The organism is Pseudomonas helleri (assembly GCF_009600315.1).
Lineage (GTDB): Bacteria > Pseudomonadota > Gammaproteobacteria > Pseudomonadales > Pseudomonadaceae > Aquipseudomonas > Aquipseudomonas helleri_A.
This window is the reverse complement of record NZ_WIWC01000027.1, coordinates 1-57,671: the sequence shown is the minus strand read 5'-3', so window position 1 is coordinate 57,671 and position 57,671 is coordinate 1. Positions and strand designations below refer to the sequence as shown.

The window sequence follows — 57,671 nt, the reverse complement described above, 5'->3', positions numbered from 1 at the left end:
CCTTGCGCGAGCGGTCGCCTTTATACATGGCGCCGACTTGCGGCACGCTGACGTGGGATTCATCAATCACCAACAGCGCATCAGCTGGCAGGTAATCGAACAGGGTAGGCGGCGGCGCGCCGGATTCACGACCCGAGAGGTAGCGCGAGTAGTTTTCAATACCGTTGCAATAACCCAGTTCCATGATCATTTCCAGATCGAAACGGGTGCGCTGTTCCAAACGCTGAGCTTCCACCAGTTTGTTGTTGGCGCGCAGGTATTCAAGGCGCTCCTGGAGTTCTTGCTTGATGCCTTCGACTGCATCGAGCAAGGTCTCGCGCGGTGTCACATAGTGGCTTTTCGGGTAGAAGGTAAATCGTGGCATTTTGCGGATGACTTCGCCGGTCAGCGGATCAAAGGCGCTGATGCTTTCGACTTCATCATCGAACAGCTCGATGCGCACAGCTTCCAGGTCGGATTCGGCCGGGTAGATGTCGATCACGTCGCCGCGCACGCGGAAGGTGGCGCGGGCAAAATCCATGTCGTTGCGGGTGTATTGCAGGTCGGCTAGACGGCGCAGCAGTTCGCGCTGGTCGAGCTTGTCGCCGCGATCCACGTGCAAGACCATTTTCAAATAGGTTTCCGGGCTGCCCAAGCCGTAAATGCACGACACCGTGGTGACGATGATGGCGTCTTTGCGCTCCAGCAATGCCTTGGTCGCGGACAGGCGCATCTGCTCGATATGGTCGTTGATCGACGCATCTTTCTCGATAAAGGTATCGGAGGAGGGCACATAGGCTTCGGGCTGGTAGTAGTCGTAGTACGAGACGAAGTACTCCACCGCATTGTTCGGGAAAAACGCCTTGAACTCGCCATACAGCTGAGCGGCCAGCGTCTTGTTCGGCGCCAGCACCAGGGTGGGCCGGTTCACATGGGCAATCACGTTGGCGATGCTGAAGGTCTTGCCCGAGCCCGTTACACCGAGCAGGGTCTGGTGCGACAGACCGGCTTCAATGCCCTCGATCAATTGACGGATGGCTTCGGGCTGATCGCCTGCGGGCTCAAAGCGGGTAACGAGCTGAAAATCGGACATATCTGACCTCTGGGTTCGCCTCTCTACACACATTGACCGCAGAGAAACGCGAAAGACTGCATACGACGCACGCCGCAGGAAAAAACAGGATACGGCTTTATATGGAGCCAATGCCTGATTGTTTCAAGGCAAGCGTCTGACACGGCAGGTTGGACGAGGAATGCAATTAGACCAGTGGCCTGTCAATAAATTGAAATACTTGGGTAAATACCGACAATCGCCTGTTGCCCGATTCGTGATCGGCCTTATACTTGCTCCCCGTTTGTGCACCGCTCTAGTGCAATCGGCTGGAGCGTTGTCACCCCCTCCATACTCCATTCAGAGCCGCCGTAATAATGAGCCTGTTCTCCGCTGTCGAAATGGCACCACGCGATCCTATCCTGGGCCTCAACGAAGCATTTAACGCCGATACGCGTACCAGCAAAGTCAATCTGGGGGTCGGTGTTTATTGCAACGAGGAGGGACGAATTCCACTCTTGCGTGCCGTTGTCGAAGCCGAAACGATCCGGGTTGCTCAGCATGCCTCGCGTGGCTACCTGCCCATCGATGGCATTGCTGCCTATGACCAAGCTGTTCAGACCTTACTGTTTGGTGCGCAATCGCCACTGCTGGCGGCTGGCCGGGTCATTACCACGCAAGCCGTTGGCGGAACGGGCGCGCTGAAAATCGGTGCCGACTTCCTCAAGCAATTGCAGCCTGACGCTGTGGTTGCCATCAGCGACCCAAGCTGGGAAAACCACCGGGCCCTGTTTGAAACGGCGGGCTTTGCGGTCCAAAACTACCGTTACTACGATGCGGCCAGCCATGACGTCAACCGTGCGGGCATGCTGGAAGACCTCAATGCCTTGCCAGCCGGTTCCATCGTGGTGTTGCACGCCTGCTGCCACAACCCGACCGGCGTTGACCTGACCCCGGCCGACTGGCAGAACGTGCTGGACGTGGTCAAGGCCAAAGGCCTGGTGCCGTTCCTCGACATGGCCTATCAAGGCTTTGGCGACGGTATTGATGAAGACGCTGCGGCAGTGCGCCTGTTCGCCGAGTCGGGCCTGAGCTTCTTTGTCTCCAGCTCGTTCTCCAAATCGTTCTCGCTGTACGGCGAGCGGGTTGGCGCGCTGTCGATCATCACCGAGTCAAAGGAAGAGAGCGCGCGCGTTCTGTCCCAGGTCAAACGTGTCATCCGCACCAACTACTCCAACCCGCCGACCCACGGTGCAAGCATCGTTGCGGCCGTGCTCAACAGCCCTGAGTTGCGCGCGCAGTGGGAAGCCGAACTGGCTGAAATGCGCCTGCGTATTCGCGGCATGCGTTTGCAAATGGTTGAGCTGTTGGCCAAAAAAGCGCCCGGGCATGATTTCAGCTTTGTTGCCCGTCAGCGCGGCATGTTCTCGTACTCGGGCTTAACCGTTGAGCAAGTGGCGCGCCTGCGCACCGAGTTCGGTATTTACGCGCTGGACACCGGTCGCATCTGCGTGGCGTCCTTGAATCAGCGCAACATTGACGCCGTGACTGACGCCATTGTTCAGGTGATCTGAATACTGCAAAGAGAAGTCATCCGCAGTGTTGACTTCTCTTTTTAGATCAGTAAGATAGACGCCATTCCGCGATAGCTCAGTTGGTAGAGCAAATGACTGTTAATCATTGGGTCCCTGGTTCGAGTCCAGGTCGTGGAGCCAGACGTTAAAAAAAGCCGCTAGCAATAGCGGCTTTTTTTTGTCCGCGATTTGAGTGCTACGGCATCGATCATCACGCGCTACGCCTTGCTCTTGAAAGGGCCGGGCCGTTATTGTGCTGAATCCTTTTTTGTCATCTACGTCGCTGGCCATGGCTGAGCGACCTCAATGGATCTGTTGTGATGAATCCTGCGCGTACCGTTGTTCGCCCGATCAAGGCGGTGATTTTTGATATGGACGGGTTGCTGCTGGACACCGAGGGGATTTACACCGAGGTGACGCAGATGATCGCGGATCGTTATGGCCGCACGTACGACTGGGGTGTCAAACAGCACATTATCGGGCGCGGCGCGCTGGATCTGGCCGAGTTTCTGGTCAAGGCGCTGGAGCTGCCGATCACCGCGCAAGAGTTCCTGACGGTGCGTGAACCTTTGCTCAAAGCGCGCTTTCCCATGGCGCAGTCGATGCCGGGGGCTGAAGCCCTGGTGCGGCATTTGAAAGCGCATCACATCCCGATTGCCGTCGGCACCAGTTCATCGGCTCATTCCTTTGAGCAGAAAACCACGCTGCACGGCGAATGGTTCGACTTGTTTGACGCCATTGTCACGGCGGACGACCCCGAAGTAGGGGCGGCGAAGCCTGCGCCGGATATTTTTCTGACCGCAGCCCGACGCCTTGATGTGGCGCCCGAAGACTGTTTGGTGTTTGAGGACTCGCCCTTCGGTGTGACCGCCGCCAAGGCAGCAAATATGACGGCGATCGCGGTGCCGGATGAAGCCATGGCGGACAGTAAGTACCATCACGCAGATCAGATTATCCGCAAGCTGGCGGACTTCGATCTGGCGGCCTACGGTTTGCCGCCGCTGCGCTGAGCAGCGACGACCGATATTTACCGAGGGAGGCTGGCCAGTGCTGCACGCAACTCGTCAGCGCTGGCATATTCTTTTTGCGCGGTGACCACCCCGTTATCGAGCTGCATCCACAGCACCTTGTCTTCGGCACCGGGGTATTGGGCAGCAATCTTGCCGTCACGGTCGAGTACAACGCGGTAGTTGTAATCACGCATGGCCGGGATGGCGATGAGTTTGCCGATCAGTGAAGGCATGCGTTGAATGTCTGCCAGAAATACAACGTGACGAGACTCCAGGTAATCTTTAGGTTGATCCTGCAACGCAGCCTTGACCAGTTTGGAGCCGTCCATGTTGCGCGCCACCAGCAGAACGCGGGTTTGGTTATCCAGTGTGTAGGGTTTATCGTGCTGGTCGCTGAGCGTCCAGGGGGCCAAGCGTTCGCCGATAGTGGCCGCTTGAACCGTCAGGGTGAACAGGCTTAATAGCAATACTATGGCAATTTTCATCGTTAAAGGTCTTCTCGGTCAGGGGGCGGGGATGTCCGCTGTGGGCTTGCGGGGCTTAACAGCCTTGCCGTCGAACGTTTGCAGGTAATAGCAGTCGGATCGCAGGCTGGGGTTTTAGCAGAGTGTTGCGGTCTGCTCTATCATCGATTCTGCCTTTTCAACAAATTGTGACAAACAAGGTACGTGTGAAATGGCCAATTGGCTGCGGTCTGAAGGTTTGATGGCTGACAAAATCAGAAGCCATGATTGGGCCAGTACTTCGCTCGGGCCTTTACACGCGTGGCCGGACGTGTTGAAAACCACGGTTTTATTGATGCTGGACTCGCACTTTCCCAAGTCGATTGTGTGGGGCCCCGAACTCATCACCATTTATAACGATGGTTTCTTGCCCATTCTGGGAGATAAGCCTGAAGCGCTTGGACGGCCTTTCAGTGACGTTTGGCATGAGGTATGGGACGAAGTAAAGCCCATCGCCGATGCAGCCTTTGCCGGGCATGCCACCTATATCGAGAATTTCCCGCTGATCATTCAGCGCACTCAGACGCCTGAGCCTGCGTATTTCACCTTTTGCTACAGCCCGATCCGTGATTCCAGCGGTAATGTCGTGGGCATGTTGGATACGGTCACTGAAACCACCACTACGGTGCTGTTGGGTCAACGTCTGGCGGTACTGGATGCGATTGCCAGTGCGGTTGTTAACCTCACTGAGCCTGAAGAAATTCTGGCCGTCACCATGCGTTTGGCGGCCGAATACTTGAAGGTGACGCATTGCGCCTACGCCGATATGGAAGCCGATGAAGATGCGTTTTACATCCGTGACAACTGGACCGTCGCGGGAGCGGCCAGCATCGTCGGCCCCTACCATTTGCGCGATTTTGGTGAGCTGGCGGTCAGCCGGTTGCGTGCGGGCCAGCCCTTGGTCATCAATGACCGGGCAAAGGATCTCATGCCGCAGGCTGCTGCCAGTTTCGAAGCGATAGGCGTTGCCGCCACGATTTGCCTGCCACTGATCAAAGGCGGGCGTCTGACCGCCTTGATGGCTGTTCATGATCAGGCGCCGCGGGTGTGGACGACCTTTGAGTTGGGGTTGCTCAGCGAAGTCACCGAGTTGTCCTGGGCGCATATCGAAAGGGCGCGTGCCGATTCTGCGGTGCGCGAAGGGCTGGCTGAGCTGGAGCTGCTCAATACCACGCTGGAGCAACGGGTTGAAGAGCGCAGTGCGCGTTTGTTGCATACAGAGGCCGCGCTGCGCCAGTCGCAAAAGCTCGAAGCCATCGGCCAACTCACGGGCGGCGTGGCTCACGACTTCAACAACCTGCTGACCATTATTCGGGCGTCAGTGGACTTTCTGCGTATGCCCAACTTGTCCGCTGCTCGGCAGACGCGCTACATGAATGCGGTGTCGGATACGGTGGATCGAGCCAGCAAGCTGACCAGCCAACTGTTGGCGTTTTCACGGCGCCAGCCCTTGAACCCGCAAGTCTTCAATGTGGGGGAGCGTATCCGCTCCATCGGCGAAATGCTTGATGCGCTGACCGGCGCGCGCATACACGTCAACGTCGAGCTGCCCGACCAGCCCTGTTATATCAAGGCGGACTCCAGTCAGTTTGAAACGGCACTGGTCAACATCGCCCTTAACGCCCGGGACGCGATGGAGGGTCATGGTCAACTGGTCTTGCGCCTTGAGCAGGGGCTTGAGCTGCCGCCTGTCCGTGGTCATGCTGGCTCCAGCGGACCATTTATAGCGGTGTCATTGCGTGACACCGGAACAGGTATTTCGGCGCGGACCCTTGAGCATATCTTTGAGCCCTTTTTTACCACCAAGGAAGTGGGGAGAGGCACCGGGCTGGGCTTGTCCCAAGTATTCGGATTTGCCAAACAGTCGGGTGGCAATGTCGAGGTATCGAGTGTGTTGGAGCAAGGGTCGGTCTTCACCTTGTACCTGCCGGAAGTCGAGGTTGAGGCGATCATTCCAACCCTTCCCAATGAACATGAAGAGGTGGTGCTGGCCGCTGCTCCAGGCCGATACCGGGTGCTGGTGGTTGAGGACAACCTTGAAGTGGGCGGTTTTGCTAATCAAATCCTTCAGGACCTGGGTTATGAAACCGCGTGGGCTGCCAATGCCGAAGAGGCGTTAGTGATGATCGGGCCCAAGGCATTGGCGTTTGATGCCGTATTTTCTGACGTGGTGATGCCGGGCATGACGGGAGTGGCGCTGGCCGGGGAGTTGCGCCGTCGCCGGGCTCAACTGCCGGTGATTCTGGCCTCTGGCTACAGTGAGGAACTAGCTGAGGGTGGTTATTCTGCGTTTGAGTTTCTGGCTAAACCCTATTCTGCGGATCAACTGGCGCGGGTATTGGCTCGCGTGTTGGGCAAAGGCTGAGACGACAGCGCACGCCCTTTTCGGGTATACAAGAGGCACCATCCGCTGTCAGAGGATCTGCCTGATGCCACGTCTAACTGCGAAAGACTTTGCCCCACAATTGCTGGAGCTTTACGACTATTACGCCCACGGACGCATCAGCCGCCGCGAATTCCTTGACCGGGCAGCGGTGTTCACGGCCGGGGTCAGCGCCTTGTCAGTGCTCGGTGCGCTGAGCCCCAACTATGCGCTGGCTGAGCAAGTTGCCCCCACCGATCCGGCTATAGTGGCCGAGTACATCACCTATCCTTCGCCCAAGGGGCATGGTCAGGTTCGCGGTTATCTTGCTCGGCCGGCGAACGCCAAGGGTAAGGTGCCGGCGGTTGTGGTGGTGCATGAAAACCGCGGCCTTAATCCCTATATCGAAGACGTTGCGCGGCGTTTGGCCAAGCAGGGCTATATGGCCCTGGCCCCTGATGGCCTGTCGTCCGTGGGGGGGTATCCGGGCAATGATGAGGCCGGTGTAGCCTTGCAAAAAACCGTCGACCCGCAAAAGCTGATGAACGATTTTTTTGCGGCCATCGAATGGTCAATGCAGCACGAGGCCAGCACCGGAAAGGTCGGGATTACCGGTTTTTGTTATGGCGGCGCAGTGGCGAATGCAGCGGCGGTGGCTTATCCCGAACTGGGCGCGGCCGTTTCATTTTACGGACGCCAACCCGACGCTAGTGATGTGAGTCGTATCAAAGCGCCCGTCATGGTGCATCTGGCCGAGTTGGATACGCGCATCAATGAAGGTTGGCCGGCCTATGAGCAAGCCTTGAAAGCCAATAAAGTCACGTACCAGGGCTATATTTACCCTGGCGTGAATCATGGCTTTCATAACGATTCCACGCCGCGCTATGACGAGGCAGCGGCCACGCTGGCCTGGGACAGGACGCTGAGCTGGTTTGCCAAGTACCTGTCTTAAGCGTTCTTCTTCTGAAGGCTTTTAAGACGAGCCGTCGCGCGTTGCACGGCGGCCATTTTTTCGGGCCGCTTCATGCGCTTCCATTTGCGGATGTCTTCTTTGTTGCGTCCGCAACTGATGCACAGGTCACCGCTTAGCTGGCACACGGCGATGCACGGGTTTTCAATATCCTTGGCCATTTAGCGTTTGTGCGACAAACGTTTTGGCCAGTCGCCACCACAGGCCCGCTGGCATTCTTCTTCGGAATCGAAGTACACGTGGGCGGCGGCTTTACGCACGTTGATTTGCGCGTTCTTCAGTGCCTTTTCAGTCAGTTCGGCCATGTAACTGGCTTCCCCGTCCGCCAGGGCGAAGTCTTTGCTGACCTGAGTGTCGAACACCCATACGATTTTGAGGCTGGCAGGGAAGGCGGCGTAGTCGACCACGTGGGTCAGCCACACAAAACCGTTAATTTGCCCTTTGGCCTTTTCGCAAGCTTCGGTCAGGGATTTAACCAGGCGTCGTTCAATCTGAGCCTGATTACGGGTGCTTAAAGACATGGGTGAATCCTGTTGGCGGGTGGGGCAAAGCCGCGATTATACCCATATGCTCGACGCAAATCCCTGTAGCCGCCGTCGAGGCACGAAGGCTGCGGCTATACGCGTTGCCCGCTGTGAGTCACGACCTTGGTGTAATTGCGTTTTCGTCCAAAGTGCCACCTGAGGTAATATGTCGCGGCCTTGAGCGGGTCAGCGCCGATTTTCACGTCTGCGCAAGCTCTTCGCAAGGAGCTCAACGCTGGCCGCAGGGCAATGATGCCGCATGAACACAGCATAAATGTCACCCAAGTAGCTGAAGCCAAAACCAATAAGAGATCAGCGCCCAAGGTACATATAAGTGAGGCCCGGAGTGTTCAGGGGCCTCTTAGGTCTGCCCAGGGTATCGGGCAGATGGCGTTTTATCTTAGGTACGACAACATGTTAAAAAAAATGAACAAGGGGCTACTGGGCTTGGCACTTAGCATGGGGCTTAGCTCTGTGCACGCGGCTGAAACCAAACACGTTGATGTCTTGCTGATCGGCGGTGGCATCATGAGTTCCACCCTTGGGGTCTGGCTCAATGAGCTGGAACCGGGTCTGTCCATGGAGATGATTGAACGTCTCGACGGCGTTGCCCTGGAAAGCTCCAATGGCTGGAACAACGCGGGTACGGGTCACTCGGCACTGGCCGAGCTGAACTACACCCCGGAAGACAAGAACGGCAATGTTGAAATCCCCAAGGCCATTGAAATCAATGAGGCCTTTCAGATTTCCCGTCAGTTCTGGTCCTGGCAGGTCAAGAACGGCGTGCTGAAAAACCCGCGCTCGTTCATCAACTCCACGCCGCACATGAGCTTTGTGTGGGGCGATGACAACATCAAGTTCCTCAAGAAGCGTTACGAGGCCCTGCAAGCCAGCCCGTTGTTCGCAGGCATGCAGTACTCCGAAGACCCGGTTCAGATCAAGAAGTGGGTGCCGCTGATGATGGAAGGGCGTGACCCGAACCAGAAAGTCGCGGCCACCTGGTCGCCGATCGGCACCGACGTGAACTTCGGCGAGATCACCCGCCAGTTTGCTGCTCACCTGCAAGCCCAGCCTAACTTCTCGCTGAAGTTGTCGAGTGAAGTCCAAGACATCAAGCGCAACGAAGACGGCACGTGGCATGTGGTGTACAAAAACCTGAAAGACGGCACTGAAACCGCCACTGACGCCAAGTTTGTATTTATCGGCGCGGGCGGTGGTGCATTGCACTTGCTGCAAAAGTCCGGCATTGCTGAAGCCAAGGAATACGCGGGCTTCCCGGTCGGCGGCTCGTTCCTGGTGACCGATAACCCGACCATTGCCGAGCAGCATTTGGCCAAGGCTTACGGTAAAGCTTCGGTTGGCGCGCCGCCGATGTCGGTTCCGCACCTGGACACCCGCGTGCTGGATGGCAAGCGCGTGATCCTGTTTGGCCCGTTCGCAACGTTCTCGACCAAGTTCCTGAAACAAGGTTCGTACTTCGACCTGCTGACCAGCACCACGACTCACAACATTTGGCCAATGACCAAAGTCGGTATCGAACAATACCCGCTGGTTGAATACCTGGCCGGTCAGTTGATGCTGTCGGATGAAGACCGTTTCAATGCACTGAAAGAGTACTTCCCGAACGCCAAGACTGAAGACTGGCGCCTGTGGCAAGCCGGTCAGCGTGTACAGATCATCAAGCGTGACGAAGAGAAGGGCGGCGTGCTGAAGCTGGGCACCGAAATCGTCAGCGCCAAGGACGGCAGCATTGCCGGTCTGTTGGGCGCATCGCCAGGTGCATCGACTGCTGCACCGATCATGCTGACCGTGCTCGAAACCGTGTTCAAGGACAAGGTTGCGACGCCTGAGTGGCAAGCCAAGCTGCACCAGATCGTGCCGAGCTACGGCACCAAGCTGAACGGTTCGCCTGAGCGTGTTGCGCAGGAGTGGGCGTACACCGCCGAGGTTCTGCAACTGACTCCGCCGCCGGTTATCCCGGCTGCAACGGCTGCCCAAGAAGCACCTGCTGAGCAGGCCGCGCCTGCACCAAGCAATCCAGCGGCCGACATGGCGCTGTAATAAAACAGCCCCGCCCGACGCTGTCGGGTGGGGCTGCTTGTATCGTATGTCCTCGCTTTAACGCCTTCGCACTATCTCCCTCGCACTATCTCACCATGACTCACTGGGTGCCGAACAAGGCCGTCCAGTAAATCCCTGCGTCACTTTTTGGGTCCAGCGCATAGGCCGCGCCCAGCTCGCGAAACTGTGGGTTCATCACATTGGCGCAATGACCGGGGCTGGCCAGCCAGCCATCGACGACCTTGCGTGCGGTGTCTTGACCGGCGGCGATGTTCTCACCGATCTGTTGGCCACTGTAGCCAGCCAGTTCGGCGCGATCGCCCGGCGTGTGATTGTCACGGTCTTTGTGATCGAAGTAATTGTTATTGGCCATATCCCGTGAGTGCGTCTCGGCGGCGGTTGCCAATGTAGCGTTCCAGGTTAATGGCGCCGTGGCAGCAAAGGCTTGATTGCCACATTGACGGGGCTGATTGCGGGCGCTGTTGATCTGCTCCAGCACTTTCTGGCCCTCAACCTGTGCGTCGCCTAAACCGTGGGCGAGCAGAGGGCGAGCCAGCACGATGCGCCAGTCTCGTTGGTCGTGGCTGATGCCAATGTCGACAAACTGCGGGTCCAGCACGACGCGGCAGAAGCTTTCCTGAACAGCCTTCATGGCCGCTTGCGCATCGCGGGGGCCGGACAGGCTAATGGCCTGCACACTGACCATCGGATAGGCGGCTTGTTTGAGGGCGTCCTGCAAATTACCAAAGCCTGTGACGGGCAATATCAGGCGTGTATCCGCCGTCAGTGGCGGCAGTTCTTGCGAAGACTGGCCGTCACACGGTTGGCTCTGGCTGCGCCAGGCGTTGATCGATGAGATGAGCTGCGATTCTTCACTGGCCAGCGCCGGAGCGCCAAACGCCAGCATCAGGGTCAAAACGCCAAGACGAGTCAGGGGGGTATAACGCATAAAAAAGTCCTTTTGAAGCAAGGCGCCTATCATGCGTTATTTCACCCTGACAGGGGCAAGGGCTTTTTAGCCTTGGCGTTCGGCCACAAAGGCTTTGGCCTTGGCGGTCAACTGGTCGATCTGCCGATCACGTTTCTTTTCGGCATCGAGCATGGCTTTTTTACCGTTGCGTTGCAGCAAGTACGTATGAATCTGCCGCACTTCGGTCGAGCTGTAAATCGGCGCAACATCCAGCACGCCCATCAAGCCGTCGGTGCTGTGGTCGAAAGTGTTCATCAGCACTTGCGGGCCGCGGCTGCCGATGACTTGAAAACCCATGGCTTCGAAAGCACCGACTTTGCTCACGCCACACGTCAGTTCAGTGTGAGGGTAACGGCGCACGACGTCGTTGACCAGTGTTTGCAGGACACCCAGGTGCCGGTGGCTGGCGCGCTCGGCCATGTACGCAATACCGCAGGCGTGCGGGTCGTCCTTGACCGGCAAGTACAGGGCAAAGCCGGTCACGGTGTCGGGGTCATGTTCGTCGGTGGCGACAATCAACTCGACCGCAATGCCCTTGGCTCCGCCGAGCGCTTCCAGATACAGATGCACTTCAAAGCCGATGGCATATTGGTAGATGCTGTAGAGCAGATTGCTCGGCGCGATTTCCATCGCACTGATGTCAGTGAGGTGATCGACCACCAGTTGCAGGATCTGGCTGTTGATCGCCTCGCCCGGTGGCGTGTTGAAGTGGGTAAGGGCATTCATTTAACGCTGGCTCATCCAATAGCTGTGCAGCGCCAGTGCAGCCGGTGCCAACGCAGCAACCCGTTGCTGGTGAGCGGTCACATCCAGATCCTGTGGCAATTCAAAATTATCTTGCTCGGCGCAATCGCTGATGGCTTGCAACAGGGTCGCCTGCACTGCGGGCAAGGCTGACCAGTTGGCCACGGCGACACCGCGCAGGTAGCCGAAGCACCACTCTTCGGCGAGTGTGACGGTTTGCCCCAGATGCTCGGTTTGTTCAAAGCGCGGTGTAAAGGCGCTGCGCTGTTCAGCCAATTGGCGGGCCAGGGTGTTGATATGGCGCACGCTCAACTCAATCAATTGCTTGGCTTCGTCGGTGGTTTGCCACTGTGGGTTCTGGCCACCCCAGATCCCCGGGAACCATTCGGCAATGTCCAATTGTGTCGGGCTTGATACCAGCGCGGTGAAGTAGCCGTCCAGTTCACACGCGTTGAGCACTGAATGGTCGTCGCCGTATTTGAGCAGAATTTCGTCGATGAGGTCGAATTCAGCGGCGATCAGGGGAAGGTTTTGCATGGGCGGTTTCCTTGGCGCTGCTTGGCATACAGGCAGAGTCGGGTGGGCGTCGATCAGTCAACCTGAACGATGGAGTCAACCACAAAGTATTTGTAGCCGGCTTTGGCCAGCGCCTTTTTGGCTTCCTGCTCGGCATCGAAGCGACTTAACAATTTGGAGTCGTGGACGAACAGGGTTTCTTCGCCGTCGAACACTTTACTGACCTGCATAGTGACGCGCAGCACAGGCCCGCGGCGCTTGACCGGTGCACGAGGTGCGGGTTTGGCGATGACAGGTGTATCGACGGTGGGCGCAGGCGGGGCAGCCGGGACAGGGGCAGGTGCTGCAGGGGCTGCGGCAGGGAGATCAAGGCCCAGCGCTCTGCGCATTTCGTCCTCGGTGAATCCGGTACTCATGTGTTGACTCTATTTAGTTTAAAAAACGGGCTTATAAAGAATATTTTCTGATTAGACAAGGTAAATCCTCTTACCAGACGTCCTTACCAAGGTTTCCGGGCTCAGGTATCACGCAGCAAGTCGTGACCATCGAGCAGTTTCCAGGCGATTTCGGGGCGCTTCTCGAGGGCTCTGCGGATGGCTGCGGGGATGGCTTGGCGGGTTTTACGGCACAGTCCCGGCTGTTCGGCTATGAGGATGGCGATACCGCGCATGGTACGCACTTCATTGAAGCCCGGCTCGATGACCACTTCAATGCCTAACTGATCGTGCATGCGCCGCTGCAAATGCTCCAGCTCGCTCAAGCTCTGAATGTTTTCCAATCGCTCAACAAGCACTTTTTCGGCCTGGCGATTGAGGCTCAAAATGCGCAGGTCGGGGTCAGGCGCGTCGATCAGACGCTCCCTTTCGCAGATGCAGGCTCCGGGCGGGCAAGGCTGGCGAATTACAGGGGATGGGCTCATGGGCATGAGCATAGCGACAATTGCCGGCTCATACAGGCCAAATTGTTGGGCGCGCAGGTACGCCAGTATCCGATAAGCGTGTGCACGCTTCTTTAGACGTTTATGTGCCTTTGCGCGTGCAGGCAGTACAATCGTGCACTTTTACCGGGCATGCAGGCTAATCGGCACATGCTCAAGAGAACGCCCATGGTTTCTGCTACTTACTCCCCCGCGTTGGTGTTTATTTCTCTGTGCGTCGCCATTCTGGCCTCGTATACCGCCCTTGATCTGACTGGCCGCATTGCCACCGCGCGCGGCCGCAGTGTGTACCTGTGGATCGGCGGTGGCGCGCTGGCCATGGGCTTTGGCGTGTGGTCGATGCATTTTATCGGGATGCTTGCGCTGGAGTTGCCGATCACCCTCGGTTACGACCTGGGGCTGACGTTGTGGTCATTGCTGGTGGCGATTTTGTCCTCAGGCTTTGCCTTGTGGCTGGTCAGTCAGCCACGCTTGCCCGCCCTGCAATTATTATTCGGTGCCTTGATCATGGGTGCGGGGATCAGCGCCATGCACTACAGCGGCATGGCCGCGTTGCGAATGCAGCCGGGCATCGATTACGACCCGACGTTATTCAGCCTGTCTTTGTTGATCGCGGTGGGTGCTTCGGCGGCGGCATTGTCGATCGCTTTTCGCCTGCGCAAACAAATGCCTTATGTGCGTCTGGCGCGGGCGGGCGCGTCCATCATCATGGGGCTGGCCATTGTTGGCATGCACTACACCGGCATGGCGGCGGCCAATTTTCCACAGGGCAGTTTTTGTGGCGCGGCCTTCGACGGGTTGAGTGGCAAAGGTCTGGATACCCTGGTGCTGGTCAGCAGTCTGGCGGTGCTGGTCATTGCCTTGCTGACCTCGATTTTTGATGCGCGGCTTGAGGCGCGTACAGCGGTTTTGGCCACCTCCCTGAGCCAGGCCAATGAAGAATTGACCCAGTTGGCGCTGCACGACACGCTCACCGGCTTGCCCAATCGCATTTTGTTGGCCGACCGGATCAGCCAGGCGATGGCTGAAACCACAGAGCAGGGGGGTTTTTTCTCCTTGATGTTTATCGATCTTGACGGCTTCAAGCCGGTCAACGATGCCTTCGGCCATCATGTGGGCGATCTCCTCTTGCGCGAAGTCGCCTTGCGTTTACGTGAGCAACTGCGCAGTCAGGACACCTTGGCGCGTATTGGCGGCGATGAGTTTGTACTGCTGTTGCGCTTGGGTGAGCCAGACGATGCCCCGCGAGTGGCGGCACGCCAGGTCAGTCTGTTGTCAAAACCGTTTCGGGTGGGTGAGCATGATTTGCAGATTTCGGCGAGCGTGGGTATTGCCCTGTTCCCCGGCAATGGATTGACGGCAGAAGAGTTGTTGATGAACGCCGACGCGGCCATGTATCACGCCAAAGGCGCCGGGAAAAATGGCTACAGCTTCTTCGATGTGTCGATGAACACCAATGCGCGCAAGCAACTGCAACTGCTGCAAGACTTGCGTCAGGCGCTGGTGCACATGCAATTCCGTTTGTATTACCAACCCAAGTTTGACGCCAGCACGGGCCAGCCCGTGGGCGCGGAAGCGTTGCTGCGCTGGGAGCATCCACAGCAGGGGTTGTTGTTGCCGGAGGACTTTATCGAGTTGGCGGAAAAAACCGGACTGATCATTCCGATTGGCGAATGGGTGCTCAACGAAGCGTGCCGGCAGATGCGGGTCTGGTTTGACGAGGGGTATACCCACTGGCGGATCGCGGTCAACCTGTCGGCCTTGCAGTTTTGCTATGCGGGGCTTGTCGACAGTGTGGTTTCGGCGTTGGAGCGTCACCAGCTACCCGCCAACAGCTTGACCCTGGAAATCACCGAAACCACGGCCATGAGCGATGCCGATGCGAGCATGACCGTGTTGCAACGGCTTTCGCAGATGGGGGTTGACCTGTCCATTGATGATTTCGGCACGGGCTACTCCAGTTTGATGTATCTCAAACGCTTGCCTGCCAATGAACTCAAGATTGACCGAGGCTTTGTGCGTGATCTGGAACATGACAGCGATGACGCGGCCATCGTCTCGGCAATTGTGGCGTCGGGTCAGGCGCTGGGGCTGAGGATCGTGGCCGAAGGCGTTGAAACCGACCTGCAACAAAGCTTTTTGACCACGCTGGGGTGTGATGCCTTGCAAGGATTTTTGCTGGGCGAGCCCCGGCCTGCTGAGCAATTCATGGCTGATATTCATCATTCTGAAGATGCGTCCTACAGCAAATCCACACCTTCCTGACAAATCCGGGCGTTCGCGGTTATTCTGGTGGCCACATTTGCACCGTTGATGAGGGAGCGCGTATTTATGGACAAAGTCATCGTGATCACCGGTGGCAGCCGTGGCATTGGCGCAGCAACGGCAGTGCTGGCGGCGCGGCAGGGTTACAAGATCTGCATCAACTATCTGGCCGACGATGCGGCGGCCCATGAAGTGCTGGCGCAGGTGCGTGCTCTGGGGGCCAAGGCCATTGCCATACGCGCCGATGTGAGCGACGAAGAAGACATCATCCGCCTGTTTCTTGAGGTCGATGAGCAGTTGGGCCCAGTGACTGCGCTGGTCAACAATGCTGGCACTGTGGGCCTTAAGTCGCGGGTTGATGAGCTGTCTGAGCTGCGGATCATGCACACCCTGAAAACCAACGTGCTGGGCCCGATATTGTGTGCCAAGCATGCGGTGTTACGCATGTCACCGCGCTACGGCGGGCAAGGCGGCAATATTGTCAATGTCTCGTCAGTGGCTGCACGGCTGGGATCGCCCGGCGAATATGTCGATTACGCGGCCTCCAAAGGTGCGCTGGATACCTTCACCCTGGGCTTGTCCAAAGAGTTGGCGGGCGAGGGCATTCGAGTCAATGCGGTGCGACCGGGCTATATCTTCACCGACTTTCATGCATTGAGTGGGGACCCGGGCAGGGTCAGCAAGCTCGAACCGATCATCCCCATGGGCCGGGGCGGGCGCCCGGATGAAGTGGCCGAAGCGATTATCTGGCTTCTTTCGGATAAAGCTTCTTACACCACGGGTACCTTTCTGGATCTGGGTGGCGGCCGATAAAGGCATAAAAGGGCAGATATACCGTAGTCGCTGACGAGGAACGAAGGCTGCGATCGAGCGCGAAGCGGTCGTAAACCTGACACGCTAAGGTGTCCCATTTTGCGAACACTGTGCGCTCGATCGCAGCCGGCGTCAGCGACTACGGTGCTGTTGCACGGAGTCAAACAGTCCCGGCAAAACAGGGCATTGCATTTCCTGTTGATAGGCTGATAATGCGACTTATTGCTATTTGAGTCTGGTTATTATCGTGCCTATCATTGTGGAATCCGACACCGCGCTGACACGCTCCCACCGCGCGCATGATGGGGGGTGGCTCGACGGGTTGTCTGGCGAAGACTCGCGCTTGGTTCGCGCCGCGATTGAAGAGATCGACCGCGCACTCGCAGGCTTGCCTGCACGGGTCAAACGCTCGTTTTTGCTCAACCGTCTCGAAGGCCTGACGCAGCAAGCCATTGCCGACCAATTGGGTGTTTCGTCAAGCACCGTCGAACGTGAGTTGCGCCGCGCCTTTGTGCAGTGTGTGGCGAAGGGCAGAGCCAGACTCGATGCTACAGCGCAAGCCGCTATTGAGTGGCTGTTACGACTGGAGTCCGGGCACGCATGCCCTTCGCAGCGTCAGGTGTTCAAGGCCTGGCTGCTTGAAAACTCCGAGCATTTGGCGGCCTGGCAGCGGGTGGCCGGGGTGTTGAAGGTTCCGATAACGACGTTGCACGCAGTCGCGCAGCACCGTCCAGAGCTGCTGGAGGCCGCGCAGCAAGCCCTGCTGAGAGGCCCCCGTACTTTCCACAAAAAAATGCTGCAAGGCGGCCTGTTTTTACTCTTGCTCGGCCTGTGATTCAGCAACGCAATTTCAGCGCACTGGCCAGACTGATCGCCAGAGGCAGGCGCGGCAGCAACGTCGCCTGATAAGCGTGGTAGAGATCGGGCTTGCCGGGCCAGATCGTTTCAGAGGGCAGGTTGTCGTGGTCCAGCTCGTGATGCCAACTGCCGTACTGGCGATCAATCATATGCAGGTCGATGTAGTCCCAAAAGCGTTGGTACCAGACTTCGTACATCGGCTCACCCGTACGTTGCAATAGCGCGGCCGCGGCCGCCGACGCCTCGGCCAGCGTCCAGTGCAGACGTTCGCGAACCACCGGGCGGTTATCCCAGTCCAGTGTGTACACAATTCCGGGGCTGCCATCGACATTCCAGCCAAACTGGCACGCGCTGGCGAATAGTTGGCGAGCATCGCCCAGCAACCATTCAGGCGAGGGCAGACCGCGCTGTTGGCGTGCGGCCTCAAGGTGCAGCAACAAGCGGGCCCATTCAAACCCATGGCCTGGGGTCTTGCCGAAGGGCCGAAAACCATCCGCCGGGTTGTCCCGGTTATAGTCAGGCAAAGGGCGCCAGTGCGCATCGAAATGCTCAATGGGCAAGAAGTCGGCGTCAGCGGCGTGCTGGTGAATCACCCGTTCGGCCATGCGCAGGGCACGGTCCAGCCACAGGTCTTCGTCAAGCACATCGGCCAGGGCCAGAAACGTTTCGGTGCCATGCATGTTGCTGTTCGCGCCCCGATACGCTTCGCAATCGCTCCAGTCGCGCGCAAAGCTTTCGCGCAAGGCGCCTTCGTCTTCGGCCCAAAAACGATCTTCGAGAATGGCCACGGCATCGCCCAGCAACTCAGCTGAGCCGCCCCGTCCGGCCACCGCTGCGGAGCTGGCCGCAAGAGCCACGAAGGCATGCAGATAAGCGGCTTTGCGAGTATTACCGTCTTGTGCATGAGGGCTGGCAAACCAGCCGCCGTGTTCGGTATCACGCAAAGGCCCGGCCAGTGCTGCCAGCCCGTGATCGATCAAGGGGGCGCAACCCGGCAGGCCTTGTATATGGGCCAGCGAGAAACTGTGCACCATGCGCGCGGTGGTGATGGTGTCGGCTGGCGCCGTATCTGCGCGGCGGCCAAAGCGGTCGAGTTGGGCAAATCCGAAAGGCACGCGTGCGGCTTTGGCGAAGTCCAGCAGTGTCTGCCCCTGATCGTGCAGCCACTGTTGATGGGGCAGGGATGTCAGCCAGCTGTCGCTGGCCCGGGTAAGGTCGGTCATGGGCCACCTGTATTATTATTTGTGCGATGTTCTGCGCACGCAGACTAGGCTCTGTACGAAATGTATCTGCGCTCGGTTATGCGGCGTTGAAAACAGGCTCGGAATGCTCATTTACAACCCGTAAACTCCGCTTCCTCGCCTGTTTTCGCCTTGCCTAACCTTCGCTCGAAAACATTTCGTACAGAGCCTAAGGGATCAGTTGCAAAGCTGAAAGCTTTCATCTGTATCCGATGCGCTTAAATTTCGGCGCCCCAGCGCTGTGACCAGTCGCTGTCTTGCTTGACCCTTTCGCGCAATAACACAATGGCCTGCTGCAAGGCGGGGCTGTCGCGTTCGCGTGAATACACCAGATAGGTCGGATAGGTGAATTCAGGGGCTTTGGGCACGCGCTCCAGAGCGCCACTGGCCAGGTAGCTTTCAACCACTCGGGTACGAAAGTAGCCGCTGCCGCCGTTATCCAGAATGTAGTGCAGCGCCACCGGCCCCAGATTAAAGCTGATGGCCGCACGGGCTTTGTCGGGCAGGGCGGCGTCGTGTTGCTGACGGAACTCGTCGCCCCAGTCCACATAGACGTAAGGCTCGGGCAGGTCAGGACGACGAATCTGGATCAGTTTTTCTTCAAGCAACTGCTCCACTTGTACACCCGGCCAATAGGCGGGCTGGTACACCAGCGCCGCGTCCAGCAGGCCCATTTCCACTTGGCGCAGTAACTGTTCGCAGTCGCGAATCTGCACGCGCAGGGCATGGGTTGGCAGGTGTTGGCGAATCGTTTTGGCCCAGTTCAGGATCAACGGGTTGCACAGGCTGACTTCGCCGCCAATGTGCAGCCTTTGGTGCAGGCCTTCGGGGCGCGGTAAATCGCGCCGGGCGGCTTCCCAGGTTTGCAGCAGTTGGTTGGCGTACACCACAAAGGCTTCGCCGTCGGGGGTCAGTTTGGCGCCGGCGCGGTTGCGCACGAACAGCGTCACGCCGAGCAGGTTTTCGAGCTTTTGCACCCGTGCAGTGACGGCTGTCTGGGTGACGTGAAGTTGCTCGGCCGCGCTGGCGAGGCTACCGCTACGAACGATTTCGAGGAAAGTACGGGCCAGGTCGAGGTCCATGATCGCGCCACTGTGCAAAAGAGCACTAGTTTGACTCACTAATCGAGTTAGCGGGAAGTGCCGGTCGTTCAGCCGTTATGCGAAGAAGGGCACTCATTCTTTCTGCCGATGTTGAACTCCTGCGTCAGTGAGTCGGTCAGCAGTCAATGCCCTCTCACAAAACAGGCGCTGACAACCATGCAGATATCTCTTGCTCAACAGGTCGCTCTGGTCACTGGCGCAAGCTCCGGACTGGGGGCGGCCAGTGCCCGCGCACTGGCCGCCGCGGGTGCTGCGGTGGTGCTCAATTACCATTCACAGGCCGCTCCTGCTCAAGCGTTGGCCGATGAGATTAATCAGTCCGGGGGCAGGGCGATCGCATTGGCAGGTGATGTCTCCAAAGAGGCGGATGTCGAGCAACTGTTTGCCCAGACCCTGGATGCTTTCGGTTACCTCGACATTCTGGTGGCCAACTCCGGTTTGCAAAAGGATGCGGCGGTGGTCGATATGACCCTGGAGCAATGGAATACGGTCATCGGGGTTAATCTCACTGGCCAGTTCCTCTGTGCACGTACTGCGTTGCGGATTTTCAATCGCCAAGGCATTCGCCCCGGCGTGTCCTGTGCGGCGGGCAAGATCATTCACATGAGCTCGGTGCACCAGTTGATTCCCTGGGCCGGGCACGTTAACTACGCGGCCTCCAAGGGCGGCGTCGAGATGCTGATGCGCAGCCTCGCGCAAGAAGTCAGCCATCAGAAAATTCGCATCAATGGCATCGCACCGGGAGCGATTCGTACCGCAATCAACCGCGACGTCACGCAGGGTGAGGCTGAGCAAGCGCTATTGAAGTTGATCCCTTATGGCCGAGTCGGCGAGGCTGACGATGTGGCTAACGCCGTGGTGTGGCTGGCCAGCGATGCTTCTGATTATGTGGTCGGCAGCACGCTGTTTATTGACGGTGGTATGAGTCTTTATCCGGAGTTTCGTGGCAATGGTTAAACGATCTGATGAGTCACAAAGTGCCATAGAAGCCCACGGTATCATTGGTGACATGCACACGGCTGCGTTGGTCAATGATCAGGGCAGCGTGGATTTTATGTGTTGGCCCGAGTTCGACAGTCCGTCAATTTTCTGCTCGCTGCTGGACTCACCCCAGGCCGGTATTTTCCAGTTGGCACCGCAGTTGCCGGATGCTCGCCGCGAACAGATGTACCTGCCTGACAGCAACGTTCTGCAAACCCGCTGGCTGGCGCAGGAGGCGGTGGTGGAAGTGACGGACCTGTTGCCCGTGAGCGACCATGAGCATGAGCTGCCTTTGTTGATGCGCCGGGTGCGCGTTATCAGCGGCACTGCAACCTTTGACCTGCGTTGTGCCGTGCGCCATGACTATTCGCGGGCTGACACTCACGCCAGTGTGGACGGTGCAGATGTGTGTTTTCAGGCACAGGGCCAGCCGACGCTGCGATTAGCCTCCACCCAGCCCTTGAACATCGAGGATCAAGCGGCTTGTAGCCGTTTTACTCTGAACGAAGGCGAAACCGCGGAATTTGTACTGGGCGCGGGCGACGATCCACGGGTGAAAGTCGGCGAGGGTGATTTGGCCTTGCAGCGCACCCTGCATTACTGGCGCCGCTGGATAGCGCAATCGAGTTATCGAGGTCGCTGGCGAGAAATGATCAACCGTTCGGCGCTGGCCCTCAAATTACTCACCGTTCGGGATACCGGCGCGATTATCGCTGCGGCCACCTTTGGTTTGCCGGAAACCCCCGGCGGCGAGCGCAATTGGGATTATCGCTACAGCTGGATTCGCGACGCGTCCTTTACCGTGTACGCCTTTATGCGTCTGGGGTTTACCGAGGAGGCCAACGGGTTTATGCGCTGGTTGCGCGGTCGGGTAGGGGAATGCTGCGCTGAGCCGCTCAAGCTTCACATCATGTATGGCATCGATGGTCGCACTGAATTGGCCGAAACCACTCTGGATCATTTGTCTGGCCACGGCGGGGCGACGCCTGTGCGCATCGGCAACGGTGCTGTTGACCAAGTGCAGTTGGATATTTACGGCGAGTTACTGGACGCGGTGTACCTGACCAATAAGTACGGCGAGGCCATCAGTCATGAAGGTTGGCAGCATGTGACCCAAATCGTAAATCACGTCTGCGACATCTGGCATCAGGCCGATGTCGGGATTTGGGAGATGCGCGGTGAGAAACATCATTTTCTGCATTCGCGGCTGATGTGTTGGGTGGCACTGGACCGGGCTATCCGCCTCGCGTCAAAACGTTCATTGCCTGCACCGTTCGCGCAATGGAACGACACCCGCCAAGCGATTCACAGTGATATATGGGCTCATTTCTTCAATGCCGAGCGCGGTCATTTTGTGCAGTACAAGGGCGGTACGGCGCTGGACGGCTCGATGTTGTTGATGCCCTTAGTGCGTTTCATCGGCGCCACAGACCCTGCGTGGCTGGCCACGCTGGCCGCCATTGAAAAAACCCTGGTGCGCGATGGCATGGTCTACCGCTACCGCAACGAGGACAGCGGTATGGATGGCCTGCAAGGCACTGAAGGGGCCTTTGCCGCCTGTTCATTCTGGTACGTGGAATGCCTGGCCCGCGCCGGACAGGTTGAAAAAGCCCATCAGGAGTTCGAACAGTTGCTGCGTTATGCCAACCCGCTGGGGTTATACGCCGAGGAGTTCGATTGTCACGCCCGACATTTGGGCAATACACCGCAGGCCTTGACGCATTTGGCCTTGATCAGCGCAGCGAGTTTTCTGGACCGCAAGCTGGATCACCAAAAGACGCAGTGGCAGCCCTGAAACGCAAAAGCCCCGGATCATTGAACCGGGGCTTTTGCGTCGAGGACCGATACGTTTAGAACGTGTACTTGGTGGTCAACATCAAGCTACGTGGCGCGCCGTAATACGTGGTGTTGAAGTTACCCAGGCCTGACAGGTATTTCTTGTCGAAGACGTTGTCGGCATTCAAGTTGAAGGTCAGGTGGTCGTTGTACTCGTACCGGGTCATCAGATTGACCAGTGCGTAGCTGTGCTGCTCGATGATGTCGTAGTCGCCCTTGGCGTCGTTGTAGATCTTGCCGTAGAACGGGCTTTGCCAGTTCACGCCGCCGCCCACGGTGACCTTGTTCAACGCGCCCGGCAGGCGGTAGGTGGTGAATAGCTTGGCGACGTTTTCCGGTTTGGTGGTTTCCAGCGGGTAGCCATACACCCGTTCGCCATCGTCGGATTTGGTCTGCGCATAGGTGTAGCCGGCGATCACGTTCCAGTCGCGCATCACTTCGCCGGTCAGTTCAAACTCGATGCCTTTGGTCGTCGCACCATCCAGAGACTCGTAGATGCCTTCATTGGTATTCGGGTTGGTACCGACCTGAATCGGCAGTTTTTTCTGTTCAGTGCGGAACGCCGCCACGCTGGCATTCAGGCGACCATCAAAGTATTCGGCCTTCAAGCCCATTTCATAGCTGTTGCCTTCTGTAGGCGCGAGCGTGGTGCCGGTAATGCTGCGGTCAGTGACCGGTTTGTAGATCGAGGTGTAGCTCGCATAGGCCGAGTAGGTGTCGTTGATGTCATACACCACACCCGCGTACGGGGTGACACGACCGTGCTGTTTGGAGGTGGTTTTGTTATCGCTGAACGTACTCGTTTGCTCGTAGTACTTGTAGGTGCTGTTGTACTGAAAATCGCTGACGCGGGTGCCCAGGATCAGCGACAAATCATCAGTGGGCCTGAAGCGCGCAGCGATGTAAGCACTGTTCTGGTTCTGGTTGGTTTCGTACTTGCCGTTTTTCGGGAAATTCGGCTCCGGATAATGACCGTTCCAGTCAAAGATGCTCCCCGGCACCATTTCGAACAAGCTACCGTCGAAGGTCGCGCCAGTTTGGCGGGAGTCTTGCGAGGTGTAGCCGACAACCAGCTCATGTTCGCGGCCGAACAGGGTAAACGGCCCGCTGGCGTTAATGTCGGCGGTGGTCTGGACGCGGTGACCTTCCCACTTGCCCCAGTAGAAGAACATGCCTTCACCAGTGACCGGGTCAGGCATGCCGCCACTGGCTGAGCCCAGTTGGGTGTCATGGTCGTTGGTTTGCTGGTTCAGCGTGCCTTTGATTTTCCAGTCATTGGCAAAGCGGTGCTCAAGGGAGGCAAACGTGGTTTGCGCCTGAACGTCGCGACGGCTCCAGTCGGTGGCCGGGTTGAACGAGCGGCTGAAGTCAGTTTTGCTGTAGTCCGAGAAGTAGTACGGGTTACCGGTCCAGGACGAGCCGCGAGGCTTGATGTTCTGGTAGTCCATGCCAAACGTCAGGGTCGTGTCCGGGGTCAGGTCGGCCTCGATGATGCCGTAGAACACGTCATTCTTTCTGGAGTAGTGGTCGATATACGAATCAGCATCCTGATACACCCCGACCAGTCGTCCACGCACGCTGCCATCTTCATTCAACGGCCCGGAAATATCGCCTTCGGTGCGGTAGTTGTCCCACGAACCGACACTGCCGGTAATCGATGCCTTGAATTCACGGGTCGGTTTTTTACGGATCATATTAACGGTCGCCGACGGCTCGCCGGACCCGGACAACAGACCGGTGGCGCCTTTGACGATATCAACCCGGTCATACAAGGCCATGTCGACCTTGGTGGCGCCCTCATCAAACACGCCGTCATACATCGAGTTGACGCCATCAAACTGGTAGTTGGTGATGGCATAGCCACGGGCCGAGTATTCCATGCGGTCACTGTCGTAAGCCTGGGTGGAAATACCCGGCGCATTACGCAGCACGTCGCCAATGCTTTGCGCGCCCTGATCGTCCATGTTCTGACGGGTGACCACTGTGACGGTCTGGGGGGTTTCGCGAATCGACAACGGCAGCTTGGTCGAGCTGTTGGTGGCCCCTGTTGTGTACGAACCAGTGTCTTCCGTGGTCAGAGAGGTGCCCAACCCTTGGCCGGAAATGGTCGTGGCGCCCAGCTCAAGGCCTTTGCCTTGAGGTGCGTTCAGTATCACCGTGTCGCCATTGAGCTGATACGAAATGCCGCTGCCTTGCAGCAAGGTTTCCAGTGCCTTGACCGGCTCCAGCGACCCCGAAACGCCACGCGACGTGATCCCCTGCACCTGATCCGGGCTATAGAGCACTTGCAGATTGGCTTGCTTGCCAAATTCATTCAACGCGCTGGCCAGTGACTGTGAAGGAATGTTCAAGGCAACCGGAGCCGCTTGGGCCATTGAAGACCCCAATAGAACCGAGGCAACCAACGCACTGGACAACAGGGTTCGGCGAACCGTCTGGCGTTGGGTGGCAATCGAAAGGGGGGTCCGGCTCAAGTGTGGTCGTTGCATTGCGTGCCTAGGCTCCAAGGGGGGGAATTATTTTTTTGTTAATGGGAATAGTTATTAGACGCAGCGCGATTAAGAAACCGGAATGAAGTTCCTGAATTTGTGGGAATTATTTTTTGCAGCCTCGGTTGTCGCTGCCACAGGCTGTGGCAGCGACGTGGATGTCAGGCCGTTTCCAGAGCGGTGGAAACTTTGCCGCTGTCCATGCGCACCAGTTGATCTGCCACGTCGAAATAGCGGTCGTCGTGGGAGATCACGATGATGGTCTTGCCCAGTCGCTTGAGATCCGGCAGCAGCTCGGTGTAGAAAATGCGCCGGAAAGTGGGGTCCTGGTCGGCCGCCCATTCGTCAAACACCAGTACGGGGCGCTCTTCAAGCCAGGCGTTGACCAGCGCCAGGCGCTTGCGCTGGCCAGTCGAGAGGTCGGTGGTACTGAACTGGCCGTCGGTGATGCTGACCTTATGCGAAATCTCCAGACGCTTGAGGTATTGCTCGGCGTCCTGGGGGATTTTCATGTCGCCCTGCACCACGTCGTCGAACAGGTAGTAGTCGGCAAAAATGGTGGTGAACAGCTGGCGATAGTCATCACGGTTACGGGCGTCAACAGCCTTGCCGTTGAGGCGTATCTCGCCCTGTTGCGGTGCATACAGGCCCAATAGCAATTTGATCAGGGTGGTTTTGCCGCAACCGTTCTCGCCGACGATAAACACAATGTCGCCCTGATTGATCTTCAGGTTCACCGGCCCCAGACGAAACGGAGCACTGCCCTCCACGGCGGCGAAGCTGTAATTGACGTCCACCAGCTCCAGGCTGTTTATGGTCTTGTCTGGCGTGTCCTGACCGTTGAGCAACAAATGCGGTTCGGGTGAGTTGAACTGTTCGGACAGATCGGCAATACGGCGGAATGCAATTTGTGCGCGGCTGATGATTGGCAGGGTGCTGATCAAATGCTCCAGCGGGCCTTTCATGTACAGCAGCACCAGCACGAAGCCGCTGATCACGCCGGGGTTATTGCTTGGCCACAGTGACTGCATGGCCAGCGCCAAGCCGATGACGACAAAAAACAGCATTGAACCCAGGCTTTTGGCGATCACAAAGGTGTTGATCGAGCGAACCTGAATGTCACAGATTTTTTGCGCGGTGTGGGCAATGCCCGAGGCAAACATCCGCTGGCGGCGCGGTCGATGAATGCGCAGTTCCTTGGCGCCTTCGGCGATGGCGTTGTAGTGCTTTTGCAATTCGTCTTCGGCTTCGCGGGCTTCAGAGAAACCGTTGAGGCCATAGCCTCGGGCGATGTACTGAATGATGGTGCCGATGACAATCGCCACCAGCATCATCAAGAACATCGGCCATGACAGCATGGCCAGATAACCCATGCAGCCGAGGGTTACGGTCAGTGAAATGGCCAGTGGCGCGAAGGCGAAGGCGAAGTCGCTGATGGTGTCGACGTCATGGGTCAGCACTGGAATCAAACGGTGACTGCGGTAGCGTTCGATTTGTGAGATGGGCGCCGAGAGGACTTTTTCGCCGAGTTCCTTACGCAGTCTGGCGATGATGTGCTGGCCGACATAGTTGCTGCCGATGTCTGAGCAAATGGTGCTGAGCAGGGCCAACACACACAGCCCGGCAAACACCGCGACCACCTGTTGGGTGAGGCCGCCTTCGGTATGCAGCGCGTTATTGATGGTTGCCAGCAGCACCGTCACGCTTAACCCGCCGATCATGCCCAGCAGGATCGACAGGCAGACGATAAGGCGGAACGGTTTGAGCAGGGTTAACAGCTCTCGAAGAACCCCGGGCGAGGTTCGGGGTGTTGCGCACTGGCTCATAAACAAGAGTTCCTTGGATCAAGGGGAAGACGGTCTCTTGTGAACGAGTGATTGGGGGAAGGATTTAACGGCTGACCCTCACCCCAGCCCTCTCCCAAAGGGAGAGGGGGCTTTTATGCGGTGAATGACAGGTTTGTGAACGACCCAAATCAGTCACTTTTCGGAGGAAGAGGGGGCGACTCAATTCAGTCCCCTCTCCCTTTGGGAGAGGGTTAGGGTGAGGGGCTTTTGATCCCTAAAGATCGCGCTGCACCCGAAACCCGATCCAGTCGCCGCGGGTCTGTGGGTAGATGTCATTGCGATTGCCCGAGCGCGAAAACACCGGCGCTTCACCCCAGTCATTGCCGCGAATCTGACGCAGCTCACAGGTGCTGCCCGTTACCCACGCACTGCCATCGGTTGGTGCGCCTACGTAGTCACTGTGTTTACAGTCCTGCACAAACTCATACACATTGCCGTGCATGTCATACACCCCAAAGGCATTGGGCGGGTAACTGCCAACCGGCGAGGTATAGCTGTAGCCATCAGCAGGTCCGTAGGTGTTGGCATGTTGGGCGATGCTGTAACCCTTGCCTTCATCCATCGGGAAGGGGAACGGCCCGCTTGAGCCTGCACGCGCGGCATACTCACGGGTGGCTTCGCTGACCATGCGGTACGGCTTGCCGGTTTTCTTAGAAATCCACGCCACATAGTCTTCAACGTCCTTGAAGTCCATGCACACCGCAGGCTGTCGAGGCCCTTGCGGGTAACGCGGTTTGCTGGCAATACAGGCGCGGCCAGGGCGATCGTCGCCATCGGCAATCTTGACCCCGGTTTCTTTGATGTAGGCGTCGAACTCAGCCGCTGTCACTTGAAAACGGCTTATGGCTATCGGCTTGTTAAAGGTCACTTTATGCATCGGCCCTTCATCGGGCTCGCGGCCGACTTCATCCTCTGGCGTTCCCATCATAAAACTGCCGGCGGGCAGTACGACCATTTCCGGACAATGTTTGCAGTCCTTGAAAACGGTGCCGGGTGCATCGGCATGGGCTGCAGGAGCGCCCAGCAAGGCGAACAGAGGCAAGTAATACAAGGGTTTCAACGTAGGCATGGTGAGTTCACTTAATCAGTAGACATGGGCTTGGCAGCTTTTTGCACGGTGTCCCAAACCCGAAGGAAGTTGCCGCCCCAGAGCTTGGCAATATCGCCCTCGGAGTAGCCGCGTTGCAGCAGCTCGGCAGTGACGTTGCGGGCTTCGCTGACATCCTTCCAGCCGTCCAGACCGCCGCCATCGTTGAAGTCGGAGCTGATGCCGACATGATCAATGCCGATTTTCTTCACAGCGTAATCAATGGCATCGCCGTAATCCTTGAGGGTGGCTTTGGGTTCTTCTTCGACAATGCCGTACAAGCCGCTGGCGTATTGGCCGAAACGCTGCTCGGGCCACACGGTGATAATCGCGTCGCCCGGCATCAGCGCCATTTCGAGGTTGTGCAGCGGCGGTAAATCGAACTGGCTGCGCAGGGCATTGAGTTTGTCCTGACTGCCTTGGCTCAAGGGCCGCAGGTAAGTGCCGAAGCCCACAATTTGCACCACGCCACCGCTGGCCTTGATCAACTGCATTTCCTTGTCGCTGAGGTTGCGCGGTATATCCACCAGTGCCCGGGGCGCCGAATGTGACGCCACCAGCGGCGCGCGGCTCAACTGGCTGACTTGCTCCAGCGCCTTGCTCGACATTTGTGAAACATCAATGATCACGCCCAGATCGTTAAGGCGCTGCACAGCCTGTTTACCGGTTTCTGACAGGCCATTCAGAGCATCGGGCGTGTCATTGAAAAACGGCAGCGGGCGTGAAGAGTCAGCCCAGTCGTTGTTGCCGACATAACTGAAGCCAAACATGCGCATCCCCCGTGCGGTCCATTTATCCAGTTGGTCGATATCGTTACCCAGCGGGTAGGCGTTGAGCATGCTGATAAACACCGCAAACTTGCCCTCACCATGCAAGCGGCGGAAGTCGTCCGGGGTGTAGGCAATGGCTACTTGATTGGGAAAGTCGCGCACCATCGTGGAGATGATCCTGTAACGGGCTTCCTGTTCGTTGCGCGCGGCTTCGACAAAACCCGCAGTAGGGCGGTGTGGGGCATTGGGGCCATTCCAGATTTCCGGCCAGCCAAAAATGGTCAGCGCAGCGCCGGATAGACGGCCTTTTGCCGCTTTGACCAGATCAAATTGCCCGGGCCCGTCCTTGTCGGCCTCATTGCCTGCGGTGCCGAACTCAAGCGGGATGGTGATGTGGCTATCAAATGACAGCAGCCGCTCTTGAAGCTCGTCAGCCTGTTTGACGATTTTCAACGGGTAACCGGGGTTGCCCTTGTAAAAAGTGTCCCAGACCAGAAAACCACCCCCAAGGGCAGCCACCAAAGCCAAAGGGACACCTATCATCAGGCCTTTTTTTGTACGGGGTTTAGTCATTGCCATCTCAGTCAGAATCCGCCGTCAAGGGGCCGGCGCACGGCCTTTGCTATCAGGAGAGAACGAGGGGCAAGGCGCAGGATTTAGACTGACCAGCGTAAGAGTCAAAGCTAACTGTTCTATTTATGGAACGCTGAGTTTCAAAAAGAACGTCTACTCACTTCGGTGGTGCGAATCTATATTGTTACCATGAATTACAGGAGGTGCTAGATGAAAAAAATCCTAGGTGTTTATGCGGCTCCACGTGGCCATTGGGTCGGTGATGGTTTCCCGGTTCGCACCATGTTTTCCTACGACAGCATGGGCAAATATGTCAGCCCGTTTCTGTTGCTGGATTACGCGGGGCCAGCTGAATTCACGCCGACTTCAGAGCGTCGTGGCGTAGGTCAGCATCCGCATCGCGGGTTTGAAACAGTGACCATTGTTTATAAAGGCGAAGTGGAGCACCGCGACTCCACCGGCAATGGCGGTGTGATTGGCCCGGGCGATGTGCAATGGATGACCGCAGCGTCCGGGATCCTGCACGAAGAGTTTCACTCTGAGGCCTTTGCCCGCAGCGGCGGAACCCTTGAAATGGTGCAACTGTGGGTCAACCTGCCCGCCAAGGACAAAATGGCCGAGCCGGGCTACCAAGGCATTCTGGATCGCGAAATTCCTGATCTGGAACTCAAGGACGGTGCCGGTCGGTTACGTTTGATTGCCGGTGAGTTCGACGGCCAGCGTGGCCCTGCGCGCACCTTTACGCCGATCGATGTCTGGGATGTGCGCTTGAACGCAGGCAAGTCGGCCACCTTTGATGTTCATCAAGGTCGTAACACCGCAGTGGTGGTGTTACACGGCGCAGTTGAGGTCAATGGTCAGGAAGTCGTGCGTGAAGGGCAATTGGCCCTGTTTGACCGCGAGGGTTCGAGCATTCGTCTTGAAGCCAATAACGACGCTGTGTTGCTGATCTTGAGTGGTGAACCTATCGACGAGCCGATTGTAGGTCACGGCCCGTTTGTGATGAACACCGAGGCTGAGATTCAACAGGCCTTTATCGACTTCCAGTCCGGTAAGTTTGGGCGGATGCCCGGCTAACGCCGGGCTGGCGTTCAGACCCGCTCGAAAATCACCGCTATGCCCTGACCGCCGCCAATGCACATGGTGGCCAGCGCGTAGCGGCCTTTTATCCGGTGCAGCTCGTGGAGCGCTTTGGTGGCGATGATCGCGCCCGTAGCGCCGACCGGGTGACCCAGCGCAATGCCCGAGCCATTCGGGTTGAGCCTGGCCGGGTCAAGTTCCAGCTCTTCCATCACTGCACACGCCTGCGCCGCAAAGGCAATGTTGGCTTCAATTACGTCCATATCGCCAATCCGCAAACCCGCACGCTTGAGTGCCAGCCGCGTGGCCGGTATGGGGCCCAAGCCCATCAATTCAGGTTCGACCCCGGCGTGGGCATAGGCCACCAGCCGCGCCATGGGGGTGAGGTTTGCTGTCCGTACGGCATCGCCACTGGCCAGCACCAGAGCCGCCGCGCCGTCATTAAGGCCTGAAGCATTGCCCGCCGTCACGGTGCCGTCCTTTTTGAACGCAGGCTTCATCTGCGCCAGTTGTTCCAGCGTGGTCGCACGCGGATGTTCATCGACATTGAACAGGCTGGTGCCTTTTCGACCGGGAACCTCAACCGCTGCGATTTGTGCAGCGAAATAGCCTTGGGCGATAGCGTGGGCGGCACGTTGCTGATCGGTAAAGGCCAAGGCGTCTTGCGCTTCACGACTAATGTGATTGCGTTGCGCCACATTTTCGGCCGTGATGCCCATGTGAATGCCGTGGAACGGGTCATGAAGAATCCCGAGCATATAATCCTGCACCTGAGCATCCCCCATGCGCGCGCCCCAGCGGGCTGACGGCAGCAGGTAAGGGCCACGGCTCATCGATTCGGCGCCACCGCCAATGGCGAAATCGGCATCACCCAGTTGCAGGGTGTGAGCGGCAGAAATGATCGCCTGCAAGCCGGAACCGCACAGGCGGTTGACGTTATACGCCGGTGTTTCCTTGGGGATCCCCGCGTTGATCGCGGCGACCCGCGCCAAGTAGGCGTCTTTGGGTTCAGTGGCAATCACGTTGCCCATGACCACGTGCCCTATGCGCTCAGCCTCCACGTGACTGTCGATGAGCGCGGCCTTGACCGCGGTGGTGGCCAAATCGCACAGCGGCATATCCTTGAGCGCGCCGCCAAACGTGCCAATGGCCGTTCGCCGGGCGCTGAGGATGAAAATTTCAGGGGCTTGCATGGCAGGTCCTTATTCTTGTTGTGGGTTGACGTGAAGCGGATTATTTCATGCTGCCCGGTCAAAACGATTAGTCCGTTTGAGGGCGTTGTAGCCCTTGCAACAGTTAACCTTGCAGCAGCGCTCGAAACTGAGCTAATGGCACCGGTCGGCTGTGCAGATAACCTTGGTAAAAGTGACAGCCCAGACTTTGCAAAAACTCCAGCTGGGCCTTCTGCTCCACACCTTCAGCGACCACTGTGATTTTCAAACTGTGTGCCATCGCCACAATGGCGCGGATAATTTCGGTATCGCTCGGGTCATTGATGGCGTCCTGTATGAACGACTTATCAATCTTTAACGTGTCCACCGGCAGACGTTTCAGGTGGGTCAGAGAGGAATAGCCCGTACCAAAGTCATCCATGGCGAAGCTTACGCCCAAGGCCATCAGCTGGCGCATTTTGCCGATGGTGTCCTCCAGATTTTGAATGACGATACCTTCGGTTATCTCAAGTTTGAGAATCGAGAATGGCAGCGTGTGAGTGATCAGGCTGGAATGCACCCGGTCGACAAAGTCGTGTTGGCGAAACTGCAGAGGGCTGATGTTGACGCACAGTCTGAAGCTGTTCGGGTCAATCAAGTCATCATCAAGTAACAGACGTAATGAACGGCAGGCTTCTTCGAGCGTCCAGGTGCCGACGTCAACCATCAGTCCGCTGTCTTCAAGGATGCTGATGAATTCAACCGGAGCTTGAGCACCCCGTTGCGGGTGATGCCAGCGCAGCAGCGCTTCGGCCCCGACGATGCGGTTTTCGCGAGCGTCGACTTGTGGTTGAAAGTGCAGGCTGAACTCGTTGCGGGCTAATGCGGTGCGCAAATCGCTTTCCATGCGCATCCGCTCAGTGGCGGCGGTTTGCATCGCAAAGTCGAAAAGCTGGACGGTATTGCGGCCGCAGTCCTTGGCCCGATACAAGGCAATGTCGGCCCGCTTGAGCAGATCGGCAGGCTGTGTCCCATGCTCAGGCAAGATAACGATGCCAATGCTGGGTGTGACTTGCAGGCGTTGGCCGTCCAGAAACATGGGTTCGGCGAGCAACTGGCGCAATTCATCTGCTGTATTGCGCACGGCGTGTGTCACCTCCTGGAGCGTCCCCTTGAGGCCGGTCAGCACCACCACAAATTCGTCTCCGCCCAGTCGGGCCACAGTGTCTTCGCTGCGCACGCTGGTTTCAAGGCGGGCGGTGATGATGCGCAACACCGAATCGCCCACGGGATGGCCCAATGAGTCATTGATGTGCTTGAAATGGTCCAGATCAAGAAACAGCAAAGCCCCGCGCAGGTGATGACGGTTGAGCAGCGAGGTTTGCTGGCTCAGACGGTCCATCAGCAGGGCACGATTGGGCAAATTGGTCAGAGGATCATGGTAGGCCAGGTGCCTGACTTGCGCCTGCGCAATCTTTAGCTGGCTGATGTCTCGGGCCGTCAGCAATATGCACGGCGTGTCGTTGAGGGTGATCGGCTCGATGGACACTTCAACGTGGAGCACATCACCATTTTTTGAGCGCCCCAGGATTTCCCTGTGGGAGATTCGGCCCTTATCGTGGAGTTCGTCCAATAAAGCCTGGCGCTTTGCACCGTCTCCCCAAATGCCCAATTCATAAGGGCTGTGACCAATGGCTTCAGCGCTGCTGTAACCCGTCAGCCGAGTAAAACCTTCATTGACTTCCAGATAGTGGCCACTGACTAGCTCGCTGATCGTGATGGCGTCGGGGCTGGAATGGAACGCCTTGGCGAATTTGTCTTCAGAAACAGTCAAGCGCTGACGTTGAAACGTGACTTCACGAATGACGCCCAGCATGAGAGGCCTGGTGTTTAACGTGTCAATGAGGCTCCCGCGCACCTCCAGCCAGTGCAGACTGCCGTCTGGCCAGCGGATCCGGTGGTGGATGAACTTGTGCCGCGCAGTACCATCGATCACCCCCTGGAATGCGCGCTGTGCCTTGGGCCAGTCCTCAAATGCGAGGCGGCTTAAATTCTTGAGATTGTCAGGTAATGCCTGCGTGGCATCCAGACCAAACAACGCGTGGACGCCTTTTGACCAACTGATCTCGCCGCTGTCGAGATCCCAGCTCCAGGTGCCAGATTGTGCGGCGTTCAGAGCTGCGAGCAAGTGGCTTGCATTGCTCCAGCATAGCGCCTTTGTGTCTAACGGTTGCTCATCGTCCGTGGGGTTTGCCATGTACTGCGATCCTTGAACTCGAAACCTGGTGGCGGATTCAGGACAGCTCGTTGCAAGGGGATGAGACCTGACTATCGAGTAATGTCATGAAAGCGTGTGCGGCATTCGACAGCGTTCTTTCAGTATGTACGATGTAGCCCAATTGTCGGGTCAATTGAATACCCGGCAAACTGATCGAGGCTACTTGCTCATCCAGCATGGTACGTGGCAGCACGCTCCAGGCCAGACCAATGGACACCATCATCTTGATAGTTTCCAGATAGTTGGTACTCATGGCGATGTTCGGTGTCAGCCCCTGTGCTTCAAACAGGCGCTGCACAATATGGTGGGTAAAGGTATTACCCCCCGGAAACACCGCTGGATGATGTGCAATGTCAGCCATATTGACCACAGGTTGACGGGTAAGAGAGTGCTCGGGGGCGACCACAAAGTCCAGCGGATCATCCCACACCGATACGGCGCGAATCAGCGAGTGAGGTTCAGGTGCCAGAGTGATTACGGCCAACTCCGCGCGACCGTGAAGAATTTCTTCGTAGGCCACTTCTGAATCGAGAAACTGAATATCCAGCGCAACTTTGGGATACAGACGCGTGAACTCACGCAGCAATGGCGGCAGGCGGTGCAGGCCAATGTGATGACTGGTGGCCAAAGTCAGTCGGCCACTGACCTCACCATTGAGGTTGTTCAAGGCCCTGCGGGTGTCATCCAGCACATTGAGAATCTGATAAGCGCGCGGCAGCAACGCCCGTCCTGCTTCGGTCAAGCTGACTTCACGGCCCAGGCGGTCGAACAACCGGAGTTTGAGTTGCTGCTCAATGCTGGCAATACGTTTGCTGATAGCGGGTTGAGTCAGAAACAGCCGCTCGGCTGCCCCGGAAAAGCTTCCGGTTTCAGCAATGGCAATAAAAGCATTGAGATTCGCGAGATCCATCTATTCGAATTCCTGTTGGTTATCCAAAGCATAAAAATTATGAATTTGAGTTATTCACTGTAACGCCATAGGATCGACCTCACAAGCCAAGTGGTTATTGGCACAGAAAAGTAGCTGATGAGGAAACCGTCTGATGGCCGGCAAAACGCTCTACGACAAGCTCTGGGATTCGCATTTGGTCAAGCAGCGTGACGATGGCTCAGCGCTGATCTACATCGACCGTCACATCATCCATGAAGTGACTTCGCCGCAAGCCTTTGAAGGCCTGCGTCTGGCAGGGCGCAAGCCTTGGCGCATCGATGCCAACATTGCCACCCCGGACCATAACGTACCGACCACGCCAGAGCGTAAAGGCGGGATCGAAGCCATTGCCGACCAGGTTTCGCGTTTACAGGTTCAGACCCTGGACGATAACTGTGACGAATATGGCATCACTGAATTCAAGATGAATGACGTGCGTCAAGGCATCGTTCATGTGATCGGCCCGGAGCAGGGCGCGACATTGCCCGGCATGACGGTGGTCTGTGGTGACTCACATACTTCGACCCATGGTGCGTTCGGTGCCTTGGCCCACGGTATTGGGACGTCCGAAGTCGAGCACGTGCTGGCCACTCAGTGCCTGGTCGCCAAAAAAATGAAAAACATGCTTGTCTCGGTAGAAGGCCAACTGCCGTTTGGTGTCACCGCCAAAGACATCGTGCTGGCTGTGATTGGCAAAATTGGCACCGCCGGTGGCAATGGGCATGCGATTGAGTTCGCTGGCAGCGCGATTCGCGACCTGTCGGTTGAAGGCCGCATGACTATCTGCAACATGTCCATTGAAGCCGGTGCCCGCGTGGGCTTGGTGGCGGCGGATCAGAAGACGGTGGATTACGTCAAAGGGCGTCCTTTCTCGCCCAAAGGCGCTGAGTGGGACTTGGCAGTCGAGGCGTGGAAAGACCTTGTGTCGGACGCTGATGCGGCGTTTGACACAGTCGTCGAGCTGGATGCAACACAGATCAAACCCCAAGTCAGCTGGGGCACGTCGCCTGAAATGGTGTTGGCCGTTGATCAAAACGTGCCTGACCCGGCGCAGGAAACCGACCTTGTTAAACGTGGCTCCATCGAACGCGCTTTGAAATACATGGGCCTGAACGCCAATCAAGCGATCACCGATATTCAGCTCGATCGCGTGTTTATCGGCTCATGCACCAACTCGCGGATTGAAGACTTGCGTGCAGCTGCGGTAATTGCCAAGGGCCGTAAAGTCGCCTCCACCATCAAACAGGCAATTGTGGTGCCCGGTTCCGGGCTGGTGAAGGCTCAAGCGGAATCGGAAGGTCTGGACAAAATTTTCATTGAGGCTGGATTTGAATGGCGTGAGCCGGGCTGCTCGATGTGTCTGGCGATGAACCCGGATCGCCTGGAGTCGGGCGAGCATTGCGCTTCGACCTCCAACCGCAACTTCGAAGGCCGTCAGGGTGCCGGTGGTCGTACCCACTTGGTGAGCCCGGCTATGGCCGCCGCCGCCGCTGTAAACGGCCGTTTCATCGACGTCCGTGAATTGATCTAAGGAGCGCAACATGAAAGCTTTTACCCAGCACACCGGGCTTGTCGCACCTTTGGATCGTGCCAACGTCGACACCGATCAGATCATTCCCAAACAGTTTTTGAAATCGATCAAACGCACCGGCTTCGGCCCCAATCTGTTTGACGAGTGGCGTTATCTGGATGTCGGGCAACCGTACCAGGACAACTCCAAGCGCCCGTTGAACAAAGACTTTGTGCTCAATGCCGAGCGTTATCAGGGTGCCAGTGTGTTGTTGGCCCGTGAAAACTTCGGTTGCGGCTCCAGCCGTGAGCACGCGCCCTGGGCGCTTGAAGAATACGGCTTTCGCAGCATCATCGCGCCAAGCTACGCCGACATCTTCTTCAACAACAGTTTCAAAAACGGCTTGTTGCCGATCATTTTGAGCGACGCCGAAGTGGATGAGTTGTTTGCTCAGGTTGAAGCGGAACCCGGTTATCAGCTCAAAATCGACCTTCAAGCGCAAACGGTAACCCGTCCTGACGGCAAGGTGCTGAATTTTGAAATTGATGCCTTCCGCAAGCATTGCCTGCTCAACGGCCTCGACGATATTGGGTTGACCCTGCAGGACGCTGATTCGATTGCTGCATTTGAAAGCAAGCACCGGGCGAGCCAGCCCTGGTTGTTTCGTGACGCGTGATTGGACGGGATCTGCGTAGTCGCTGCCGCAGGCTGCGACTGCTACAGGTTTGGCGCTACTACTTAAAGGATTATCAACATGACCAGCACTGCCCAGCACACCCAGGTTGTCCAAAAACAATTCGGTGAACAGGCTTCGGCGTATCTAAGCAGTGCCGTGCATGCACAAGGTGCTGAGTTCGGTCTGTTAAAAGCCGAGCTGGAGGGCAAGTCTTCGGCGCGTGTGCTGGATTTGGGCTGCGGCGCAGGTCATGTCAGTTTTCATGTGGCAGCACTGGTAAAAGAGGTGGTGGCTTACGACCTCTCTCAACAGATGCTCGATGTGGTCAGCTCGGCCGCCGTTGATCGCGGGCTGAACAACATCAGTACCGTTTGCGGCGCCGCTGAACGCTTGCCGTTTGCCGACGGCGAGTTTGATTACGTGTTCAGCCGTTACTCGGCTCACCACTGGAGCGATTTGGGCCTGGCACTGCGAGAAGTGCGTCGGGTGCTCAAACCGGGCGGCGTGGCGGCCTTTATTGACGTGATGTCGCCGGGCAGCCCGTTGTTCGACACCTATCTGCAAAGTGTCGAAGTGCTGCGCGACACCAGCCATGTGCGCGACTACTCGGCGGGTGAGTGGATGCACCAGATCAATGAGGCCGGTTTGCAAGTACGCAGCACACAGCGTCAGCGTTTGCGTTTAGAGTTCGCTTCCTGGATCGAACGCATGCGCACGCCGCTGGTCATGAGCGCGGCTATTCGCCAGTTGCAGCAGTCAATGGGCACTGAGGTGCGCGCGTATTTTGAAATCGAATCCGATGGTTCGTTCAGTACCGATGTGCTGGTGCTGTGGGCCGAGAAGTAACCCTGACTATTAAAAAGATGCGCCTGCGGGGGCATCCCCAGACAATAAAAGAGGAACCCATGAGCAAGCAGATTCTGATTCTCCCTGGCGATGGCATTGGTCCGGAAATCATGGCCGAAGCCGTCAAGGTGCTGGCGGTAGCCAACGACAAGTTCAATCTGAACTTCGAGATGACCCATGACGTCATTGGCGGTGCAGCTATCGACAAGCACGGAGTACCGCTTGCTGATGAAACGCTGGAGCGTGCTCGCGCCGCAGATGCGGTGCTGCTGGGGGCAGTGGGTGGCCCCAAGTGGGACACCATCGAGCGTGATATTCGCCCTGAGCGTGGTCTGCTGAAAATTCGTGCCCAATTGGGCCTGTTCGGCAATCTGCGTCCGGCGATCCTTTATCCGCAACTGGCGGACGCATCGAGCCTTAAGCCGGAAATCGTTTCGGGCCTGGATATTCTGATTGTTCGCGAGTTGACCGGCGGCATCTACTTCGGCGCGCCACGTGGCACCCGTGAGCTGGAAAACGGCGAGCGTCAGGCCTATGACACGCTGCCCTACAGCGAAAGCGAGATTCGCCGCATTGCCCGCGTCGGCTTTGACATGGCCCGCGTGCGTGGTAAAAAGTTGTGCTCGGTCGACAAAGCCAACGTACTGGCGTCCAGCCAACTGTGGCGTGAAGTGGTCGAGCAAGTGGCCAAGGATTACCCGGACGTTGAACTGAGCCACATGTATGTGGACAACGCAGCCATGCAGCTGGTGCGAGCGCCCAAGCAGTTTGACGTGATTGTCACCGACAACCTGTTCGGCGACATCCTGTCTGATGAAGCTTCCATGCTGACCGGTTCCATTGGCATGCTGCCGTCGGCATCGCTGGATGCCCACAACAAAGGCATGTATGAGCCGTGCCACGGTTCAGCGCCGGACATTGCAGGGCAGGGCATTGCTAACCCGCTGGCAACCATTTTGTCGGTCTCGATGATGCTGCGTTACAGCTTCAATCAGCAGGCTGCCGCTGACGCCATCGAGAAGGCGGTAAGCCTGGTTCTGGACCAGGGACTGCGTACCGGCGACATCTGGTCGACGGGTTGCACCAAGGTCGGAACACAGGAAATGGGCAATGCGGTAGTCGCGGCGCTACAGAATCTGTAATCTCTCGGGCCCGTTACTTCCTGTTGGTGGAAGTAACGACCCCACTTTTTGTTAAAGGTGTCGTTGCGATGAAGCGTGTAGGTCTGGTCGGTTGGCGCGGTATGGTTGGTTCCGTGCTCATGCAGCGGATGCTGGAAGAGCAGGATTTCGATCTTATTGAGCCGGTGTTTTTCACCACTTCCAATGTCGGTGGACAAGGTCCGTCTGTGGGCAAGGAGATTGCTCCGCTCAAGGACGCTTACAACATTGAAGAGTTGAAAACCCTCGATGTGATCCTGACCTGCCAGGGCGGCGACTACACCAATGAGGTGTTCCCCAAACTGCGTGAGGCAGGCTGGCAAGGTTACTGGATCGATGCTGCATCGAGCCTGCGCATGCAGGATGACGCGGTCATCATTCTGGACCCGGTCAACCGCAAGGTTATTGACCACCAACTGGATGCGGGCACCAAGAACTATATCGGTGGTAACTGCACAGTCAGCCTGATGTTGATGGGCCTTGGCGGTCTGTTCGAAGCCGGTCTGGTCGAGTGGATGAGTGCCATGACGTATCAGGCGGCCTCGGGCGCCGGCGCGCAGAACATGCGCGAACTGATCAAGCAAATGGGCGCGACCCACGCGGCGGTTGCCGATCAACTGGCTGACCCGGCCAGCGCAATTCTGGATATTGACCGTCGTGTGGCTGACGCCATGCGCAGCGAAGCTTATCCGACTGAAAATTTCGGTGTGCCGCTGGCAGGCAGCTTGATCCCGTGGATTGACAAAGAGCTGCCCAACGGCCAGAGCCGCGAAGAGTGGAAAGCGCAGGCAGAGACCAACAAAATTCTGGGCCGGTTCAAAAACCCGGTTCCGGTGGACGGTATCTGCGTGCGTATCGGTGCGATGCGCTGCCACAGCCAAGCGCTGACCATCAAACTGAACAAAGATGTGCCAATTGCGGACATCGAAGGCCTGATCAGCCAGCACAACCCTTGGGTCAAGCTGGTGCCAAATCATCGTGACATCAGCATGCAAGAGCTGAGTCCAACCAAGGTGACAGGCACCCTGAACGTGCCGGTTGGCCGTCTGCGCAAGCTGAACATGGGTTCGCAGTTCCTCGGTGCCTTCACCGTGGGCGACCAGTTGTTGTGGGGCGCGGCTGAGCCGTTGCGTCGCATGCTGCGGATTCTGCTGGAGCGTTGATTCGCTGATGCATTACAAAAACCGTGTTCTCTGCAAAGAGGCACGGTTTTTTTGTGCGCGCGATAACTGATATATCCATCTAGCACCTCACTTTGCAGCGTACGGGCATAAATGCGTGATCGGCTACACGACCGATCCCATTTAACGAGGACTTTTTATGCCTGCACCTACTACATCTTCTCCACTCGCTTTATCGATCAATGCTGTCAGGGCACAGTTTGTAAGTCGTCCAACCTTGGAAAGTGTCACCCGGCAACTACTTGCGGCGGCATTATCCCAAAAATACCCCACCCTAAAGATTGACTTGGCGCGCACCCGGCTGGCCGTGCCCCGGGCGGGTGGTGGCTGGGAGTTGCAGCCATTCGTGGCACGGGTTATGGATTATCTGGCCAACGGCAATGTATTGAATTTAGAGAGGGTCAATGGTCAGTCCTACTATCTATGCGATAACGCGCCCGATTGGCTGGAACCTGATCTACTTGATATGAAGGTCATTGACACCCTGCTGAAGGAATTGACCTGGACAGTACCCGTCGGCTTTCAAAATGCGCTGGTCGAATATTGGTCCGGCCAGGCAGACTCGGGTGTCAGTCGCTGGCGCTGGTTCAGTGATGTGCTCAAAGAGCTTTTGAGCATTGCTCTGATCCGCCAGGAAGATCTGACTGACTTGGCTCGCGAAGCCGTCAACCAGGTGATTCTGTGCCCTGAGCGAGAAGCACGAATAAGTCAATACGGTGAAAATTGCACGCAGGTTTATTGTCTGGAATCCACACTCATCGGTGCGCAACTCAGAAGTACTCGGTTGACAGCATCCATCGTGCTGGTGCGTAGCAACCTGATTCTAATGTGTCGGCCTAATGGCACTCTAAAGTCTTTCCCCACCGTGGACGCAGTCATCGAATATGGCGGACAGCGCATGGGCGCAGCCTATTTGGCTGATGAAATCCGTATCAAGCGTTACGAGCTAGAGGGCAATGTTTTTGACATTCAAGCAGCGATCATATTGGGTAGGCAGCTGGATGGCCTGGGAGCACTGAAATTACCAGCCCGAGTTGGGGTTCAGACGCTGCAAACAGTGTGTCAGGACCTTAGTGATCCTGCACGTTACATACTAGGTGCGGCCGCGACAGAGGGCCTTGCCGTTGGCACTCTTAAAGCACATTTACCTGATTGGTTGAGGCGGGCATCTGCTGCAGAGCAGTCCCTGTACCGCCAATACAGTCTGGCTTTGGCCCGCGCCAAGAAAATCAGCCAAGGCCGTACTTTCCTCAGTGGTATTGCAGATATTCGCTCATTTGCTGTCGATGTTTTGACGCAGCAAATGCAGCTTGACCAAAAGTATCTGGAACCTGATTTATCCCGACATGTCTCTGTCGAAGTGTTTAACCCTGATCATATAGAGTTGACTTTTTTTTCCGCTGCCGGCTTCCCCAATGCCATCCCCGTCACTGAAGAGGTGACTATGAACCTCACCGAGCTTGCGTTGAAAAACCTGGTGGGGCGGCCACAGGGGCTGTTGAGTCTGAAACATTCACACGGGTTGGAATTGCCTGTTTGGCTGACGCCTAACTACATCATCAGCAGAAATGGCCTGATTGAACGGGTTGACGTCGGCAAGGTTTATCCCGAGAGACTGCAAAGTTTGCTGTTGGGGGCTACAAGTGATGCGCGCAAGCGTGAACAATTGTTCGCAGAACAAATCAGTGCATATTTACCGTTGCAGGCGCTGGAGCTTAGTCTCAAGAACGAAAACGGCCTCAGCCCACTCGGTGCTCGCTACGTTGCAGCTTTGATGCAGAGCAATAATGCCGACCGCCAGGTCGATGGTGCGCCGGTGGTTATTCGGCACCTGGCAGTGGCTCGCAAGGCTGACGCAGCCCCGGATGTGGTCAACAATATGTTCATCATTGAACAAGTTGATATGAGTGTCGGCCCGCACTTGCTATACCGGCCTTTCTACGCTCAATCGCTGCATGAGTTTCCTACTCGCGCCGCACTGCTGGAGGCTATTGCCCAGCCGGGAGAGCTGCAAACCAGTGTGCTGATCTGGTTGAGCGATGTCGCCCGTCCGATATACGACAATGGCGGCTTTCAAGAACCCCATTACGTGCGTTTTGGACTGGGCAGCGATTACGCCCCTATTGAAGTACCGCAACCTGCAACGCTGTCCGTCGATGGTGCCAGCGACGAGTTATTACAATATTTGCATAACGGCAAGTTATTGCAGTTTCTCTACAGCAGCAATGCAAGTGCGCTGGTGAGACAGGCCGACATAGACTCTGTTTCCAATACCGAGAGTCGCTGGGGTGTATTACTTGAGCAAACCAACCTGATATTCAACCTCGTGTTGCTGCCTTTTCTGAGCGTTCCCACCATGCTCACTGTGGGGTTATCAGTCATGTTGCTGGCTGCCATCAAGGACATTCCGGCACTCAATAGTGAAGATCCGATCACTCGCGAGCTCGGATTAGTCGATCTACTGCTTAATCTGACAATAGTTTTGTTCCCGCCTCCTGCGCCGGTTCCAGCGCGTCCGTCGCTGGCCGATGGCGTCAGGGAGCAGGTTGTGAAACCTCGTGCACCTGAGCGCAGTGCTGACCGTTGGCCAGAGCTTGCGTCGCCGCAAGTGAGTGCAGGAGTCGTAGCATTGGCAGGTGAATTACCCGATATACAGAGCACGCCTCTGGATTTCAGTTTTGCAAGTGCCCAAAATCGGCTGACCCCCGGTCAAATAAAGATGCTGTCCCATTTCGAGGTAAAGAAGCCTGCCCAAATGCCGCAGCCTGTCTTGCACAATCCGACTGCTGACATGCCTCGTAAGGGGCTTTATGTGATTAACGATAAATGGCATGCCTTAATTGAGGACAAGCTGTATGAGGTCAGTGTGGGAGCCGAAGGCGTTATCATTGTTGACCCCGCTGACAGCACTCATTTAGGTCCCTATTTGAAGTCAAGTGGCAACGGTCGATGGTCTCTGGATCTGCGTCTGCGTTTATCTGGCGGCATGCCGAAGGCTCGATTACAGGCTTTGCGCGAGCAAAAAGATGCGCGAAGAGGTGAGTTTTTAGACCAGTGGACTGAGCTAAACGCGCGCACGCCGAGGATGAACGCAGCATTCAAGGTCGCGATATCCGTGATGCAGCGCGCTGAAGAAGATCCGCGTTTCACGGAAGAACAACGCAGTGTTTATCGCCGCAAAGCCGAGAGTGCAACCCAGGAGATGATTGACTCGTATCTTCTTTTGCTGACGAATCTCGATGAGTTTAAAAGCCTGTTCCCGGATGTAAAGAAATACGATATTGATGGCCGTATATTGGCGCTGGCAACTGAGTGCAATCACCTTATGGTTATTTACGATTACGACTTGAAGGGGGTGCCTTTTAGAATATTTGAGACGGCCGCCAGCACTAGCAATCTACGGTTCGATCAAGTCATGAAAGCCTATATCGACATTTATGAAAAGATGATTGCTACGCTTGAACTCAGAACTCGCTATCTGGAGCGTCTGGATGAGGCGGGTATGCAACGATATGAAAGTTCTCTCAAAGACGTCAGCCTCAGGAAAACCAATGTCGATTTTTATGATGTCCCCATTAAGAACGCTTATTTGAATTGGCTGATAAAACCCAGCGTTAAAGATTGGCACAGTAATACCGCGTTGGTTGAAACTCTGGAGACTCTCGTCACACCAGTGAGAAAACTTATCAGTACTCATGCGGAGCTCAATACGTTTGATTTCAGCAGCGGTGAAAGCCTGGAAGTATTGAGTAGTCTTGTTGAATCTTATGCTCAATCGTTGGATGCCTTGCGAGGCTTGGGCATCATCAGTGCGGATGAATTGGATAGCGCCTTATTCAACAAAATCATCACGATGCTGGATGGCCTTTACCAAGACGTCACAAAAAAAATGGCGGCCGAGATTAAACCGGATGCAAAGGGGGCTCAATTGCCGCGCAAGCCCCAGCGTGCAGCTGCATCAGATGTACCCAAACGAATTATTAAAACCCGCCATAGCGGACGGTTGATCGGTAAGTTAATACCGGCGGGAGGTGAGTGGCCTGTTGAGGTCGTTGAAGTCAGGTCTGAAGAAAACGATCAGCTACTCGGTACGTATTCAGAACACGGTGAGGTATGGGAGGAAATTAAAGCAGTGACGCCTAAGGCACCTTCAGACACTCGGCCACTCGATTTTCTTAAAGGTGAGGCGCGCAAACGCTACGCCGACCTGGATAATCATCTGCGCAGGGCCGAGGAATATAAAAAAATATCCAGATACCCGCAGGAGGTTGAAGAGGTTCTTCAACACGAGGCCGATGGCCTCAATCACTTGGCTGGCGAACTGAGCAAAGCTATCGATGCTCAGCCTCTGGATGCAGTTGTGCAATCGGATTTGGTCTTGGTCGAGAACCTGCGCAGTGGAGCCAAGCGTTTGACGGATAAAGGTAAAGAGCTACGCATTCAGTTGAGCCTTGAATTGCCCCCGACTCACGGCAACCTTCAGTATCTGCTTGAGCAGGATCGTGTGCAGATAGCGGGCTTAGGCAAGCGCATAAAACTGGCTGGCGAGCGTCAGGACTTCATTCAGGAATACGCGATCAATGACAAGAATGGTATCCCGCTCTGGTATGCCCATATTCATTATGCGGCCGAGGATACGCCAAAGGAAAACTACGGTGTGGCCCATTTGAAGCTCAAATCCCAACGCAGAGAAAGCTATTACTCCCAGCTCAAAAAATCGAATAGTCCTCAGGCCACAGTCAACGTTTATCACGGGGTGATGGGCAAAGATCTTGTATCGCGCTGGTTTTTGCCCCTTGATAATCATTGATGCATGGCCGCATTTGACTTCAAAGCAATGGTAAGGCTGTAGGCTTAACCCCATCCATCGCTTTAATTGCCTGGCTTGCGCCGGGCAGTTAAAGTGCGCCTCCCCACGTTTCGCCTGAGGTAGATCCATGAGTCAGTCCTTTGATATCGCCGTCGTCGGCGCCACCGGCACTGTCGGCGAAACCATTGTGCAAATCCTTGAAGAGCGCAATTTTCCGGTAGCCGACTTGCACCTGCTGGCCAGTAGCGAGTCGGCTGGCAGTTCGGTGCCTTTTCGTGGCAAAAATGTCAGAGTGCGTGAGGTCGATGCATTCGACTTCAGCAAAGTCCAGGTCGTTTTCTTTGCTGCCGGGCCAGCAGTGACTTCCAGCTACGCAGCCAAAGCTTCTGCTGCGGGGTGTACGTTAATTGATTTGTCGGGTGTTTTGCCTGCCTTGCAGGCCCCGCAAGTGGTGCCCGAGGCCAATGCTAAGGTCCTGGTCGGTTTGCCCAAGCCTGTAAAAGTGAGCAGTCCAAGCCCATCGGCGACTGCTTTGGCAGTGGTGCTGGCGCCATTACGCGATTTATTCGATTTTCAGCGAGTGACTGTAACTGCGTGTCTGGCCGTTTCCGCTCAAGGGCGCGAAGCCGTTTCCGAATTGGCGCGCCAGACTACAGCGCTGCTGAACCTGCATCCGCTTGAATCGAATTTCTTTGATCGTCAGATGGCCTTCAACTTGCTCGCACAAGTCGGTACGCCGGATGCACAAGGCCATGTTCCGCTGGAAAAACATCTGGTCACGCAACTGCGCGAAATATTGGATTTGCCGTCACTCAAAATTTCAGTGACATGCATTCAAGCTCCGGTGTTTTTCGGCGATAGCTTTAGTGTGTCGGTGCAAATGGCCGGGCCAGTCGATCTGGAAGCTGTTAATGCAGCGCTTGAGGCCGCAGAGGGTCTTGAGTTGGTTGACGCAGGCGACTATCCGACGGCGGTGGGTGATGCCGTTGGCCAGGACGTGGTCTATGTAGGACGAGTTCGCCATGCTGTGGACGATGCTTGTGAACTTAATCTTTGGATAACTGCAGATAACGTTCGTAAAGGCGCGGCCTTGAATGCCGTGCAACTGGCTGAGTTGTTGATAAAAGACTTGCTGTAAAAGATACTTGGCGTCAATTTCCAGCTGGGTTCAAGAGCCGCTTCGGGGTCATGTGTCTAAACACGCAAGTCTTGGGCACACTCTTCGGGCAGTAGCTATTCGGATCTCGCAGGACGAGGTCTGTACCAATAAGGATGAGGCGATGCTTCAGGTTCGCAAATTAGTGTTAGCAATAGCTGCCGCATCGGCGCTTTCATCCGGTATGGCGCAGGCGCTTGGGCTCGGAGAGTTGACGCTGAAATCGACTCAGAACCAGCCTCTGCTGGCTGAAATCGAGCTGCTGGATGTCAAGGATCTAACGGCCGCAGAAGTGGTACCGAGTTTGGCGCCTGCGGACGAGTTCACCAAGGCAGGTGTGCCACGGCCAGCCTTTTTGGATGAGTTGCGTTTTACCCCGGTGATCAATGCCGATGGCAAGAGCGTGCTGCGAGTGACGTCCAGTCAGCCGCTGTCCGAACCCTTTGTAAAGTTTCTGGTGCAAGTGATGTGGCCAAGCGGTCGCCTGTTGCGTGACTACAGCGTCATGCTCGACCCCGCGAAGTTTTCGCCACAAACCGCTGCGGCGGCCTCAGCTCCGGTTGCGCCCGGCACTGCCGGTGCGCCTGCGCAGTACACCACTACGGCCCGCGACACCTTGTGGGAAATCGCGGCAAAGGCGGCCAATGGTGGCTCGGTTCAACAGACGATGCTAGCCATTCAGGCGCTGAATCCTGATGCGTTTATCAATGGCAATATCAATCGTCTGAAAACCGGCCAGGTATTGCGTCTGCCTGATGCCTCGCAGAGTGTTCAGTTGTCGCAGGCCAAAGCGCTCAATGAAGTGGCCTCACAGAACGCCGATTGGCGTAATGGTCGCCGTACGGTGCCACTGCCTCAGCAGCTTGATGCAACACGACGTCAGCCGGTTGAGGCTCTGCGCCCGGCCAAGGCTGCGAGTACTGACAGCTTGAGCCTGGTGGCGGCACAATCCGCTAATGGTAAAGGTGCGGCCGGGGACGCCGCAAATATCGCTGCACAACTGGCGATGGCTCAGGAAGGTCTGGATTCAAGTCGTCGTGAGAATACCGAGCTGCAAAGCCGGATGAAGGATTTGCAAAGCCAGCTGGACAAGCTTCAACGCTTGATCGAGTTGAAAAATGATCAATTGGCCAAGCTGGAGGCGGGCGGTGCTGCTTCCGGTGACCCCGCCACTGCGATCCCGGCTCAGTTGGCCGCACAAGCCGTCGATGCTCCAGAGGCGGATATCGAGCCCGCGCTCGAAGGTTCGCCCGCCACCGCTGTGCCGCCCGCGCCTGTGCAGGGCGAGCATTCTGTCTCAACGGGGGAACGTAACCTTCAGGCTCTGCTTGGCAGTCCAATGCTGATGGGGTTGGCGGGTGGTGCAGCCGTTTTGCTGTTGTTGCTGTTACTGCTGCTGGCCCGTCGCCGCAAGGCCTTGCAAGCGGCGCAACGACACGAGCGCATGGCACGGGAGCTGGAGGATGACACGCATTTTGCGTCTGATCTGGACCTGCCAGAAAGTGACTTCGCTGGGCTTGAAGTGCCACCGCCAAGCCCCATGCTCGATGAAGCTCCAGCTCCAGCTCCAGCTCCAGCTCCAGCTCCAGCTCCAGCTCCAGCTCCAGCTCCAGCTCCTGCGGCTGTTATTGCGCCCGTCATTGGCGCTTTGTCGCTGGCCAAGCCAGGAGACGATGTACTGGTGCACGCAGAACGACTGATTGAGCTGCAACAGCTGGATGAGGCCGTCACGCTGCTCAGTCATGCAATTGAAAAAGAACCTCAGCGCAGTGACTTGCGTCTCAAGCTGATGCAGGTATATGGCGAGCAGGGTGAGCGTGAGGCTTTTATAGCGCAAGAGCGTCAGTTAGTCGCAAACGGCAAGAATCACGCTGAAGTCGAACAACTCAAGGCGCGTTACCCGGCCATGTTGGCGGCGGCTGCTACAGGGATCGCCACGGCTGCTGTTGCCGCGCAACTTGAAGAGCAGTTCGTTGATGAAATGCTGCGTGATGACAGTGCGGTCGGGCCCGAGTTTGATCACGACTTCGACCTGAGCTTAGACGAGCTGGAAACCGCATCACCCACCGAGCTGTTGCCTGCACAACCACTGGATCAACCAGTGCCAGATTATGAGCAAAGCTTTGAAGAGGTGCTCAAGCAGCAAGCTGAGGTTCAGGCGCCCAGAGATGGACTGCCAGATCTTGATTTAAGCCTGCCAGCTGACTTTGATCTGTCGTTGGCGCCGGAGAGTGAAGTGGCTGAAGCTGAGCCCGACAGCTTTTCCATTGAGTTGGACAAGGTCAATGCCGAGTTGCAGCGCTTGTCGCAAAGCCTGGAGCAACCGTCTCTTGTGTCAGCGTTTGCCGATGATCCCGAGCCCGATTTCTTGTCCGGTTCGGATGAAGCCGCGACCAAGCTCGATTTGGCTGAGGCTTACATTGACATGGGTGACGATGAAGGGGCACGGGATATTCTGGCGGAGGTGATAGCTGAAGGTAATCCTGAGCAGCAGGCAGAAGCCCTTGAGATGTTATCCCGGCTGGTCTGATCACTTGACCCGTCACCCAGCGGCAGCCCATAGGGCTGCCGTTGTTGTATCTGGCATCAATATTCTGTCAGTACTCTATATTTCCGGTCATGCGCCAACGCATTTGTCGCGCGCTCATCATTTGTTTCATGGCGTCTGGCCGGTGTCGCCTTATAATGGCCGACTTTGCGTTCATCAGCAGGCTGTAACTCCTTGGCAAATATAGATAACCCAGTAGCCGAAATGGCCGCCGAAGGCTTTTACCGAATCGCGCTGGGCGTGGAATATAAAGGCTCGCGCTACAGCGGCTGGCAGCGCCAGGCCAATGGTGTGTTGACCGTTCAGGAAACCCTTGAGAACGCGTTGTCAAAAGTCGCTGCATCACCGGTGTCGTTGATGTGTGCGGGTCGCACTGACGCTGGCGTGCACGCCTGCGGGCAAGTAGTGCACTTTGACACTCAAGCCGAGCGCTCGCTCAAGGCGTGGGTCATGGGCGCCAATATCAACTTGCCCCATGACATCAGTGTGACGTGGGCCAAAGTCATGCCGGCGGATTTTCATGCGCGCTTCAAGGCCATCGCCCGCCGTTATAGGTATGTGATTTACAACGATCAGATCCGCCCGGCGCATTTGAATCAGGAAGTGACCTGGAATCACCGCCCTCTGGATGTTGATCGTATGGCTGAGGCCGCCCAGCATTTGCTGGGTATACATGACTTTAGTGCCTTCCGTGCCGGCCAATGCCAGGCAAAATCGCCGATCAAGGAAATGCATCACCTGCGAGTCACCCGTCATGGGCGGATGATTGTGCTGGATATTCGCGCCAGTGCCTTCTTGCATCACATGGTGCGCAATATTGCAGGGGTTTTGATGACCATTGGCTCAGGCGAGCGGCCGGTTGAGTGGATAAAAGAAGTCCTTGAAAGCCGCGCCCGTCGTTCTGGCGGCGTAACGGCGCACCCCTATGGTCTGTATTTGGTCCAGGTTGAGTACCGGGAGGAGTTCCCGTTACCAGAGCGTTACATTGGCCCACATTTCTTGACGGGTTTTACCGAACTCGACGGCTGACGCCCGGATAAGCATTTGTTACCATCCGGGACTTTCGCGCTCAACTGTTGGGGTGTTATCGAGATGTACGTTGTTCGCAGCAAGATCTGCGGTATTACCCGCATAGAAGATGCATTGGCTGCGGTTGCGGCCGGTGCTGATGCCATCGGCTTTGTGTTCTACGCAAAAAGCCCTCGGGCAGTCACCGCAGTGCAAGCACGGGCCATCATTGCGGCGCTGCCGCCTTTTGTGACAACGGTCGGGTTGTTCGTTAATGCAAGTGCTTGTGAGCTGAACGAAACACTGGATGCCGTACCCCTGGACCTGTTGCAGTTTCACGGCGATGAAACCCCCGAACAATGTGAGGGCTATCACCGTCCTTACATCAAAGCCCTGCGGGTGAAGGCGGGCGACGACATCGCCGGTGCCTGCAATGCCTATGCGAGTGCCAGCGGTATATTGCTCGATGCGTATGTCGAAGGCGTGCCAGGGGGAACTGGTCAGGCGTTTGACTGGTCTTTGATACCGCAAGGTTTATCCCGGCCCATCATCCTGGCGGGCGGCTTGACCGTCGACAACGTCGTACAGGCTATTGATCAGGTGCGTCCTTATGCCGTCGATGTCAGTGGCGGGGTGGAAAAGAGCAAAGGCTTCAAGGATCACGACAAAATTCGTGCCTTCATGCATAACGTGCGCGCAACAAACTGATGCGTGATGTGACGGTTGGCAGTCTGCCACCGTCCATCAATACCGCTGCGTAAAGCAGACGGGCCCTGTGGTTTGACGGGCAAAAATTAACATGGCAGCCGCTCTTGGGCGTGTTGTCGGGAAGGCTGAGGGTTTCTTGGGGTTATGCTGGTTTGCCCTGTGCTGACCGCTGCCTTCAAGCATCATCGCCGCACATCTATTGAAATTAGCTCAAGGGCATACACGGGGCCTGAACCCAAGTGTTCAGGTCGCCGGTACTGGAGAAAAAAAGCATGAGCAACTGGTTGGTAGACAAGCTGATTCCTTCGATCATGCGTTCCGAGGTCAAAAAGAGCTCGGTACCTGAAGGCCTGTGGCACAAATGCCCGTCTTGTGACGCTGTGCTTTATCGTCCTGAGCTGGAAAAGACCCTGGACGTTTGCCCTAAATGTAATCACCACATGCGCATTGGCGCGCGTGCCCGCATCAATATTTTCCTGGATGCCGAAGGTCGCGACGAGTTGGGCGCAGACCTGGAACCTGTTGATCGCCTGAAGTTTCGCGACAGCAAAAAGTACAAGGACCGTCTGGTCGGCGCGCAGAAGCAGACCGGTGAAAAAGATGCACTGATCTCGATGAGCGGTACGTTACTGGGTATGCCCGTGGTCGTGTCGGCGTTTGAGTTCTCCTTTATGGGTGGCTCGATGGGCGCCATCGTTGGCGAGCGCTTTGTCCGTGCCGCCAACTATGCACTGGAAAACCGCTGTCCGATGATTTGCTTCGCGGCCTCCGGTGGTGCGCGCATGCAGGAAGCCCTGATCTCTCTGATGCAAATGGCCAAGACCTCTGCGGTGCTGGCGCGTCTGCGTGAAGAAGGCATTCCGTTTATTTCGGTACTGACTGATCCGGTTTACGGCGGTGTATCGGCCAGTCTGGCGATGCTCGGCGATGTGATCGTGGCTGAGCCCAAAGCACTGATCGGCTTTGCCGGGCCGCGTGTTATCGAGCAAACCGTGCGCGAAAAGTTGCCTGAAGGCTTCCAGCGCAGTGAGTTCCTGCTGGAACACGGCGCGATCGACTTGATCATTGCTCGACAGGAGCTGCGTCCACGTCTGGGTAACTTGCTGGCACAAATGATGGGCTTGCCGACTCCGGTATTCATCGCGCCGCCTGTTGAAGCTATCGTTGTTCCGCCAGCGCCAGCCAACCTATGACCCAGCGCACCCTTGGCGAGTGGCTCGCCTATCTTGAACAGTTGCATCCAGCGGCCATCGACATGGGGCTGGATCGCGCGCGCGAGGTAACGATCCGCATGGGCTTGCAAAAGCCCGCGCCTCGGGTGGTGACGGTTACTGGAACGAACGGCAAAGGCTCGACCTGTGCGTTTGTTGCATCATTGCTGCGGGCGCAAGGCCTCAAAGTGGGCGTTTATAGCTCGCCGCATTTGCTGCGCTACAACGAGCGTGTGCAAATCGACGGTGCCGAAGTTTCGGATGAGTTGCTCTGCGAGGCGTTTGCGGCGCTGGACGTCGGTCGTAGCGAGACCTCACTGACGTATTTTGAGATGGGCACGCTGGCGGCCTTCTGGCTATTCGAACGTGCACAGTTGGACGCCGTGGTGTTGGAAGTCGGCCTGGGCGGGCGACTGGATGCGGTCAATCTGGTCGATGCCGATATGGCGTTGATTACCAGCATCGGTGTTGATCACGTCGAGTACCTGGGCAACACCCGTGAGTCAGTGGCGTATGAAAAGGCCGGTATCTTTCGTGCTGGCAAGCCCGCGCTTTGTGGTGACCTGAATCCCCCGCAACCCTTGCTCGACAAAGCGGCTGAGTTGGGCTGCCCGCTGTTTTTGCGGGGGCGCAACTTTGATCTGACGGTGGCCGGATCGGTTTGGCATTGGAAAGGGGAAAGTGCAACGGCTAGCACGCTTGAATTGCGAGACTTGCCGTTGCTGGATTTGCCCATGGAAAACGCGGCGCTGGCCTTGCAGGCTTATGCCTTGATGGACTTGCCTTGGCAGCCTGAGCAGATCGTTGAAACCTTGCTGAGCACGCATGTTACTGGACGTCTGGATCGCCGGCGTTTTGACTGGCAGGGCAAGACGCTCAATGTGCTGCTTGATGTGGGCCATAACCCCCATGCAGCTCACTATTTGCTTCAGCGCTTGCAGCAACGTCCGGTGGCCGGTAAACGTCTTGCGGTGTTTGGCCTGCTGGCGGACAAGGATCTGGATGGCGTAGTGTCAACCCTTGCCCCTGTTTTCACTCATTGGGCCGTGGCACCGTTGAACACTGGGCGCACACGCCCGGCAGAGGAGCTTGAGGCTGCGTTGAAACGCCTTGGGGCTTCGGTGTCGGCGTTTGGCAGTGTTGATGCTGCCCTTGAAGCGCAGTGTGAGCGTGCAGCCCCGGAAGACGAAATTGTGTTGTTTGGTTCATTTTATTGCGTCGCACAAGCGCTTGAATGGCTGGGGCGGCGCGCCACGGAGGAGTCGGCAAATGGCTTTGCTGGATAAGGTATACAAGCAACGGATGGTCGGTGCCCTGGTGTTGGTGGCGTTGGCTGTGATTTTTTTACCGATGCTGTTCAACCGTGAAGATGAGCAACGGCAAATTCAGGTGGATGTACCCACGGCACCTCAAGTTCCGGTGATGCCTCAAGTGCAGGTGGAGCCTGTTCCGGTGCCTGAGCCGCAGCCTATTCCTGAAGAGCCGGCGCCACCCGAAGAAGTGGCTCCTGTGCCTGCTGCTCCGGCGCCTGCCGCTGTGGTGAGCAAACCTGTTGCAGCGGTCAAAACTCCGGCGGTCACTCCAGCTCAGACCGTAGCGCAAGCCCCTGCGAAGCTCGATACCACGCAAAAGCGTGTAGACGCCAATGGCTTACCCGTTAGTTGGTCGGTTCAATTGGTGAGCCTGTCTAATCGTGCAAGCGCTGATAACCTTCAAAAAACCCTTCGTAATCAAGGTTATAACGCTTACGTGCGTTCATCAGGCGGTATGAATCGGGTTTTTGTCGGCCCTTTGCTTGAGCGTGCGGAGGCTGATCGTCTGCGTGACTTGCTCGGCAAACAGCAGAATCTCAAGGGTTTTGTGGTGCGCTTCCAGCCTGAGCGCGGTTAAGCGCTGCCAAAGGTTCAATCTGATTGTGAGTGCGGTGATAAATCGGCTTACCTGAGTGGCGGCGCTCTGCTAAAATGCGCCGCCTTATCTGACCGTAGGCTGAACCGTGCCATTTACCTGGGTTGACTGGGCGATCGTTGCAATCGTCGCCATCTCCGCATTGATCAGCTTGAAGCGCGGCTTCGTTAAAGAAGCATTGTCGCTGTGCACCTGGATCATCGCCGGGGTCGTTGCCTGGATGTTTGGTGGTTCACTGTCCCAATATCTGGTCGCCTACATCGAAACACCTTCCGCCCGCGTCATTGCCGGGTGCGCCATCATGTTTGTCGCCACCTTGCTGGTTGGCGCCATGATCAATTTTCTTATCGGCGAACTGATTCGCGTCACCGGACTTTCCGGGACCGATCGTTTTCTCGGCATGGCCTTTGGCGCTGCACGCGGTGCATTGCTGGTGGTTGTGGCGGTCGGGCTGCTTAGCCTGGGGCCGGTACAGCAAGACTCGTGGTGGCAGGAGTCCAGGCTCGTGCCACAATTTCTATTGGTTGCCGACTGGTCCAAAAACCTCATTTTGGGGTGGAGCAGTCAGTGGCTCGCCAGCGGAATCAGCGTTCCTGCTGATATTCCGTTCAAGGAGCACCTCTTGCCGGCTACCCAGCCCAAGTGAGCGGTGTTCAGTACAGATCCATAAAGTAGGGGTTGCGTCGCATGTGTGGCATCGTCGGTATCGTCGGTAAGTCGAACGTCAATCAGGCGCTGTATGACGCGCTAACCGTCCTTCAGCATCGCGGCCAGGATGCTGCCGGTATTGTGACCAGTCATAACGGCCGGTTATTTCTGCGCAAGGACAACGGGCTGGTGCGTGATGTGTTTCATCAGCGTCACATGCAGCGTCTGGTCGGCAACGTGGGCATTGGTCACGTGCGCTATCCAACCGCTGGCAGCTCGACTTCAGCTGAAGCCCAGCCGTTTTATGTCAACTCGCCCTATGGCATTACACTGGCGCATAACGGCAATTTGACCAACGTTGAACAACTGGCCAAAGAGATTTACGAATCTGACTTGCGCCACGTCAACACCAACTCCGATTCGGAAGTTCTGCTTAACGTTTTCGCCCATGAGCTGGCTCAGCGCGGCAAGTTGCAGCCGACTGAAGAAGACGTGTTTGCCGCGGTGACCGATGTTCACAACCGTTGCCGTGGTGGATACGCCGTGGTGGCGATGATCACCGGCTATGGCATCGTTGGCTTCCGTGACCCTAACGGTATTCGCCCGATTGTCTTCGGTCAGCGCCATACCGATGAAGGCGTCGAGTACATGATCGCTTCTGAAAGCGTTTCTCTCGACGTGCTGGGCTTTACCCTGATCCGCGATCTCGCGCCGGGCGAAGCGGTCTACATCACCGAAGACGGCCAGATGCACACTCGTCAGTGCGCGGTTAACCCGCAGTTGACGCCATGCATCTTTGAGCACGTATATCTGGCTCGCCCGGATTCGATCATCGACGGTGTGTCGGTCTACAAAGCGCGTTTGCGCATGGGTGAAAAGCTGGCTGACAAGATCTTGCGCGAGCGTCCGGACCACGATATCGATGTGGTTATCCCGATCCCGGACACCAGCCGTTGTGCCGCACTGGAGCTGGCCAACCACTTGGGCGTCAAGTTCCGCGAAGGCTTCGTCAAAAACCGTTACATCGGCCGTACGTTCATCATGCCGGGCCAGGCGGCGCGTAAAAAATCTGTGCGCCAGAAGCTCAATGCCATTGAGCTTGAATTCCGTGGCAAGAACGTGATGCTGGTCGATGATTCGATCGTGCGTGGCACCACCTGCAAGCAGATCATTCAGATGGCCCGCGAAGCGGGTGCCAAGAATGTCTACTTCTGCTCGGCGGCCCCCGCAGTACGTTACCCGAACGTATACGGCATCGACATGCCAAGCGCTCACGAACTGATTGCCCACAACCGCACGACGCAGGAAGTGGCCGAGTTGATCGGTGCTGATTGGCTGATCTATCAGGATCTGCCTGATCTGATTGATGCGGTGGGTGGCGGCAAGATCAAAATCGACAAGTTCGATTGCGCGGTCTTTGACGGCAAGTACGTGACAGGTGATGTTGATGAAAACTACCTGGATAGAATCGAGCGTGCGCGCAACGATGCGTCCAAGGTGGTTGCTCAGGGTGTTGGTGCGACGATTGGCTTGTACAACAACTAAGTGTTTACCAAACCGGCCCTGATGGGCCGGTTTGCATTTGCAGACAAAGTAATCAATACAAGCAAGGAGTGGGCAGCATGAGTCAGGATTGGGATGCCGGTCGGCTGGATAGCGACCTTGAGGGCGTAGCGTTCGACACCTTGGCTGTGCGTGCTGGCCAGCACCGTACGCCAGAAGGCGAGCACGGTGATGCAATGTTTCTGACGTCCAGCTACGTGTTCCGTACGGCAGCCGATGCCGCTGCACGGTTTTCGGGGGAAGTGGCAGGCAACGTCTATTCGCGGTACACCAACCCTACTGTGCGTGCCTTTGAAGAGCGCATAGCAGCGCTCGAAGGGGCAGAGCAGGCCGTCGCGACGGCCACGGGCATGGCGGCCATTTTGTCGGTGGTCATGAGCCTGTGCAGCGCGGGCGACCATATTCTGGTGTCGCGCAGCGTATTTGGCTCAACCATCAGCCTGTTCGAGAAGTACTTCAAACGGTTTGGCGTAGAGGTCGATTACGTGCCGCTGGCCGAGTTGTCGGGCTGGGATGCCGCCATCAAGCCCAACACTCGCTTGCTGTTTGTTGAGTCGCCGTCCAACCCGTTGGCCGAGCTGGTCGACATTGCCGCACTGGCGGAAATCGCACACGCCAAGGGCGCGCTGCTTGTGGTCGACAACTGCTTTTGCACACCGGCTTTGCAGCAACCGCTGAAACTGGGTGCAGACATCGTGGTGCATTCGGCGACCAAGTTTATCGACGGTCAGGGACGTTGCATGGGCGGGGTGGTTGCCGGTCGCAGCGCGCAAATGAAGGAAGTGGTTGGTTTTCTGCGCACTGCCGGGCCGACCCTCAGTCCGTTCAATGCCTGGATCTTCCTTAAAGGTCTGGAAACCCTGAACCTGCGCATGCGCGCTCATTGTGCCAGTGCTCTGGCGCTGGCGCAGTGGCTGGAGCAGCAGGACGGGGTCGAGAAGGTTCATTACGCCGGTCTTGAAAGCCATCCGCAATATGAGTTGGCCCAGCGTCAGCAGCGGGGCTTTGGCGCGGTTGTCAGTTTTGAAGTCAAAGGCGGTAAAGAGGGCGCCTGGCGCTTTATCGACGCTACCCGACTGATTTCCATCACGGCCAATTTGGGTGACAGCAAAACCACCATCACTCATCCGGCGACAACGTCTCATGGTCGTCTTGCGCCTCAAGAGCGTGAAGCCGCTGGCATTCGCGACAGCCTGATCCGTATTGCCGTAGGCCTGGAAGATGTCGGCGACTTGCAAGCCGATCTGGCGCGGGGTCTGGCAGCACTGTGATCGAAATGACTCTAGAAGCGCCGGTTGCCGGTAATGGGCGGGTTGCGCTGGTGACCGGTGCCGCGCGCGGGATCGGTCTGGGTATCGCAGCCTGGCTGATCAGCGAAGGCTGGCAAGTAGTGCTGACCGATATTGACCGCGCCCGCGGTTCGAAAGTGGCCAAGGCGCTGGGTGAAAATGCCTGGTTTGTGGCCATGGATGTATCGGTCGAAGCCGATGTTATTCAGTGTGTGGCGCAAGTACTGGGTCAGTTTGGGCGTCTTGATGCGTTGGTGAGCAATGCCGCAATTGCCGATCCACACAATATGACGCTCGAAAGCCTCGATCTCGATCACTGGAATCGGGTGCTGGCGGTGAATTTGACCGGCCCTATGTTGTTGGCCAAGCACTGCGCGCCTTATTTGCGCGCGCATTGCGGATCGATCGTCAACCTGGCCTCCACCCGCGCCCGCCAATCTGAGCCTGATACTGAGGCGTATGTGGCGAGCAAGGGCGGTTTGCTGGCCTTGACTCACGCGCTGGCCATCAGCCTTGGGCCGGAGATCAGGGTAAATGCGGTCAGCCCGGGCTGGATTGATGCGCGAGACCCCTCGGTGAGGCGTACAGAGCCACTGACCGACGCCGATCATGTTCAACACCCGGCAGGTCGGGTAGGAACGGTGGAAGACGTTGCAGCGATGGTTGCGTGGCTGCTCTCGCGTAACGCGGGTTTTGTCACGGGGCAGGAGTTTGTGGTTGACGGCGGTATGAGCAAGAAAATGGTGTACGGGGAGTAAGAGAGTTCCGGCGTTGAGGGCAGATGTTTTTTTGCCTTTTTTGAAAAAAACTCAATCTTGTCCTTGACTTAGGTTCAATACCTGCGTAAATTTCGCGGCCTCAACGAAGCAAAGGGTGATTAGCTCAGCTGGGAGAGCATCTGCCTTACAAGCAGAGGGTCGGCGGTTCGATCCCGTCATCACCCAC

46 protein-coding genes and 2 tRNA genes (1 of these 48 running past the window's edge) are annotated in these 57,671 nt (G+C 56.8%); 30 read left to right on the top strand and 18 right to left on the bottom strand.

The window, feature by feature from the left end; all coding sequences use genetic code 11:
• Nucleotides 1-1,072: the 5' portion of an excinuclease ABC subunit UvrB gene (gene uvrB, locus GHN86_RS15960; RefSeq protein WP_122782298.1), read on the bottom strand. The gene continues 944 nt to the left of window position 1, outside the view; only the first 1,072 of its 2,016 coding nucleotides appear in the window; the start codon lies at nt 1,070-1,072; its stop codon lies off the left edge, out of view.
• A 335-nt stretch (nt 1,073-1,407) separates the two neighbouring features.
• On the opposite strand from uvrB, the gene GHN86_RS15955 reads away from it, so the two are divergent.
• From GHN86_RS15955 to GHN86_RS15945, 3 genes are all read left to right on the top strand, one after another.
• The gene (locus tag GHN86_RS15955) at nt 1,408-2,604 is read left to right on the top strand and encodes an amino acid aminotransferase (RefSeq protein WP_153380431.1); all 1,197 of its coding nucleotides are present in this window, start codon (nt 1,408-1,410) and stop codon (nt 2,602-2,604) included.
• 65 nt (nt 2,605-2,669) lie between these two features.
• Nucleotides 2,670-2,745, top strand: a tRNA-Asn gene (locus tag GHN86_RS15950).
• A gap of 179 nt (nt 2,746-2,924) precedes the next feature.
• Nucleotides 2,925-3,614 carry an HAD-IA family hydrolase gene (locus GHN86_RS15945; RefSeq protein WP_153380429.1) on the top strand — a complete coding sequence of 230 codons (690 nt, stop codon included), beginning with the start codon at nt 2,925-2,927 and terminating at the stop codon, nt 3,612-3,614.
• Between the two features lie 17 nt (nt 3,615-3,631).
• Here GHN86_RS15945 and GHN86_RS15940 read toward each other — a convergent pair whose 3' ends face one another.
• Entirely contained in the window at nt 3,632-4,099 is a 468-nt protein-coding gene (locus GHN86_RS15940) for an FAD/FMN-containing dehydrogenase (protein WP_153380427.1), read from the bottom strand.
• A 190-nt stretch (nt 4,100-4,289) separates the two neighbouring features.
• On the opposite strand from GHN86_RS15940, the gene GHN86_RS15935 reads away from it, so the two are divergent.
• Nucleotides 4,290-6,482 (top strand): response regulator, encoded by a 2,193-nt coding sequence (locus GHN86_RS15935; RefSeq protein ID WP_153380425.1) that lies wholly within the window; start codon nt 4,290-4,292, stop codon nt 6,480-6,482.
• 64 nt (nt 6,483-6,546) lie between these two features.
• Nucleotides 6,547-7,431 (top strand): YghX family hydrolase, encoded by an 885-nt coding sequence (gene yghX / locus GHN86_RS15930; protein ID WP_153380423.1) that lies wholly within the window; start codon nt 6,547-6,549, stop codon nt 7,429-7,431.
• On the opposite strand, the gene GHN86_RS15925 is transcribed toward yghX, so the two are convergent.
• Together GHN86_RS15925 and GHN86_RS15920 are read right to left on the bottom strand one after the other, a co-directional pair.
• The gene (locus tag GHN86_RS15925) at nt 7,428-7,610 is read right to left on the bottom strand and encodes a DUF1289 domain-containing protein (RefSeq protein ID WP_122782303.1); all 183 of its coding nucleotides are present in this window, start codon (nt 7,608-7,610) and stop codon (nt 7,428-7,430) included. The genes yghX and GHN86_RS15925 overlap by 4 nt on opposite strands.
• Nucleotides 7,611-7,970 (bottom strand): hypothetical protein, encoded by a 360-nt coding sequence (locus GHN86_RS15920; protein ID WP_153380421.1) that lies wholly within the window; start codon nt 7,968-7,970, stop codon nt 7,611-7,613. It abuts the gene before it with no gap.
• Nucleotides 7,971-8,387: 417 nt separating this feature from the next.
• Here GHN86_RS15920 and mqo point away from each other — a divergent pair, with 417 nt between their 5' ends.
• Nucleotides 8,388-10,034: a malate dehydrogenase (quinone) gene (gene mqo, locus GHN86_RS15915; protein WP_153386912.1), complete on the top strand. Its 1,647-nt coding sequence runs from the start codon at nt 8,388-8,390 to the stop codon at nt 10,032-10,034.
• Nucleotides 10,035-10,134: 100 nt separating this feature from the next.
• Here mqo and GHN86_RS15910 read toward each other — a convergent pair whose 3' ends face one another.
• The 5 genes from GHN86_RS15910 to GHN86_RS15890 form a co-directional block, all read right to left on the bottom strand.
• On the bottom strand, nt 10,135-10,983 hold the full coding sequence (locus GHN86_RS15910) for a CAP domain-containing protein (protein ID WP_153380417.1): 849 nt from the start codon (nt 10,981-10,983) through the stop codon (nt 10,135-10,137).
• A 66-nt stretch (nt 10,984-11,049) separates the two neighbouring features.
• The gene (locus tag GHN86_RS15905) at nt 11,050-11,730 is read right to left on the bottom strand and encodes a GNAT family N-acetyltransferase (protein WP_153380415.1); all 681 of its coding nucleotides are present in this window, start codon (nt 11,728-11,730) and stop codon (nt 11,050-11,052) included.
• Nucleotides 11,731-12,285 (bottom strand): UPF0149 family protein, encoded by a 555-nt coding sequence (locus GHN86_RS15900; protein ID WP_153380413.1) that lies wholly within the window; start codon nt 12,283-12,285, stop codon nt 11,731-11,733.
• A gap of 53 nt (nt 12,286-12,338) precedes the next feature.
• Nucleotides 12,339-12,680, bottom strand: a complete 342-nt coding sequence (locus GHN86_RS15895; protein WP_153380411.1) for a hypothetical protein — start codon at nt 12,678-12,680, stop codon at nt 12,339-12,341.
• 101 nt (nt 12,681-12,781) lie between these two features.
• The gene (locus GHN86_RS15890) at nt 12,782-13,183 is read right to left on the bottom strand and encodes a hypothetical protein (protein WP_153380410.1); all 402 of its coding nucleotides are present in this window, start codon (nt 13,181-13,183) and stop codon (nt 12,782-12,784) included.
• Between the two features lie 186 nt (nt 13,184-13,369).
• Here GHN86_RS15890 and GHN86_RS15885 point away from each other — a divergent pair, with 186 nt between their 5' ends.
• From GHN86_RS15885 to GHN86_RS23980, 3 genes are all read left to right on the top strand, one after another.
• Complete coding sequence (locus GHN86_RS15885) at nt 13,370-15,466, top strand: putative bifunctional diguanylate cyclase/phosphodiesterase (protein ID WP_153386910.1); 2,097 nt, start codon at nt 13,370-13,372, stop codon at nt 15,464-15,466.
• 66 nt (nt 15,467-15,532) lie between these two features.
• Nucleotides 15,533-16,279, top strand: a complete 747-nt coding sequence (locus tag GHN86_RS15880) for an SDR family oxidoreductase (protein ID WP_153380406.1) — start codon at nt 15,533-15,535, stop codon at nt 16,277-16,279.
• Between the two features lie 247 nt (nt 16,280-16,526).
• Entirely contained in the window at nt 16,527-17,114 is a 588-nt protein-coding gene (locus GHN86_RS23980; RefSeq protein WP_323369425.1) for a sigma factor-like helix-turn-helix DNA-binding protein, read from the top strand.
• A 1-nt stretch (nt 17,115) separates the two neighbouring features.
• On the opposite strand, the gene GHN86_RS15870 is transcribed toward GHN86_RS23980, so the two are convergent.
• Nucleotides 17,116-18,360 carry an AGE family epimerase/isomerase gene (locus tag GHN86_RS15870; protein WP_153380404.1) on the bottom strand — a complete coding sequence of 415 codons (1,245 nt, stop codon included), beginning with the start codon at nt 18,358-18,360 and terminating at the stop codon, nt 17,116-17,118.
• A 236-nt stretch (nt 18,361-18,596) separates the two neighbouring features.
• On the bottom strand, nt 18,597-19,460 hold the full coding sequence (locus GHN86_RS15865) for a LysR family transcriptional regulator (RefSeq protein ID WP_153380403.1): 864 nt from the start codon (nt 19,458-19,460) through the stop codon (nt 18,597-18,599).
• Between the two features lie 177 nt (nt 19,461-19,637).
• Between GHN86_RS15865 and GHN86_RS15860 the strand changes: the two genes are divergently transcribed.
• Together GHN86_RS15860 and GHN86_RS15855 are read left to right on the top strand one after the other, a co-directional pair.
• A complete protein-coding gene (locus GHN86_RS15860; protein WP_153386908.1) occupies nt 19,638-20,438 on the top strand; it encodes a glucose 1-dehydrogenase in 801 nt (266 codons plus the stop codon).
• Nucleotides 20,431-22,257, top strand: coding sequence for a glycoside hydrolase family 15 protein (locus GHN86_RS15855; protein ID WP_153386906.1), 1,827 nt, complete (start codon nt 20,431-20,433; stop codon nt 22,255-22,257). The genes GHN86_RS15860 and GHN86_RS15855 overlap by 8 nt, the downstream gene beginning before the upstream one ends.
• A gap of 55 nt (nt 22,258-22,312) precedes the next feature.
• On the opposite strand, the gene GHN86_RS15850 is transcribed toward GHN86_RS15855, so the two are convergent.
• The 4 genes from GHN86_RS15850 to pvdM all read right to left on the bottom strand — a co-directional run bounded on the left by GHN86_RS15850 (nt 22,313) and on the right by pvdM (nt 29,064).
• Nucleotides 22,313-24,787, bottom strand: a complete 2,475-nt coding sequence (locus GHN86_RS15850; RefSeq protein ID WP_153386904.1) for a TonB-dependent siderophore receptor — start codon at nt 24,785-24,787, stop codon at nt 22,313-22,315.
• 161 nt (nt 24,788-24,948) lie between these two features.
• Nucleotides 24,949-26,613, bottom strand: a complete 1,665-nt coding sequence (locus GHN86_RS15845) for a cyclic peptide export ABC transporter (protein WP_153380396.1) — start codon at nt 26,611-26,613, stop codon at nt 24,949-24,951.
• A gap of 235 nt (nt 26,614-26,848) precedes the next feature.
• Nucleotides 26,849-27,703, bottom strand: coding sequence for a formylglycine-generating enzyme family protein (locus GHN86_RS15840; protein WP_153380394.1), 855 nt, complete (start codon nt 27,701-27,703; stop codon nt 26,849-26,851).
• A gap of 11 nt (nt 27,704-27,714) precedes the next feature.
• On the bottom strand, nt 27,715-29,064 hold the full coding sequence (gene pvdM, locus GHN86_RS15835) for a pyoverdine-tailoring dipeptidase-like protein PvdM (RefSeq protein ID WP_153380393.1): 1,350 nt from the start codon (nt 29,062-29,064) through the stop codon (nt 27,715-27,717).
• 210 nt (nt 29,065-29,274) lie between these two features.
• Between pvdM and GHN86_RS15830 the strand changes: the two genes are divergently transcribed.
• A complete protein-coding gene (locus GHN86_RS15830; RefSeq protein ID WP_153380391.1) occupies nt 29,275-30,141 on the top strand; it encodes a pirin family protein in 867 nt (288 codons plus the stop codon).
• 14 nt (nt 30,142-30,155) lie between these two features.
• Here GHN86_RS15830 and GHN86_RS15825 read toward each other — a convergent pair whose 3' ends face one another.
• The 3 genes from GHN86_RS15825 to GHN86_RS15815 form a co-directional block, all read right to left on the bottom strand.
• Nucleotides 30,156-31,337: an acetyl-CoA C-acyltransferase family protein gene (locus GHN86_RS15825; RefSeq protein ID WP_153380389.1), complete on the bottom strand. Its 1,182-nt coding sequence runs from the start codon at nt 31,335-31,337 to the stop codon at nt 30,156-30,158.
• A gap of 103 nt (nt 31,338-31,440) precedes the next feature.
• The gene (locus GHN86_RS15820; RefSeq protein ID WP_153380386.1) at nt 31,441-33,552 is read right to left on the bottom strand and encodes a putative bifunctional diguanylate cyclase/phosphodiesterase; all 2,112 of its coding nucleotides are present in this window, start codon (nt 33,550-33,552) and stop codon (nt 31,441-31,443) included.
• A gap of 37 nt (nt 33,553-33,589) precedes the next feature.
• Nucleotides 33,590-34,483 (bottom strand): LysR family transcriptional regulator, encoded by an 894-nt coding sequence (locus GHN86_RS15815; RefSeq protein ID WP_153380384.1) that lies wholly within the window; start codon nt 34,481-34,483, stop codon nt 33,590-33,592.
• A 133-nt stretch (nt 34,484-34,616) separates the two neighbouring features.
• On the opposite strand from GHN86_RS15815, the gene leuC reads away from it, so the two are divergent.
• From leuC to GHN86_RS15725, 18 genes are all read left to right on the top strand, one after another.
• A complete protein-coding gene (gene leuC / locus GHN86_RS15810; RefSeq protein WP_153380382.1) occupies nt 34,617-36,035 on the top strand; it encodes a 3-isopropylmalate dehydratase large subunit in 1,419 nt (472 codons plus the stop codon).
• Between the two features lie 10 nt (nt 36,036-36,045).
• Entirely contained in the window at nt 36,046-36,690 is a 645-nt protein-coding gene (gene leuD / locus GHN86_RS15805) for a 3-isopropylmalate dehydratase small subunit (RefSeq protein WP_153380380.1), read from the top strand.
• A 78-nt stretch (nt 36,691-36,768) separates the two neighbouring features.
• Complete coding sequence (locus GHN86_RS15800; protein WP_153380378.1) at nt 36,769-37,536, top strand: class I SAM-dependent methyltransferase; 768 nt, start codon at nt 36,769-36,771, stop codon at nt 37,534-37,536.
• Nucleotides 37,537-37,595: 59 nt separating this feature from the next.
• Nucleotides 37,596-38,678, top strand: a complete 1,083-nt coding sequence (gene leuB, locus GHN86_RS15795) for a 3-isopropylmalate dehydrogenase (RefSeq protein ID WP_153380376.1) — start codon at nt 37,596-37,598, stop codon at nt 38,676-38,678.
• A 68-nt stretch (nt 38,679-38,746) separates the two neighbouring features.
• Nucleotides 38,747-39,859: an aspartate-semialdehyde dehydrogenase gene (gene asd, locus GHN86_RS15790; protein WP_153380373.1), complete on the top strand. Its 1,113-nt coding sequence runs from the start codon at nt 38,747-38,749 to the stop codon at nt 39,857-39,859.
• Nucleotides 39,860-40,016: 157 nt separating this feature from the next.
• Nucleotides 40,017-44,687, top strand: coding sequence for a dermonecrotic toxin domain-containing protein (locus GHN86_RS15785; RefSeq protein ID WP_153386902.1), 4,671 nt, complete (start codon nt 40,017-40,019; stop codon nt 44,685-44,687).
• Nucleotides 44,688-44,814: 127 nt separating this feature from the next.
• Nucleotides 44,815-45,825 (top strand): aspartate-semialdehyde dehydrogenase, encoded by a 1,011-nt coding sequence (locus GHN86_RS15780; protein WP_153380369.1) that lies wholly within the window; start codon nt 44,815-44,817, stop codon nt 45,823-45,825.
• A gap of 142 nt (nt 45,826-45,967) precedes the next feature.
• Nucleotides 45,968-48,373 (top strand): FimV/HubP family polar landmark protein, encoded by a 2,406-nt coding sequence (locus GHN86_RS15775; RefSeq protein WP_153386900.1) that lies wholly within the window; start codon nt 45,968-45,970, stop codon nt 48,371-48,373.
• Nucleotides 48,374-48,595: 222 nt separating this feature from the next.
• Nucleotides 48,596-49,420, top strand: a complete 825-nt coding sequence (gene truA / locus GHN86_RS15770) for a tRNA pseudouridine(38-40) synthase TruA (protein WP_153380450.1) — start codon at nt 48,596-48,598, stop codon at nt 49,418-49,420.
• A 63-nt stretch (nt 49,421-49,483) separates the two neighbouring features.
• Nucleotides 49,484-50,107, top strand: a complete 624-nt coding sequence (locus GHN86_RS15765; protein WP_153380365.1) for a phosphoribosylanthranilate isomerase — start codon at nt 49,484-49,486, stop codon at nt 50,105-50,107.
• Nucleotides 50,108-50,379: 272 nt separating this feature from the next.
• Entirely contained in the window at nt 50,380-51,300 is a 921-nt protein-coding gene (gene accD / locus GHN86_RS15760; RefSeq protein ID WP_153380363.1) for an acetyl-CoA carboxylase, carboxyltransferase subunit beta, read from the top strand.
• Entirely contained in the window at nt 51,297-52,604 is a 1,308-nt protein-coding gene (gene folC / locus GHN86_RS15755; RefSeq protein ID WP_153380361.1) for a bifunctional tetrahydrofolate synthase/dihydrofolate synthase, read from the top strand. The genes accD and folC overlap by 4 nt, the downstream gene beginning before the upstream one ends.
• Nucleotides 52,588-53,208, top strand: coding sequence for an SPOR domain-containing protein (locus GHN86_RS15750; protein WP_153380359.1), 621 nt, complete (start codon nt 52,588-52,590; stop codon nt 53,206-53,208). Before folC ends, GHN86_RS15750 begins: the two co-directional genes overlap by 17 nt.
• A gap of 106 nt (nt 53,209-53,314) precedes the next feature.
• Complete coding sequence (locus tag GHN86_RS15745; RefSeq protein WP_323369424.1) at nt 53,315-53,872, top strand: CvpA family protein; 558 nt, start codon at nt 53,315-53,317, stop codon at nt 53,870-53,872.
• A 41-nt stretch (nt 53,873-53,913) separates the two neighbouring features.
• On the top strand, nt 53,914-55,419 hold the full coding sequence (purF, locus tag GHN86_RS15740; protein WP_122782339.1) for an amidophosphoribosyltransferase: 1,506 nt from the start codon (nt 53,914-53,916) through the stop codon (nt 55,417-55,419).
• Between the two features lie 77 nt (nt 55,420-55,496).
• On the top strand, nt 55,497-56,708 hold the full coding sequence (locus GHN86_RS15735; RefSeq protein ID WP_153380357.1) for an O-succinylhomoserine sulfhydrylase: 1,212 nt from the start codon (nt 55,497-55,499) through the stop codon (nt 56,706-56,708).
• 5 nt (nt 56,709-56,713) lie between these two features.
• The gene (locus tag GHN86_RS15730; protein WP_153380355.1) at nt 56,714-57,484 is read left to right on the top strand and encodes an SDR family oxidoreductase; all 771 of its coding nucleotides are present in this window, start codon (nt 56,714-56,716) and stop codon (nt 57,482-57,484) included.
• A 113-nt stretch (nt 57,485-57,597) separates the two neighbouring features.
• Nucleotides 57,598-57,670: transfer RNA gene (locus tag GHN86_RS15725), tRNA-Val, on the top strand.
• The last annotated feature ends 1 nt before the right edge of the window (nt 57,671 follow it).

Coding starts and splice junctions, on each gene's coding strand:
- GHN86_RS15775 (WP_153386900.1), top strand. CDS start 45,968: ATGCTTCAGGTTCGCAAATTAGTGTTAGCAATAGCTGCCGCATCGGCG.
- GHN86_RS15840 (WP_153380394.1), bottom strand. CDS start 27,703: ATGCCTACGTTGAAACCCTTGTATTACTTGCCTCTGTTCGCCTTGCTG.
- GHN86_RS15785 (WP_153386902.1), top strand. CDS start 40,017: ATGCCTGCACCTACTACATCTTCTCCACTCGCTTTATCGATCAATGCT.
- leuB (WP_153380376.1), top strand. CDS start 37,596: ATGAGCAAGCAGATTCTGATTCTCCCTGGCGATGGCATTGGTCCGGAA.
- folC (WP_153380361.1), top strand. CDS start 51,297: ATGACCCAGCGCACCCTTGGCGAGTGGCTCGCCTATCTTGAACAGTTG.
- pvdM (WP_153380393.1), bottom strand. CDS start 29,064: ATGACTAAACCCCGTACAAAAAAAGGCCTGATGATAGGTGTCCCTTTG.
- asd (WP_153380373.1), top strand. CDS start 38,747: ATGAAGCGTGTAGGTCTGGTCGGTTGGCGCGGTATGGTTGGTTCCGTG.
- purF (WP_122782339.1), top strand. CDS start 53,914: ATGTGTGGCATCGTCGGTATCGTCGGTAAGTCGAACGTCAATCAGGCG.
- GHN86_RS15920 (WP_153380421.1), bottom strand. CDS start 7,970: ATGTCTTTAAGCACCCGTAATCAGGCTCAGATTGAACGACGCCTGGTT.
- GHN86_RS15845 (WP_153380396.1), bottom strand. CDS start 26,613: ATGAGCCAGTGCGCAACACCCCGAACCTCGCCCGGGGTTCTTCGAGAG.
- GHN86_RS15865 (WP_153380403.1), bottom strand. CDS start 19,460: ATGGACCTCGACCTGGCCCGTACTTTCCTCGAAATCGTTCGTAGCGGT.
- GHN86_RS15880 (WP_153380406.1), top strand. CDS start 15,533: ATGGACAAAGTCATCGTGATCACCGGTGGCAGCCGTGGCATTGGCGCA.
- GHN86_RS15730 (WP_153380355.1), top strand. CDS start 56,714: ATGACTCTAGAAGCGCCGGTTGCCGGTAATGGGCGGGTTGCGCTGGTG.
- GHN86_RS15905 (WP_153380415.1), bottom strand. CDS start 11,730: ATGAATGCCCTTACCCACTTCAACACGCCACCGGGCGAGGCGATCAAC.
- accD (WP_153380363.1), top strand. CDS start 50,380: ATGAGCAACTGGTTGGTAGACAAGCTGATTCCTTCGATCATGCGTTCC.
- GHN86_RS15910 (WP_153380417.1), bottom strand. CDS start 10,983: ATGCGTTATACCCCCCTGACTCGTCTTGGCGTTTTGACCCTGATGCTG.
- GHN86_RS15860 (WP_153386908.1), top strand. CDS start 19,638: ATGCAGATATCTCTTGCTCAACAGGTCGCTCTGGTCACTGGCGCAAGC.
- GHN86_RS15765 (WP_153380365.1), top strand. CDS start 49,484: ATGTACGTTGTTCGCAGCAAGATCTGCGGTATTACCCGCATAGAAGAT.
- GHN86_RS15895 (WP_153380411.1), bottom strand. CDS start 12,680: ATGAGTACCGGATTCACCGAGGACGAAATGCGCAGAGCGCTGGGCCTT.
- GHN86_RS15850 (WP_153386904.1), bottom strand. CDS start 24,787: ATGCAACGACCACACTTGAGCCGGACCCCCCTTTCGATTGCCACCCAA.
- GHN86_RS15945 (WP_153380429.1), top strand. CDS start 2,925: ATGAATCCTGCGCGTACCGTTGTTCGCCCGATCAAGGCGGTGATTTTT.
- GHN86_RS15900 (WP_153380413.1), bottom strand. CDS start 12,285: ATGCAAAACCTTCCCCTGATCGCCGCTGAATTCGACCTCATCGACGAA.
- GHN86_RS15830 (WP_153380391.1), top strand. CDS start 29,275: ATGAAAAAAATCCTAGGTGTTTATGCGGCTCCACGTGGCCATTGGGTC.
- GHN86_RS15935 (WP_153380425.1), top strand. CDS start 4,290: ATGGCCAATTGGCTGCGGTCTGAAGGTTTGATGGCTGACAAAATCAGA.
- GHN86_RS15855 (WP_153386906.1), top strand. CDS start 20,431: ATGGTTAAACGATCTGATGAGTCACAAAGTGCCATAGAAGCCCACGGT.
- GHN86_RS15890 (WP_153380410.1), bottom strand. CDS start 13,183: ATGAGCCCATCCCCTGTAATTCGCCAGCCTTGCCCGCCCGGAGCCTGC.
- GHN86_RS15885 (WP_153386910.1), top strand. CDS start 13,370: ATGGTTTCTGCTACTTACTCCCCCGCGTTGGTGTTTATTTCTCTGTGC.
- GHN86_RS15750 (WP_153380359.1), top strand. CDS start 52,588: ATGGCTTTGCTGGATAAGGTATACAAGCAACGGATGGTCGGTGCCCTG.
- GHN86_RS15825 (WP_153380389.1), bottom strand. CDS start 31,337: ATGCAAGCCCCTGAAATTTTCATCCTCAGCGCCCGGCGAACGGCCATT.
- GHN86_RS15870 (WP_153380404.1), bottom strand. CDS start 18,360: ATGACCGACCTTACCCGGGCCAGCGACAGCTGGCTGACATCCCTGCCC.
- GHN86_RS15815 (WP_153380384.1), bottom strand. CDS start 34,483: ATGGATCTCGCGAATCTCAATGCTTTTATTGCCATTGCTGAAACCGGA.
- GHN86_RS15820 (WP_153380386.1), bottom strand. CDS start 33,552: ATGGCAAACCCCACGGACGATGAGCAACCGTTAGACACAAAGGCGCTA.
- leuC (WP_153380382.1), top strand. CDS start 34,617: ATGGCCGGCAAAACGCTCTACGACAAGCTCTGGGATTCGCATTTGGTC.
- mqo (WP_153386912.1), top strand. CDS start 8,388: ATGTTAAAAAAAATGAACAAGGGGCTACTGGGCTTGGCACTTAGCATG.
- GHN86_RS15940 (WP_153380427.1), bottom strand. CDS start 4,099: ATGAAAATTGCCATAGTATTGCTATTAAGCCTGTTCACCCTGACGGTT.
- GHN86_RS15735 (WP_153380357.1), top strand. CDS start 55,497: ATGAGTCAGGATTGGGATGCCGGTCGGCTGGATAGCGACCTTGAGGGC.
- GHN86_RS15780 (WP_153380369.1), top strand. CDS start 44,815: ATGAGTCAGTCCTTTGATATCGCCGTCGTCGGCGCCACCGGCACTGTC.
- GHN86_RS15800 (WP_153380378.1), top strand. CDS start 36,769: ATGACCAGCACTGCCCAGCACACCCAGGTTGTCCAAAAACAATTCGGT.
- yghX (WP_153380423.1), top strand. CDS start 6,547: ATGCCACGTCTAACTGCGAAAGACTTTGCCCCACAATTGCTGGAGCTT.
- GHN86_RS15925 (WP_122782303.1), bottom strand. CDS start 7,610: ATGGCCAAGGATATTGAAAACCCGTGCATCGCCGTGTGCCAGCTAAGC.
- leuD (WP_153380380.1), top strand. CDS start 36,046: ATGAAAGCTTTTACCCAGCACACCGGGCTTGTCGCACCTTTGGATCGT.
- truA (WP_153380450.1), top strand. CDS start 48,596: ATGGCCGCCGAAGGCTTTTACCGAATCGCGCTGGGCGTGGAATATAAA.
- GHN86_RS15955 (WP_153380431.1), top strand. CDS start 1,408: ATGAGCCTGTTCTCCGCTGTCGAAATGGCACCACGCGATCCTATCCTG.